We start from the raw sequence: 56989 nt of genomic DNA, 5'->3' as shown, positions 1-56989 counted from the left end.
CTACCTCTGCTCCGGCGGGCTCGATCTGTCCAAACCGGACCAGTTGCGCGCGGCCGTTTTCCGCTACAACAACTCCGACACCTACGTGAACACCGTGCTGATCTGGGCCGAGGCCTACCGCACCGGGGTGCTGCCGACGCCAGACAGCAGGGTGCCGATCGGCGCCCCGAACGCGGCCGCCGCGCCGCCGCCCACCTCGGTTCCGCCGCCTCCGGTGCCGTCGACGCCGCCCGGTTCGGTGACGCCGCCGCCGTCGAGTTCGCTGCCGCCGAGCAATTCGGGTTCTTCCTCGTCGAAACCGCCGACGAGCAGCTCGAAGCCGCCGTGCCCGACTGTCACCGTGACGGAGACGCAGCCGACCACGTCGAGCACGAGCCCGACGACCACGACTCCGCCGCCGACGACCTGCTCTTCGCCGACGACGACCACCACGACCACGACGGTGCCGCCGACGAGCGACAGCACCAAACCCACCTGATCGGCATTGACTATCCATCCATGCCCCCGCCACCACCCTCAACGGAGAAGCTCCGCTCCGCTGTAATCTCCGGGGCATGCCTCGTGTTGCCGCGATCGACTGTGGGACCAACTCCATCCGCCTGCTCGTCGCCGAGCTGACCCCCCGTCACGACGGGACGGTCGACCTGCGCGACCTGCACCGCGAGATGCGGATCGTCCGCCTCGGACAGGGTGTGGACGCCACCGGCAAGCTGGCCCCCGAGGCGCTCGAGCGCACCCGCAAGGCGCTGGCCGACTACACGATCGCCGCGCGCCGCAAGGGCGTGGAGAAGGTCCGCATGGTCGCGACGTCGGCGACTCGCGACGCGGGCAACCGCGACGAGTTCTTCGCGATGACCCGCGAGGTGCTCGGTACCGAGGCCGAGGTCATCAGCGGCGACGAAGAGGCGCGACTGTCCTTCACCGGCGCGGTCGGTGAGCAGGATCCCGATGACGGTCCCTTCGTGGTGGTCGACGTCGGCGGCGGCTCGACCGAACTCGTGGTCGGGACCTGGGACGGTCGCCAGGCCGAGGTCATCGCGGCCAAATCGGTCGACATCGGCTGCGTGCGGATCACCGAACGCGCGCTGAAGTCCGACCCGCCGACAGCAGGCGAGATCGCCGAAGCCCGCGAGCTGGCCGCCAAGGTGCTCACCGAGGCCTTCGACGTCGTCGACGTGTCCACCGCCAAGACGTGGATCGGTGTCGCCGGGACGGTCACGACCCTGACGGCCGTGGCACAAGGTCTGTCGGAGTACGACTCCGAGCGAACGCACCTCTCGAAGCTCTCCCACGCCGAGATCGACCGCGTCGCGCAGTCGCTCCTCACAGCCGACCACGCGACCCGCGCCGCGAACCCGGTGATCCACCCCGGCCGGGTCGACGTGATCGGCGGCGGTTCGGTGATCGTGCAGGTGCTGGCCGAGCAGTTCGCCACGCGCGGTGGTCCTGACGAACTGGTGATCTCCGAGCACGACATCCTCGACGGGATCGCGCTGTCACTGGCGTGAGAACCGGGTTTTCCGTTGCGTGAAGCCATTTCTTTCGGTGATCAAGTGGTGACCTCCAGTCCGGATTAGCCCGTTCGGCGCAGCCGCGTTCCTACCAAGGTTGTGCTCTGACCGGGTGGTCCCGGATACCGTCACCCATTTGCAACACCAACGCACTGTGATCGCCTTCACCTGTCCCATAGCGTCGTCTCACCTTCTGGGCGGTGGGGCGCGACCAGCGCCCGCCGGACTATCCGACGACGAGAGTTGGAGGGGACATGCGGGCTTCACGCGGGTTCTGGGGAGCGACGGCGGTGGTGGCCACGGCGGCCCTGCTGCTGACGGCCTGTGGAGGTGGTGGGTCCAAGGAGAACAAGGGATCCGGCGCCGCCGACGCCAACGCGTCGGTTTCGGTCTACGGCACCGAGCCGGAGAACACGCTGATTCCCGCCAACACCAACGAACTCGGTGGGTCCAAGGCGCTCAAGCCGATCTTCTCGGCGCTGGTCGGCTACAAGTCCGACACCGCCGAGCCGTACAACCTGATGGCCGAATCGATCACCACGACCGATTCGAAGGTCTTCGACATCAAGCTCAAAAAGGGCTGGAAGTTCCACGACGGGACCGAGGTCAAGGCCAAGAACTTCGTCGACGCGTGGAACTACAGCGCCAACGGCAAGAACGGCATGCAGAACGCGTCGTTCTTCGAGCAGATCCAGGGCTATGACGAGATCAGCGCCAAAGAGCCGACCGTCAAGGAGATGTCCGGGCTCAAGGTCGCGAACGACTACGAGTTCCAGGTCACCCTCAAGGGCCCGTTCTCGGTGTTCGCCACCAAGATCGGCTACCTCGCCTTCGCGCCGTTGCCGGACAAGTTCTTCGCCGACCCGGAGGCGTTCGCCAAGGCCCCGATCGGAAACGGACCGATGAAGTTCGTTTCGCGCACGCCCAACCAGAACATGAAGCTCACGCGCTTCGACGAGTACCAGGGCGAGGACAAGGTCAAGTTCAAGGACCTGGAAGTCCGCATCTACACCAGCCAGGAGACCGCGTACCAGGATCTGCTGAGCAACCGCCTCGACTTCATGGAGGCGCTCCCGCCGGCGGCGAAGGCGGGCGGGAAGTACAAGACCGACCTCGGTGAGCGTCTGGTCGAGGGGAAGCTGCTCGGCATCAGCGCGCTCGCGATCCCGTACTACGTCCCTGGCTACGACAACCTGGACCTGCGCAAGGCGATCGCGATGGCGATCGACCGCGAGCAGATCGTCAAGACGGTCATGAACGACACCTACTCGCCCGCCGACGGCTATGTTTCGCGCGGTATCGAGGGATACCGGCCGGGTGTCTGCGAGTTCTGCAAGTTCGATCCGGTGAAGGCCAAGGAACTCTTCGCGAAGTCCGGCTTCACCGGCAAGCTGACCATCGCGTCGAACGCCGACGGTGGCCGCAAGGAGCCGCTGGTCGCGGCGTGCAACAGCATCAAGAACGCGCTCGGCGTCGAATGCGACTTCGTCCCGGCGACCGACTTCGGCCAGTGGCGCAGCATCGTCAACAACCGCCAGCTGACCGGCATGGGCCGCTCCGACTGGTCGGCCGACTACCCGTCGATCGAGAACTACCTGAACCCGCGCTACAAGAGCACCGGTTCGTCGAACGACTCCACGTACAAGAACCCGGCCGTGGACGCCCTGCTGAACCAGGCTGACCAGACCGCCGACAAGGCGGCCGCGATCAAGCTGTACCAGCAGGCCGAGGACCTGATCGCGAAGGACCTGCCGCAGATCCCCGTGTGGGAGGAGAAGGGCGTCGGCGGCAAGTCGAACCGCCTGAAGACCGTGAAGCTCGACTTCGGTCGTCTCGCGGACTACTCGTCCATCGAGGTCGCGGCGAAGTAAACGCGTGGTCGTGCCGGCCGGGAGCGCCCCGCTCCCGGCCGGCCGGACCCCGGCTCCCACCACGCGATCCCCAGGACGGCACGCCCATGCCCCAGTACATCCTCCGACGCCTACTTCAACTCATCCCGGTCTTCTTCGGCACCACGTTCCTCATCTACGCCCTCGTATGGGCGGTGCCCGGTGACCCGTTCGCAGGCAAATGCGGTCAGGTCGCCTGCCCGCCCGCCTACATCGAGATGATGACCGAAAAGTTCAACCTCGACGATTCGATCTTCGTCCAGTACTTCAAGTACCTCGGCAACCTGTTCACCGGCGACTGGGGAGAGACCTTCAACGGTGTCTCGGTCGGCGAGCTGATCGGGAACGCCTATCCGGTGACCGTCCGGCTCGCGCTCATCGCGGTGGCCATCGAAGCGATCATCGGCCTGTCCGCCGGCATCCTGACCGGCCTGCGCGGCAAGGGTTTCCTCGACAACCTCGTGCTGATGTCCACCACGTTCCTGATCTCGATCCCGGTGTTCGTCACCGCGATCGTGCTCCAGATCGTCCTCGGTTCGGAACTGGGCATCATCGACGCGAGCGTCTCCGAGGACGCCACGATCGGCGAACTGATCGTGCCGGGAATCGCGCTCGGCAGCTTGTCCATGGCCTACATCGCCCGCTTGACCAGAACGAGCATCGCCGAGAACCGGCACGCCGACTACGTCCGCACGGCCGTCGCGAAAGGACAGCCGCGCAGCCGGGTCGTCGGGGTGCACCTGCTCCGGAACTCGGTGATCCCGGTGCTGACCTTCATCGGCACGGACATCGGCGCGCTCATGGGCGGCGCCATCGTCACCGAAGGCGTGTTCAACATCAACGGCATCGGCGGGCTCATCTTCCGCGGTATCCAGAACCGGGAGGGCGCCACCGTCACCGGCGTCGTCGTCCTGCTGGTGGTGGTCTACCTGCTGGTGAGTCTCATCGTCGACCTGCTCTATGCCGTTCTCGACCCGAGGATCCGTTATGACTGACCCCAATGTGGCAGGCGGCGCGGCCTCCGTGGACGTCGCGAGCGCCGGAGTCGCCGACGATTCCGCGGTGGCGCACAAGCCGCGCAGCCTCGGCGGCGACGCCTGGCGGATGCTGCGCAGGCGGCCGTCGTTCATCATCTCCGCCGTCATCATCGCGCTCGTCGTGCTCATCGCGATCGCGCCCGACCTGTTCAGTTCCCGGCCCGCCGGGTTCAGCGATCTGCTCCACGCCAACGAAGGACCGTCCGCGGACGCCTGGTTCGGTTACGACAACCAGGGTTACGACGTCTACGCGCGGACCATCCACGGCGCGCGGGCGTCGTTGCTGGTCGGGGTCTTCGCGACGGTGCTGACGATCCTGATCGGCTCGGTGGTCGGGATCGTCGCCGGGTACTACGGGCGTCTCATCGACAGCCTGTTCTCGCGGGTGGGCGACATTTTCGCGGCGCTGCCGTTCGTGCTCGGCGCGATCGTCATCCTGACCACGTTCAACGCACCCGGCTCGAACCCCGGCGCGGTCACCATCATCGTGCAGGTGGTCGTTTCGATCGCCGCGCTGAGCTGGCCGGTGGCGATGCGCATCATGCGGTCGGCGACGCTGGTGGCCAAGCAGCTCGACTACGTCAAGGCCGCGCGCGGTCTCGGCGCGAGCACGCCGCGCATCGTGTTCCGGCACCTGCTGCCCAACACGGTCGCGCCGGTGCTGGTCTACGGCACCATCGCGCTCGGCGCGTTCATCGGCGCGGAGGCGACGCTGGCCTATCTCGGTGTCGGCGTGCGGCCACCGGTCGTTTCGTGGGGCGTGATGATCAGCGACGCGCGGGACTACTTCCGGGTGAACCCGCACATGCTGTTGTTCCCGGCCGGGTTCGTCACCATCACCGTGCTCGCGTTCGTCATGCTCGGTGACGGGATCCGCGACGCGCTCGACCCGAAGGCCCGGTGATCGGCTGTGACCGACGAATTGCTGCTAGAGGTGGAAGACCTCCACGTCGAATTCCGCACGTCCGACGGTGTCGCGACCGTGCTGAACGGAGTCGACTACTCCGTGCGCGCCGGGGAAACCCTTGCCGTGCTGGGAGAATCGGGTTCGGGCAAGAGCGTGACCGCGCAGACGGTGATGGGCATCCTGGACAGCCCGCCCGCCGTCGTCACCGGCGGCGCCGTCCGCTACCGCGGCGAGGATCTGCTCACCGCCACCGAAGAACGGCGGCGTGAGGTGCGGGGCGGGGAGATCGCGATGATCTTCCAGGACGCGCTCTCCGCGCTGAACCCCGTCTTCACCGTGGGATTCCAGATCGAAGAGCAGCTGCGGGTCCGGCTCGGGATGTCCAAAAAGGACGCTCGTAAGCGGGCGATCGAACTGCTCGACATCGTGCGCATCCCCGCCGCCGCCCGCCGCGTCCGCGAGTACCCGCACCAGTTCTCTGGCGGGATGCGGCAGCGCGCGATGATCGCCATGTCGCTCGCGCTCGACCCCGATCTGCTGATCGCGGACGAGCCGACGACCGCGCTCGACGTCACCGTGCAGGCCCAGATCATGGACCTGCTGGCGGAGATCCAGGCCGAACGGCGGATGGGGCTGATCCTGATCACCCACGACCTGGCGGTGGTCGCCGAGGTCGCCGACCGGATCGCGGTGATGTACGCGGGCCGGATCGTCGAACAGGCCGACGTCACCGAGTTGTTCCGCTCGCCGGGGCATCCCTACACCGAGGCGCTGATGGCCTCGCTGCCGCGGCTCGATCTCAAAGGACAGACGCTGGAGACCATCAAGGGCCTGCCGCCGAGCCTGCTGAACGTGCCGCCCGGCTGCCCGTTCCATCCGCGCTGTCTGCGGGCCCAGAGCCGGTGCGAGTCCGAACGGCCTGCCCTGCACACCCTCGGTTTCGGCCGGGTCAGCGCATGCCATTTCGCCGACGAGGTGGTGAGCGGTCGTGTCTGAGCCCATTCTGCGGGTCGAGAACCTGGTGAAGTACTTCCCGGTGCGAGCCGGGATCCTCTTCAAGCGCACGATCGGCCAGGTGAAGGCCGTCGACGGGGTCTCCTTCGAGCTCATGCCGGGGGAAACCCTTGGTGTGGTGGGGGAATCCGGTTGCGGGAAGTCCACTTTGGCCCAGGTGCTGATGCGGCTGGAGGAGCCGACGGGCGGCCTCGCGACCTTCGAAGGCCGCGACATCTTCGCATTGCGGGGAGCGGAACTCAGGCGGCTGCGGCGCGAGATCCAGATCGTGCTGCAGGATCCGTACACCTCGCTGAACCCGCGGATGACCGTCGGCGACATCATCGGTGAACCGTTCGAAATCCACACCGAGGTGGCGCCGAAGGGATCGCGGGCGGCGAAGGTGCGGGAGCTGCTCGACGTCGTCGGGCTGAATCCCGAGCACATCAACCGCTATCCGCACCAGTTCTCCGGCGGGCAGCGTCAGCGCATCGGGATCGCGCGGGCGCTGGCGTTGCGGCCGAAGGTCATCATCTGCGACGAACCGGTTTCCGCGCTGGACGTTTCGATCCAGGCGCAGGTGATGAACCTGCTCGGTGAACTGCAGAAGGAATTCGGTCTCTCCTACGTTTTCATCGCACACGATCTGTCCGTTGTCCGTCACCTTTCCACTCGGGTCGCGGTGATGTATCTCGGCAAGATCGTGGAAATGGGGACGGAAGAGGAGATCTACGAACATCCCTCGCACCCCTACACGCAGGCGCTGCTGTCCGCGGTGCCGGTCGCGGATCCGGCGTTGCGCGGGCAGCGGCAGGTCATCCGCCTGGAAGGCGACGTGCCCAGCCCGCTGGATCCGCCGTCCGGCTGCCGGTTCCGCACCCGGTGCTGGAAGGCGCAGGACATCTGCGCCGATCAGGAACCCGAATTGATCACGCGGGCAGGCGGGCATTTGTCCGCCTGCCATTTCGCGGAGGAGAAAACGGTCGTCCCCTGACTTTCGTAGGGACTTCTTTGATAAGTGGAGAACGCTGACGTAGTTTTCATGAATCGTTTCTTCAGGAGGCAGGAAGTGAAAAGACCCAGATCTCTCGTGATCGCGCTCGCGGTACCGCTGTTCGGTGCGATCGTCGCTACTCCGGTCGCGTCCGCGCAGCCGGCGCTTTCCGGCGCGGCGACCGAATTCTCCGTCCTGGCGCGTGACGGGCAGAGCGTCGCGTCGGTGGAAAGGGCGGTCCGCGCCGCCGGTGGCACCGTCGTGACCAGCAACGCCGCGGTCGGCTTGATCACCGCGACCGCGCCCGCCAACGGATTCGCCGAACGGGTCTCCGCCGACCGCTCGGTTTTCGGTGCGGCCAAAGCGAAGCCGATCGGCGTCGCGCCGAAGGACGGCAAGGCGAAGGTCAAGCCGAACGCCGTCGAGAAGGAGAGCCGCGGCGCCGCGTCGGCCAAGAAGCCGGCGCAGCCGAAGGCCGTCGGCATGGACCCGCTCGACGATCAGCTCTGGGGCCTCAAGTCGGTCCGCTCGGACCTTTCGCGGACCAAGCAGCCCGGTGACAAGCGGGTGAAGGTCGGCATCATCGACACCGGTGTCGACGCGAGCCACCCGGACATCGCGCCGAACTTCGACCGCGCGGCGTCGCGGAACTTCACGAAGGACATCGTTTCCGACGTCAATGGCGCCGTCGTCGACGGCCCGTGTGAGTTCCGCGGCTGTGTGGACCCGGTGGACCACGACGACAACGGGCACGGCACGCACGTCGCCGGCACCATCGGCGCCGCCGCGAACGGTTTCGGTGTCTCGGGCGTCGCGCCGAACGTGACGCTGGTGAACATCCGCGCCGGGCAGGACTCGGGCTTCTTCTTCCTGCAGTCGACCGTGGACGCGATCACCTACGCCGGCGACGCCGGTATCGACGTCGTCAACATGAGCTTCTACACGGATCCTTGGCTGTACAACTGTGCCGCGAACCCCGCGGACACGCCCGCGCAGCAGGCCGAACAGCGCACCATCATCGAGGCCACGACCCGTGCGCTGAACTACGCGCACCGCAAGGGTGTCACCCAGGTCGTCTCGCTGGGCAACCAGCACAGCGACCTCGCCGCCCCGCAGCCGGACGCGTCGAGCCCTGGCTACCCGTCGAACAGCACGCATCCGCGGCAGATCGACAACAGCTGCCTCTCGCTGCCGATCGAAGGCCCGCACACGATCGGCGTCTCGTCCTTCGGTCCTTCGCAGGCGAAGGCGGACTACTCGAACTACGGCGTCGAGCAGATCTCGGTGTCCGCCCCCGGCGGATACTTCCGTGACTACTTCGGCACCCCGTGGTACCGCACCGTCGAGAACGAGATCCTCTCGACGTATCCGCGCAACGTCGGCGTCGCCGAAGGCAACATCGACGCGGCCGGGAATATCACGCCCGCCGGTGTCACCGCCGGGATCCAGAAGGCGACCGCCGCCGACGGCCGCGTCGGTTACTACCAGTGGCTGCAGGGGACGTCGATGGCGTCGCCGCACGCGACCGGTGTCGCGGCGCTCATCGTTTCGCAGTACGGCAAGGGTTCGCGTGACTTCGGGATGGACCCGGACGCGGTGCAGCGGGTGCTCGAAGGCACGGCTTCGGACATCGCCTGCCCGGTGCCCCGGACCGTCGACTACCTGAAGGAAGGCCGGGACGCGTCGTTCACCGCGACCTGCACCGGTGACGCTTCGTTCAACGGCTTCTACGGCCATGGTGCCGTCGACGCCTGGTCGGCCGTGACGCGTGGCTCGGAGTTCCTGCGAGGCTGATCGTCACGCTCGTGAGTGGTAAGGACGGTTCTGCACCGTCCTTACCACTCACGAGCACATCACTACTTCCCTGAAGCGCCCTTGATGAACTTGGCCAGGTCTTTCGCCTGCCGCACCCGTGACTCCTCGTTCACGTACATCATGTGCCCCGCCGGGTAGTAAGCCGTGTCGATGTTCTCCCGCAGTTCCTCGGGAATCTGCAAACGCGCCAGCACGTGCTCCGAAGCGAAGTACGGCGTCGCACCGTCGTAGTGACCGAAAGCGACATGCACCCGCAGGTGCGGGTTCGCGCGCATCGCCGAGGCAAGAGAGTCCACGGAAGATACGGAGCGGCCCTCGAAGTCCGAGTAGGACCAGGCCTTGAAGACGTCCGTCGAGAGGATTTCGTACGGCAAGTCGTTCTCGTAGCCGAGTTCGGCGCGCACGTAATGGTTGAGCCCGCCCGTGTAAGCGCCGATGATCCGCGAGATCGACGGGTCGTCGCTCATGTGCTCGCGGCCGCCGTCGGGTTCCCAGGTGGTGAACCGGCCGTCCATCCGGCCGACGGTGAGGCCCTTGTCGCGCAGCAGTTCGGTGAAGTACCGGACGTGCTCGATCCGCAGGTTGACGCGGTCCACATAGGACTCGCTCAGCCCGGTCAGTGAAGCGAGTGTCGCCACCGCTTCGGCCCGGTCCTGTGTGGACAGACGGGCGCCGCGTGCGAGGGCCCAGGGGAGTTCCTTGGCCGCGAAGTCCTCGGCGTCCGCGAGGACGTCGTCGAGCGGGCGGTCGCCGTGGAATCCGTGGTAGTGCGCGATCGCCGCGTACGTCGGCACGTAGAGCGAGTACGGCAGGTCGTTGCCCTCGGTGAACCGCAGGGTGCCCAGGTCCAGCACGGACGAGATCAGCAGGAGCCCGTTCAGGTACATCCCGTGGCGTTCCTGGAGATGCGACGCCAGCCCGGCCGCGCGGAGCGTGCCGTAGGACTCGCCCGCGAGGAACTTCGGCGAGAGCCAGCGCTGTTCACGCGACACCCACAGCCGGATGACCTCGCCGATGGACTCGATGTCGGCGGTGAACCCGTGGTATTCCTTGGCCTTCTCGCCGTCCACGGCGCGCGAGTAGCCGGTCGAGACCGGGTCGATGAACACGAGGTCGCTGTGCGCCAGCAGGGTTTCCTGGTTGTCGGTCAGCCCGTACGGCGGGGAGACCGGGTCGTCGACGTCGCCGGACAGCACGCGGCGCGGGCCGAGCAGGCCCATGTGCAGCCAGACGCTCGCCGAACCGGGCCCGCCGTTGAACGCGAACGTGACCGGGCGCGAGCCGGGCTCCGCGTCGTCGAGCGTGTAGGCGGTCACGAACACCTCGGCCTTGGCCTGGTGGCCCTCGGACTTCCCGTCGGTGACGACCTCCTTCCGCAGCACGATCCGCCCGGTCCGGGCGGTGTAGGCGAGTTTGCGCCGCTTGAGTGTCAGCGTGTGCTTCGTGGCGACCAGGTCGTCGGTCGGCTCGACCTTGGTCTCCACCGACGGGGCGTCCTTCTCGTCGGTGGCCTTCACGGTGTTCGATTCGGAATTGGTGTCCGGCATGCTTCCAACTTACTGGCACTCTGTAGGTGTGGACATCGTCACGGCGCATGATCGCCCGAACACCCCCGGCCAGGCGATCGAAATCCAGGAAACCCTGCGTGGCCTGGTCGATCTCGAGGATCGCTGTCCACAAAAGATCGTCACGGTCACCGGGCTGGACGTCGCCTACGACGAGGGCACCGATCTCATCGCCGCCGCCGCGGTCACGCTCGAGACCTCCGGATTCCGCGTCGTGGAAAAGCGGACCGTCGTTTCACGGGTTTCGTTCCCGTACGAACCGGGCCTTTTCGCCTTCCGCGAGCTGCCACCGCTGCTCGACGCCCTCCGCGGCCTCGAGCACGTCCCGGACCTCTTGGTGTGCGACGGGCACGGACTGGCCCACCCGCGCCGGTTCGGGCTGGCCTGCCATGTCGGGGTCGTGACCGGCCTGCCGTCCATCGGAGTCGGCAAGACGCGGTTCGTCGGCGAGCACGGCGAGCCCGGCGCCGAACGCGGCTCGCGGGCGCCGTTGCTGGACGACGGGGAGGTCGTCGGCGCGGTCCTGCGCACCCAGGACGGCGTGAAACCCGTTTACGTCTCCGTCGGCCACAAGATCTCCCTGGACAACGCGTGCCGTCAGGTGCTGGGGCTGTGCCCCGAGTTCCGGCAGCCGGAGACGACCCGTCTCGCGGACCGCCTCGCCCGCGACGCGTTGAAAGAGACGCTATGAGGTCCCTCGCCGAACTCGACGCCGAGGTCGTCGGCTGCCGCGCCTGTCCCCGGCTGGTCGCGTGGCGCGAGGAGATCGCCGTGGTCAAACGCGCGGCCTTCGCCGACGAGACCTATTGGGCCCGGCCCGTGCCCGGATTCGGCCCGCCGGACGCGTCACTGGCCATCGTCGGCCTGGCTCCTTCGGCACACGGCGCGAATCGGACCGGCCGCATGTTCACCGGCGACCCATCCGGCGACGTCCTGTTCAAGGCCCTCCACCGGGTCGGTGTCGCCTCGCAGCCGACGTCGACCCGCATCGGTGACGGCCTGGAACTCCGGGGGACCAGGATGGTCGCCCCGGTGAGATGCGCGCCACCCGCCAACAAGCCGACACCTGAGGAACGGGACACCTGCCGATCCTGGCTGGCCGAAGAGCTCACCTTGCTCAAGCCGACGCTCAAGGCCGTCTTCGTGCTCGGCGCGTTCGGCTGGCAGGCGCTGCTGCCGGTGCTCGCCGAGGCGGGCTGGCCGGTGCCCGCGCCACGCCCGAAATTCGGCCACGGGGTCGAAGCGAAGCTCGGCGACCTGCGCCTTTTCGGCTGTTACCACGTGTCGCAGCGCAATGTCCAGACCGGCAGGCTGACGCTTGACATGGTGTGCGACGTCCTGGCCGCCGCGACCTCGGCGGCCGGGCTGAACTGAATCGGTGCGGAAACCGTGGCGACGCTGGTCACAGCGGGATGGGGTACACGAGCGATCTCAGCTGATGGGTGCGACTATAGGAATATGGCTGGTGTTAAGTCGGAACCGACACGGATCCTCGTCCTTGGTGGTGGGTACGTCGGGCTCTACACGGCGTACGGGCTTCAGAAGATGCTCCGGGCCAACGAAGCGTCCGTGACGGTCGTTGATCCGCAGCCGCACATGACCTATGCCCCCTTCCTGCCCGAGGCGGCGGCCGGTGCGATCGAACCGCGGCACGTGGTCGTGCCGCTCAGGCGCGTGCTCAAGCGCTGTCACGTGCTCACCGCGCGCGTGACGAAGATCGAGCACGAGCGCAAGGCCGTCACGGTCGAAGCCGCCGACGGGCACGTCGAGCAGCTGAACTACGACGTCCTCGTGGTCGCGCTCGGCGCCGTGGCGCGCATCCTGCCGATCCCTGGCCTGGTCGAGGAAGGTATCGCCTTCAAGACCATCGGCGAGGCGATCTACCTGCGCAACCACGTCATGACGAAGCTGGACGAGGCCGCCAGCACGCTCGACCCCGAGCAGCGCAAGCGCCTGCTGACGTTCACCGTCGTCGGTGGTGGTTTCGCCGGTATCGAGGCGCTCGCCGAGCTCGAGGACATGACCCGCTTCGCGGTGGAGAACTACTACCCGAACCTCAAGGTCGAGGACATCCGCTGGGTGCTCGTCGAGGCGGCCGGGCGGATCCTCCCCGAGGTGCGCGAGACGCTCGGTGTGTACACCGTCGAGCAGCTCGAGAAGCGCGGCATCGAAGTCTATTTGTCGACAGCGGCGAAGTCGTTCGAGAACGGCCACGTCGTGCTCTCGGACGGCACCGAGTTCGACACCGACACGATCATCTGGACCGCCGGCGTGAAGGCGAACCCGGTGCTCGCGACCTCGGATCTGCCGCTGGACAAGCGCGGCCGCGTCGAGGCCACCGCCGCGATGCAGGTCGTCGGGCACCCCGACGTCTGGACCGCCGGTGACAACGCCGCCGTGCCGGACCTCTCGCGTACCGAGCAGGACCCGACCGCGACCTGCCCGCCGAACGCGCAGCACGCCGTTCGCCAGGCCCGGCTGCTGTCGAAGAACATCATCAAGGTGATCCGCGGCGGCAAGCCGAAGGACTACTACCACAAGAACCTGGGTGCGGTGGCCAGCCTCGGCCTGCACAAGGGTGTCGCCGACGCGCTGAACCTGAAGATCAAGGGCTTCCCGGCCTGGCTCTTCCACCGCGCGTACCACCTCAAGGCGATGCCGACGTGGAACCGCAAGATCCGCATCCTGTTCGACTGGATGCTCGGCGGTCTGTTCCGGCGCGAGGTCATCTCGCTCGGCCAGATCAACAACCCGCGCGAGGAGTTCGACAGGCTGTCGAAGTCCTGAGGTCGTAGCTCCGTGAAGGCCTCCTTCCCTACCTTGAACGTAGGGAAGGAGGCCTTCACGGCGTTTCGGGTGTCATCGCCTAGGCTGTCGGTGCCCCGGTAGCCCAACTGGCAGAGGCAGTCGACTTAAAATCGACCCAGTGCGGGTTCGATCCCCGTCCGGGGCACAACACGTTCCGCTCTGTGGACATGCTGGTCCAGGCGGACGGCCGCTGCCGACAATGAGCCGCATGACCGGAACCGGCCTGACCGACGAAGCCACTTACGACCGCACACGGCTCGCGCAGTGGCGCGCTGGGGAAGCGCTATCGCGGCGGGGGCTGCTCCGGCTGGCGGCCGGTGGCTCATTCGCGATGACGGCGCTCGGAGCGCTTCCGGCAGGGACCGCGTCGGCCGCCGCGCCGATCGTGAAGCCCTTGCCGCCGGAGATCTTCGAGGTGTACGGCACCAATGCGGAGACGCGTTGGGAAGCACTGAGCGGCCAGGGCTACTTGACGCCGGTCGAGCGGTTCTTCGTGCGAAACCACACCGCCACCCCGTCGATCGACGCCGGAGCCTGGCGCCTGAAGCTCTTCGGAACCGGATTGCGCGGCGCTCCGACGGCGGACAAGCCCGTCGAGTTCACCTACGACGACCTTCGCCGATTGCCTTCGGAGACGATCACCGTCGCCATCGAATGCGCGGGCAACGGGCGGAGCTATTTCACCGGCCAGCAAGGGCAGGCGGTGTCCGGCACGGCGTGGAAGCTCGGCGCGATCGGGGTCGCGCGCTGGCGCGGTGTCCGGCTTTCCACCGTGCTGGCCAGGGCGGGGCTGACGCGGCACGCGGTGGACGTGCTCCCGGAAGGACTCGACGCCGATTACGTCACCGGCGGGACCAATCTGGGGAAGGTGCGGCGCCCGCTGCCGGTCGCGAAAGCACTGCAGGACGTCTTGCTGGCTTACGAGATGAACGGGCGACCGCTCCCGCCGGACCACGGCTATCCGGTCCGGCTCGTCGTACCGTCCTGGATCGGGATCTCGTCGATCAAATGGCTGGGCCGCATCGAAGTCTCGGAGACGCCACTGGTGTCGCCGTGGAACACGCAGTACTACCGGCTGCTCGGACCGGACTATCCGGCGGAGGGAACCGTCGTGACCCGGCAGGTGGTCAAGAGCGCGTTCGAACTGCCGTGGAACGCGGAGTTCGAGGCCGGCGGCAGGCAGGTGCTGCGCGGCCGGTCGTGGTCGGGCAACGGCCGGATCCGGCGGGTCGAAGTCGACACGGGCGAAGGCTGGCGGCACGCGAAGTTCGTGGGCACGGCCGCGGACCGGGGCTGGCAACGCTGGGAAATCCCGTGGCGCCCCGGTGCTCCCGGCGCCCGCACCTTGCGGGCGCGGGCCACGGACATCACCGGTGTCACCCAGCCGGACGTCACCCCGCTCAACACCCAGGGCTACCTGTTCGATGCCGTCGTCCGGCATCCGGTCAAGGTGGTGTGAGATGACCCGGTCGATCGCGGTGAGCGGTGAGCCGACCGTCGAGCTGACCCTGGCGCTACGGGTGAGCACCGATTCAGAGCACGCCGCCGCGATCGCCGCGCGCCTGCTTGAGTCCTTTGAGGACACTGTCGGGGTGACCTTGACAGCACGGACCTTCCGCGCCGGTGAAGCGAATTCCGGTCAGGTCGTCGAACTCGCCGGACGGCGTCGCCGCCTCGACGAGTCCGCGCCGCCACTGCGCATCGAGCCGGACGCGCGGCGGGTGCTGCTGCGGGGCGAGGCGCTGGAGTTCACCAGGCTGGAGTTCGATCTCCTGCTGTTCCTGAGCCGGAATCCGGACCGTGTCTTCGACCGCGTCACTCTGATGGCGCAGGTGTGGGGCCTGTCCGGGGGTAACGGGCGCACCGTGGACGTCCACGTCCGGAAGATCCGCGGGAAGCTGGAACCCGCGCTGACGCCGATCACGACGGTGCGCGGGGTCGGCTACCGGTTCGACGGGGAGGGACAGGTGCTCATCGCGGATTGAGCGACGAATCGGCGAAGTTCGGCTCCGCGGCTTCGGCCGACTTGGCTTCGGAGGAGGCTGCGGAGTTGTATCGGGCCACAGTCTTCCGGAGCTGGTCGGCGTGCTGGTAGATCTCCTCGACCGTCTCGATGGGGACACGTGTCTCGACCTTGTTTTCGTCGAAGACGCCGAGATACTTCTTCGCGCGGTTGAACCACAGCCGAGCGATGGGCTTGCGATTGTTGTCGTCCAACAGCACACCGAAATAGGTTTTCGTGTCACGCGCGACGATCCTCGCCGCCGGTACTTCTCCGCAGACGATGGCGCGTACGATCCGGTATCCTTCGAGTTCTTCTTCGGTCGTGACCACATCGCCGTTGCTGTCACGCGGCCTTGTTTCCGAGAGTGCCGCAGGCGAATTCTCGGTTGGAACGTCCTGCTCGGGTAGATCAGCTGCGCCGGTGGAAACACTGACGAACGAATCAGGCCCGCCCAGCGCGTTCTTCAGCCGGTCGTTGACCTGCTCGTTGAGGAACTGGCGTGCCGCCTTGTCCACAAGCGGAGCGAATTGGTCACGCACTCGCTGGGTGAATGACCCTTCGTAGACCCGGCCTGCCAGAAACTTCACCCACTCGTCCTCCGGCGTCTTGAACTGGGTCGCGAGGATCCGTTTGATCTGACCGATGTACTTGAGCTCCTCGGCCGCGTTGATGACCGAGTCCAGGTTGAAGGACTCTTTGCTCAACTTCGCCAGTTCGGGGAGCAGAGTGTCGTCGATATCCGAAAAGTCCAGCACCAGGAAAGGCTTCGCGTCCATTCGGTTCGGCGCGTCCAGGTCGGTGTAGAACTGGTACGTCTCGCCGTTCGTGAGAATGGCGATTCTCGCGTTCGTGACAGCGAAGTACCGGAAGAGCTGGGATGCGTGCTCGATGCGAAGGGGATCATTGATCTTCTTGGCCTCGACCAGAACCTGCACTTGTCCGTCGTGCACGATGGCGTAGTCGATCTTCTCGCCCTTTTTGGTGCCGACGTCCGCAGTGAATTCGGGGATTACTTCGGCGGGGTTGAAGACGTCGTACCCGAGGACGGTGCTGATGAAGGGCATCACGAAAGCGTTCTTGGTGGCTTCTTCCGTCTGGATGTCAGCCTTGTGCTTCCGAATCTTCAGAGCCAGAGCCTGTGCGCGCTCTGCGATCTCCATGGTGGTGTCCTCCAGATGATCTGTCCCTCGGCGGCGGAGCCGCACCTTCCCCAGAAGCTCTCGCTGTGCTGCGTGGAGCTAGGTCGTCGACCGAAGCTCCTGCGTTACATCTCGTGACTCCACGGTGATGTCAGATGCGACCAAGTTACCTGTCTGACAGGCGTGGAGAGGGCCTGCCGGATCGCGATGACCTGTGATCGGCATGACCTTCGACCCAGGATCATCGGCCGGGCAAAGCGGGGATGTCAGGATGCGAACGTGACTCCGACTTACGTTTTCGTCCACGGCTCCAACTGCAACTCCTTCACCTGGAACCCGCTGCAACGCGAGCTCGCCCTGCTCGGCCACCGCACGCTGGCCGTCGACCTCCCCGGACACGGCTTCAGCGCCGGGTTCCACGCGGCGTACCAGGCGCCGCAAGACCTCGCGGCGCTGGCCACGGCACCGTCGAGCCAGGCGGGCGTCACCTCCGCCGAAGTCGTCGAGCATGTGGTGGACGTCGTGCGCAAGGCCGCCGAGCACGGGCCGGTCATCCTGGTCGGGCACAGTCGCGGCGGGATCCCGCTCACCGGGGCGGGCAACGCCGTCCCGGATCTGATCGCCCGGATCGTCTACATCTCCGCGTGGTGCTGCGTCGACGCGACGGTGGGCGAGTACATGCAGGGACCGGAGAACGCGAGCAGCGCGCTGAACGACGTCGGCGGTGTCGTCGTCGCGAACCCCGCCGAACTCGGCGCGCTCCGGATGAACTGGCGCACGGCCGACCCCGCCCTGCTGGCCGCGTTGAAGACCGCGATGCTCGAAGACGGCACCGAGCAGGAGTTCTTCGCCTACCTCAACACCCTCGAACCGGACGAGAGCCTCGACGCGGGCACCGAACGCGCCGACGCCGCCACGTGGGGCCGGATCCCGCGCACCTACATCAGGCTCACCGGGGACCTGTCGATGCCGCTCGCGCTTCAGGACCGTTTCATCAAGGAGGCGGACGCGCTCACCCCGGACAACCCGACCGACGTGCGGTCGCTGGACAGCAGCCACGTCCGCTTCCTCATGCATCCGCGGGAGGCCGCGGCCATCCTCGCCGGGCTCGCGTAGCCCACGGGTACTGTTCCGCCGGGGGGAGGAGGAGACCCAGGAGCGATGACGGACGGACAGTTCACCAAGGGGCACTTGATCACATTGCTGATCAGTTCCGCGATCGGCGTGGGATTCGGGGCCGCCTGGTGGTTCTTCGGCGCCTCCTCCGTCTCCGGCGGATCGACGCCGCTGATCGTCGTGGGGGTCGCCGCGGTGCTGGGACTGGCGGGCTGGCTCGTGCTGACCGCCCGCCGTGGTGCCGGGCTGCCCGCGGGCGGCGGGCGAGAGGAAAGCCCGTTCGGCAGGCGATACGGAATCGCCGTCCTGCTCATGCTGGTGGGGATCTTCGCCGGAGCGAGAGTGTTCTCGGCGGTCTTCGAACTTCCCGAAGCCGTGCCCGCGTGGGTGCTCTTCGTGGTCGGCTTGCACTTCCTGCCGTTCGCGAAGTTGTTCGGCTCGCGGCGTTTCCTGGTGCTGAGCGCCGCGTTGTGCGGTGTCGCCGTGCTGGCCGCGGTGCTCGCGACCGCGGGCTGGACGGCGGCCTGGCAGCTCGTGCCCGGCTTCGGCGGTGCCGTGGTCCTCTGGGCGACCGTCGTCGCCGGGTTGCTCGCGACGGACCGTCAGGGAGCGACAAGCCCGGCTTCGTAGGCGAAGATCGTCAGCTGGACCCGGTTGTTCGCGTCGAGTTTCGCGAAGATCCGGGTGATGTGGGTCTTCACCGTCGCCTCGCTCAGGTGCAGTTCCGCGCCGATCTCGGCGTTGGTCCCGCCCTGGGCGACAGCGGTGACGATCTCCCGTTCACGTTCGGTCAGGGTGCTCAGCCCGGCCCGTGCCCGATGACGGCGAGGGCTCACCCGTGCCGCGACGAAATGCCCGATGAGTTTCCGCGTCGTCCGCGGGGACAACATCGCCTCACCCGCCGCGACCACGCGCACCGCGTCGATGATCTCCTGGGGAGAGCCCTCTTTCAGCAGGAACCCGCTGGCGCCCGCGCCGAGCGCGTCGAAGACGTACTCGTCGAGGTCGTAGGTGGTCAGCACGAGCACTTTCGGCGGATTGGGCAGCGCGGTGACGGCCGCGGTCGCCGCGAGCCCGTTCATCCGCCGCATCCTGATGTCCATCAGCACGATGTCGGGAGCGTGCATGGTCACCTTCGGCACGGCCTCGTCGCCGTCGCCCGCTTCCGCGACGACCCGGATGTCGTCCGTGCTGGACAGGATCATCGACAAACCGGTTCGCACGAGGGGGTCGTCATCGACGAGCAGCACTCGCAGTGGGCGCTGGTTCACCCAGCCAGGTTAGTGGTGTCCCCACGGTAGCCAAGCCCGAACGGCGAATGTGCGCTCTTCGGTGGGCCCGGCGCTGACGTTCCCGCCGATCAGGGTGACGCGTTCGCCGATCCCGGTCAGCCCGGCGCCCGCGCCCGGCGGCTTCCCCGCGGTGGGCGTCGCGGGCAGTGGATTGACGACTTCGACGGTGACCCCGCTTCCCGGCCCTCCTCGTACCGAAACCTCGGCCGCCGCGCCCGGCGCGTGTTTCAGGATGTTGGTCAGCGACTCCTGGACGATCCGGTACGCGGTCGTGCCGAGCAGTGCCGGCGCGCCGCCCGCGTCGTCGAGCAGGATCGTCACGTTGACCCCCAGCCCGGCCCGACGGGCGTTGGCGACCAGTTCGGGGATGTCCGCCAGCGTCGGCTGCGGTGGTTCGGGATGGGTGCCGCTCTCGCCGTTTTCGCCGAAACCCTGGCCGTCGCGGAGGACACCGATGACCTGCCGCAGATCTTCGAGCGACTGGCGTGCGGTCGTGCGGACGGTCTTCGCCGCTTCCGTCGTCGCCGGTCCCTTACCGACTTCGAGCGCGCCTGCTTGCAGGGACAGCAGGGAAAGCCGGTGCCCGAGGACGTCGTGCATCTCGCGCGCGATCCGGGTGCGTTCCGCGCGACGGGTCATTTCGGCGCGGAGTTCCTCTTCCTTGGCCTCACGGATCGCGAGCGTGTCCTGCATCCCGCGGACGACCCCGACGGTGAGCGGGACGGCCGTCATCACGACGGCGACCGTCAGCGTCCCCATCAGCTGCACGGCGGAGAACTGCTTGCCGACGATCTGGCCCGCGATGGTCACGTCGGGATGGCGGTTGGCGTCGCCGAACAGGGCCCATGCCGTGGCGAAGTAGACAAGTACGGACCCGATCCACATGAGACGGTCGCGGCGATGCGCGGCCAAGGCGGCGAGGGCGACCAACGCGGCCAGCGCGTCGGAACGGAAACAAAGTGGTGGTACGAGGGCGATGCCGAGGACGAGTTCCGGCCATTTGTGCCGCCAGCAGAGCATGACGGCCGCCGCGATCCCGGTGAAGAAGCCGAGCGTGGACCACCAAGTCGGATCGAACGATTTCGTCGCCGGAAGATAACCCTGGGCGCTGAAGACGAAAATGCTGCTGATCACGCACACCGCGACCGCCACCACGGTGAGCACCACCCCGAGCACACGCCTTGCCATGCGCTGAGCGTACGCAAGGTGGCTTGGTCTCCCGCATCAGCGGAATCGATCCTTCGAAGAGCGCGGATTACGACTTTCGTCGTACCGGGTTCACGCGCCGAGGACGACGCGGCGGCCTCGCGATCGCTGGTTGTATGCCGCCTCGTTCATCCCTTTGGAAAGGAAAACCCGTGACCCAGCAAACCCCCTACACGCCGGCCCCGCAAGCCCCCGGCGGCCCGATGCCACCCCGCAACGGCATCGGCGTCACGGGCTTCGTCCTCGGCCTGGTGGGGCTGGTCTTCTCCCCGATCCCGTTCGTCGGCGTCATCGCCTGGCCGCTGGTGGTCCTCGGCCTGATCTTCTCGATCATCGGGCTGATCCGCGTCAAGAACGGAAAGGCCTCCAACAAGGGGCTCTCCATCACCGGTATCGCGTTGTCCGCGCTCGGGCTCGTGGTCTGCGTGGTGTGGATCTTCGTGTTCAACGCGGCCGTCGACGAGGTCAACAACGAGATCAACCGCACCGCGAAGGTGTCCTACGAGATCACCGGCGACGCCACGAACGTCGAGGTCATCTACGGCGAGGTACTCAACCCCCTCACCGAAACGGTGCCGGCGCTGCCGTGGAACAAGGAAGTCGAGAACAAGGGCGTCTACAAGGGCGGGACGCTCACCGTCTCGACCGGCGAGACCGGCGGGTCGGTCACCTGCAAGATCACTGTCGACGGCGCGGTGGTTTCGACCAAGACCGCTTCCGGCGAGTTCGCCACGGCCGCCTGCACCGGAATGTGACGGCCGGACGGTGAAAGGCCTCCTTCGCCATTCTCGGGGTGGCGGGGAGGCCTTCGTGTTTCCGGCATGGTTCCGACGGGGCTCGCCAGGAGAAGACGACGGCGCGGCGCGTCCGCATCATTCGAAAGGGTGGAAACGGCGAGAGGACGGCACGGTGACTGACTTCCGGTACGTGATCAGGGATCTCACCACGGAGGGCGAACAGGTCGACGCCCTGGTGGCCGATCTGGACGACGCGGGATGGGATCTGCCCACGCCCGCGGTCGGCTGGTCGGTCAAGCACCAGATCGCGCATCTCTCCTTCATCTTCAAGATCGCCGGGCTGTCCGCGGCCGAGCCGCGGAAGTTCGCCGAACTCGCGAAGACCTCGATGGCGCGCGGCTTCGACGCCGCCGTCAACGCGGCACTGGACGACTACCTCGGCGACCCCAACGAGGTCCTGCTGACCCGATGGCGCGCCGAGCGCGACGCCGGCATCAAGGCACTCGCCGCGGTCCCGGCGGACCAGGTCGTGCCGTGGCTGGTCAACCCGCTGCCGCCGGCCATCCTGGCCTGCGCCGGGATGATGGAACTGTTCGCGCACGGCCAGGATGTCGCGGACGCGCTGGGCGTGCGCCCGGAGCGGACCGATCGGCTCGCGTACCTCGTCGGCTTCGCCGTCCGGGTGCGGGACTTCGGTTACGAAGCACGGAGCCTGACCCCGCCGGAGCAGGAGTTCCGCTTCGAAATCACCGCGCCGTCCGGGCAGCTGTGGACGTTCGGGCCCGAGGACTCCCGCCAGCGGGTCACCGGGAGCGCGGAGGACTTCTGCCTCCTGGTCACGCGGCGCCGTCACCGCGACGACCTCGACGTCCGTGCCGAAGGCGCCCTCGCGGACCACTGGCTGGACATCGCGCAGGCGTACCGCGGCCCTGCGGGACAGGGGCGCGCACCGGGGCAGTTCGACAGCTGAAAGCCGCGCCGCTTCCGCGATGATTAGGGCATCCTGGAAGTCGCGATCAACTCCGTCCGGTGCGATCGTCGATGGCACACGGGGTCTAGGAGGCGATCGTGGCACGGGTGTGGTTGATCAGGCACGGGGAAAGCGAGAGCAACGCGGGTCTTCCCGGCGGCGAACCGGGGGCGTCGGCGCTGACCGAACTCGGCAGACGGCAAGCCCTCGAAATCGTGGAATCACTGGCCGAACCGCCTCGGTTGATCGTGACGTCGCCGTTCTTACGGGCACGACAGACCGCCGAGCCGACGATCGAGCGGTTCCCCGGCGCGGAGCGTGAGGAGTGGCCTGTCCAGGAGTTCACCTTCCTCGGCGAACTCCATGGACAGGTCACCACCACCGCCACCCGCAAGCCCTATACGGAGGCCTACTGGGACCGGGCCGATCCGCACCACGCCGTGAACGGCGCGGAATCCTTCGCCGCTCTCTTCGACCGGACCCAGGAATTCCTGGCGCGGTTGGGAGAACGGGAGCCAGGGCCGATCGCCGTCTTCACGCACGGGCTCTTCATCCGCGCGGTCATGTGGTCACTGCTGACCGGGATCACCACCCCGGACAGTGAGGCCATGCGCGGATTCCGCACATTCGCCGACACCTATCCCGTGCCGAACGGCAACATCACCGAACTTCGGTACACGCCTGGCAAACGGATTCCGCGTGTGGTGGTCCCGCTCGCCTCCCGGTTCGCCGACCGCTAGGGCTTCAGCAGCAGCTGGAGCTCGTTCACCCCGGTCATGTGCGGGCTGGGGATGAACGACGGCGGAACCGCCGGATCGGTGCGCAGATGCGGGAACCGGTCCAGCAGGATGTTGAGCGCCGTCTTGCCTTCCAGCCTGGCGAGCGGGGCGCCGATGCAGAAATGGATCCCGCGGCCGAAGGCGAGATGCGGGTTGTGCGCCCTCGCCGGATCGAAGACGCCCGGATTCGTGAACGTACGCGGATCCCGGTTCGCCGCCGCGACCCAGGTGAACACCATGCTGTCCGCCGGGATCGTCCGGCCGCCCAGTTCGACCTCGGTCGTCGTGGCGCGGGCGACGAGGGCGAACGGGCTGAGGAAACGCAGTGATTCCTCGATGGTGGCGGGCAACAGCGAACGGTCCTCGCGGACGCGCCGGTACTCGTCCGGATGGGAATCCAGGCACAGCACCGTGTTCCCGAGCAGCATCGTGGTGGTGATGTGCCCGGCGAGCAACAGCACGTTCGCGAAGTTGACGACTTCGTTCTGTGTGAGTTTCACGCCGTCGACCTCGGCCTCGACGAGTTTGGTCAGCAGGTCCTCACGCGGGTTCTTCCGTCGATCGTCGACGTGCTCGCCCAGATAGTTGACGAGGTTCGTGATCTGCTCACGCGTTTCCTCGGCGGCTCTCTTGTCCTCCTCGCTCTGTTCGATGAGCGACCGTTTCTGGCTGTTGCGCAGCAGCGTGTCGACCCATTCCTTGAACAGGTCGCGATCGCTCGCCGGAATGCCGAGCAGCTCCGCGATGACGATCACCGGCAGCGGGTAAGCCAGGTGGGTCACCAGTTCCATCGAGTCCGCGCCGTCGACGGCGTCGAGGAGTTCGTTCGTCAACGCGGCGATCCGCGGCTCCAGGTCCGCGACGACCTTCGGCGTGAAGGCGTGGCTGACCAGCGTGCGCAGCTTCTTGTGATCCGGCGGATCCATCTGGAGCAGGTTGCCCTCGATGAACTGGTCCTTGTCCGGCGACATCTCCTTGGGGATCAGACGGGCGGTGTCGGAGGAGAACACCTTGGGATCGCTCAAAGTCTTCAGTGACTCGGCGTGGCCGTAGACGTTCCACGCGCCCGTTTCGGATTCGAAACCGACCGCTTCGTCCGGGAATTCACCTCGAAGCCAGAACTGGTCTTTGTGCACGCCCCAGTTTTCGGCGATCGTGGTCATGGCTTGCCCCCTTCTTCTCGTGGTGGAGGAGCTCGGATCACGCAGGCTCCTCGGTACCGTCCTTTCGGTAGATCCAGGCGTCATAGGACGAGATCAGGTCCCGGAACGCTTCGATCGCTTCGGCCGCGGCGGCGGCCAGATTCGCCGTGGACGGTGGCTCCGGCGGCTCGAACGCCGTCCGGATGATGTGCGCGAGAGCGTCGGCCTTCGCCTCGGGTGTGAGGCCGGTGCCGTCGGTGGTGAAGCTGTCCATCAGGTAGAACCCCAGCGCCGAGGCACGCAGGGAGAACAGCAGGTTCGGGATGTCGTCGCGCAGCAGACCCCGGTCGGTCATCGTCTTCAGATACCGCTCGGAGACGACGGCGTCCTGATCCTGCAAGGGATGTTTCTTCAACCGGCCCAGCAGTTCGGTGTTGCCGGTGATGAGCGCGCCGAGCAACGGATTGCGCTGGGTGAACAGGAACGCGGCCCGCTGGAACCGATGCGGGACCACTTCCGCCGGATCTTCGTCCAGCCGTTCGAGAAGGTTCTCGGCGGCCCGGAGGGATTCACGCAGGAGCAACGCGTGGAAGAGGTTTTCCTTGGTGGGCCAGTGCAGGTAGATCGTGCCCTTCCCGATGCCGGCCTGACTCGCGATGTCCTCGATGGTCACCTTGCGATAGCCCAGCCGCGACAGCAGGACGCCGGCCGCGTCGAGGATGCGATCGGCGCGGCCGGCGGTGCGGTCCGGACGTTCTGCCACGTGCGCTCCCAGTCTCTGACTTCATGACCAGATTTGCTTATCTGGTCATCTGGTCAGTCCGACGGTAGCGCCGAATGGACGGGACCGGCAAGGAACCAGACGGATTTTTAACGCAGGCGGTGGGCGAGCAGGAAGTTCCAGATGACCGGCGTCGCGTTGATGACGGTCGGGGTGGCGGAGTCGTTGTTCGGTGCCGTACTCGGCCAGACATGTCCCGCGCCCTCGATCCGGTAGTGCTGGAGCGAGCAACCGAGCCAGCGTTGGACGGTGACATCGGTCTTCGGCGAGTACTGGATCGGGCGGGAGAAGCAGCCGTTCCGGTCCGCCCACGCGGCGAGCCAGTCCGGCAGCGCAGGCAGGCCCTTGGCGGGATTCCCGGCGTAGGGGATCGTCGTGTCGGAGGTTCCGTGGAAGTCGAGAATCGGAGCGGGCCGCGACGGGTGGCACTCGCCGCCCTGCGGGTAGAACGCGCCGGCGACCGGGGCGAACGCCGCGATCCGGCCCGGCAGCCGACAGGCGAGGACACCGACGAACCCGCCGCCGTTCGATTTGCCCGTCGCGTAGATGCGACGGGAATCGACGCACAGTTCCCGCTGGAGCGTGTTCAGCAGATCACTGGTGAAGAGCACGTCGTCGGCGGCCGCCGAGTAGGGCGCGCCGGTCCATGCCGATTCGCCGTCGGTGCCCACAAGTCCTTGCGGGTAGACGGAAATCGCGTCATACGCGGAAAATCCGGATAGCTCCTCCTGATACTTCGACGTCCGCTTGTGTCCGTGGAACGACAACACCAGCGGGTACGGCCGAGATGGCTGGTACCGCGCGGGAACGTGCACCGTGTACTCGCGGACCAGGCCGCCGGACGCCACGGTCCGCAGTGTCGTCGTCCCGGCGGGAACCGGGGACGGACGGTGACAGCCGGTGGTCCGCACCGGATGATCGATCGGCGACGGCGCGGCCGACGCCGCCGGTGCGGCGAGCAGGCTCAGTCCGGCAGCGGTGGCGGCCGTCAGCGCGAGATGACGCAGGTACTTCGTGGGACCAGGCACGCGATCCTCCTTGATCGGGCGGCGGGGCGGTGATCAGGGTCACCCCCGGCTCGGGCCTGGTCAGCATTGTGTTCATTGAGTTTTCGGACCGCTTTTCTTGTCACCCCACCGGGCGACCCGTCAGACGGCCTCGCCCGGCAACCTCGCCGGAGCTCGCGGCCGGTCAGCCGCAGGCCTGTTTGGCCGCGAGCACCCGGTTCAAAGCCTCCTCGACGCGCGCGGCCGGGAGGGCGCCGGACGCAAGCGCTTGCTCCAGCGTCGTCAGCACCGTGTTGACGTTGCCTCCGGAGGACCACAACGCCTGATCCGCCCCTGCCTGCAAGGCCTTGAGCACCGCAGTCTGCAGCGGGTACTGCGACGTGATCGCCTTCATCGCCCCGAGATCGTCCGTGATCACCGGGCCATCGAACGCGTAGTCCTGCCGCAGCAGCCGGTACGCCGCCGAGGACAGGGTCGACGGCGCGCCGCCGGTCAAGTCGGGCACGTCCAGATGCCCGACCATGACGCCGACCTCGCCGTACTCGCCGATGTCGCGATACGGCACCAGGTCGACCTTTCGCAGCGAGGCCAGTGGTGGCGTCTGCACCAGTCCCTTGTGGGAGTCCCCGGTGGCGTGCCCGTGCCCAGGGAAGTGCTTCAGTACCGGCTGCACCCCGGCGTCCCGCAGGCCCTGCGCGAACGCCAAGACGTACTTGCGCGCTGTTTCCGGGGTCGCGCCGAACGACCGGTCACCGACGATGTCACGATCCGGTTGGTCGGTGATGTCGGCGTCGGGCGCGTAGTCGACGGTGACGCCGCGAGCCCGCATCTGTCGACCTCGTTCGGCGGCCTTCGCCCGTACCTGCGCCGGTGTCATGGTCGCGGCCATCTTCCGGGCACTGGGCATGGCGCCGTCGAGGTCGTCGATCCGCTGGACGCGGCCGCCTTCCTCGTCGATCGCCACCGACACCGGTACCTTCGCGGCCCGCTGCACCTCGTCCAGCGCGCGGTTCTGCAGCAGGGCCGTCTCGTTGCCGCCGAGGAAGATCCCGCCGACCTGCTGATCGCGCACCAGCTTCACCGCCGCTTGCGGGTCGCCGGCGTTCACGCCGACCACCATCAGCTGGGCCAGTCGTTGCCGGGGGCTCATCCCGGCGATGACGGCCTCGCAACCCGTGTCAGGCGCCTGCTCGGCCCTCGGTGACGGCGAGGGCGGGCTTGAGCTGGACGGGCTCGTAGTGGCGCCGATCCGCGGTGGGGGTGTGGTTCCCGCGGGCTGTGCCGATCCGGCCTGTTCGGCCGTCGTACCGCATTGCACGCTGGTGAGCAGAACGGTGACCGTTCCCAGGATGACGGTCAACCATCGCTTCGTCGTCTTCGGTCGCCCGGAGTTCATCGGCTCTTTTCGTTCGTCGTCCATGCCGACATCGACGGTAACCCCAGTTGCCCTTTAGTACGCGCCCGCGTGCCCTTTGGTACGTGCTCGCGTCAGCCTCACCTCCTTCCTGTTCGGTGTTCTCCTGCGTTGACCTGCTGTTCGCCCTTGACAAGCCGATCCGATGCGAACTACATTACCACATGGTTATGGAACCGCAAGGTTATCTACGGTCGCGCAGGCGCCGACCGGGCCGAACGTGAGAACTCGAATTCGTGAGAACTGAAAGGCGGGCGACGTTGCCGCAGGATCTGCTCGATGTCACCTTCGCGGCGCTCGCCGACCCCACCCGCCGCGCGATCCTCGCGCGGCTCTCGCACGGTGAAGCCACGGTGACGGAGCTGGCCGAGCCGTTCGCGATGAGCCAGCCCGCCATCTCCAAGCATCTGAAAGTGCTGGAGCGGGCGGGGCTGGTGGCGAGGGGGCGTGACGCCCAGCGTCGCCCTTGCCGGCTCGTGGCCACGCCGCTGAAGAACGCGAACGAATGGATCGGCGGGTACCGCCGGTACTGGGACGAGGCCTTCTCGAAGTTGGACCTCGTCCTCGAAGGAGAGACGCAACACCCGGAGCGCCGGGACGAGACCGATTGACCACCGCACGAGCGGAAAGGAACAGCACGATGGGACGCGCTCTCAGCGTGACGAAATCCGGCGATCTCGAGATCGTCATGACGAGGTCCTTCGGCGCGCCGAGGACGCTGGTGTTCGACGCGTGGACCAAACCGGAGCTGGTATGCCGTTGGTTCGGTCCGCACGGCTGTGAGGTCGTCGAATGCGAGATCGACCTGCGGGTCGGTGGCCGATGGCGCTACCGGCTGCGCCACGGCGGCGGGATGGAGATGCTGCTGCAGGGCGTCTACCAGGAGGTCAGCCGTCCGGAAAAGCTCGTCTCCCTCGAGACGAACGAGGACTGCGAGGCCTCGGAAGGGCAGGCCTTGGCGACTCTGACGCTGGTCGAACACGGCGGGGTCACCACGCTGACCCAGGTGGTGCGGTACGGCTCGAAGCGGATCCGGGACGCCGTGCTGGAATCCGGGATGGAGCGGGGGGTCGGCGAGGGCTTCGACAAGCTGGCCGAGGTCGTTGCCACACCGGCGAGGGTGTGAACTCGATGAACGCCATCAAGGACCGTTATCGCCTCCGAGCCGATCTCTTCGAGAGCAAGGTCGCCGCCGTCGAAGCCGGGCAGTGGGAGAGCAGGTCCCCGTGTGAGGAGTGGAGCGCCAGGGATGTCGTCGGGCACATCGTCGACATGCACGGCGCGATGCTGCGCCCCCTCGGGCGTGATCTCGGGCCGGCGCCTTCACTCAAGGAAGACCCGCTCGGGGCCTTCCAGTCGGCTCGGGCCGATGTCGAGGGCGTACTCGACGATCCTGAGCTCGCGGCCACCGAGCACGAGACCCCGGCGGGGAAGATGACCGCCGAGCAGCACATCGACCAGGTCGTCAGTGCCGACATGGTGGTCCATGGCTGGGACCTGGCTCGTGCCACCGGCCAGGACGACACGATCGATCCGGAGGAGGTCACCAGGATGTGGCCCGGTGCGCAGGCGATCCCTGATCAGATGAGGATCCCCGGCGCTTTCGGACCCGGCATCGTCGTCTTCGGTCCCGAAGTGAAGGTGCCCGAAGACGCGCCGTTGCAGGACAGGCTGCTCGGGCTGATGGGCCGCGACCCGAACGCGTGATCCGGGTCAGACGTGGATTCCCCGGTGTCGCCGGGCGGGCCGGGAAGGAACCGGCACCTCGGCGGTGTCGGTCCCCTTGGCCGCGGCCAGGACACGCTCCAGAACCGACAGAGAGGTGGTGAGCAAGGAGATCTGGTTCTGGATCCGGGTCTTGGCGATCTCCAGTTCGCCGGTCATCCCCGGCGAAGGCACCAAATGCGTGTGGTCCCCGGAAACACAAGGAAGGAGTTCCGCGATCTTGCCGCTGCACAACCCGGCCGAGTAGAAGAGCTGGATCTGCAGAACACGGGCGATGTCGTCTTCGGTGAAGGTCCGGTAGCCGTTGCCGCATCGATCGGGACGCAGCAGGCCTTCCGTTTCGTAGTACCGCAACGAACGGACGCTCACCCCTGTCCGTTCCGCCAGTTCGCCGATCCGCATGAGTCCACAGTAGTCGTGGAAACCCGAGGTTGACCGTGACGCCGGTGTCAGGGTTTAGCTTCGCGTTCATGAGGTTGCTCGAAGCATTCAGCGGCACCGCGATCCAGCTGCCGAACCGCATCGCGATGGCCCCGATGACCCGTGGCCGCGCCGATGACACGACAGGTGTGCCACATCCGAGGACGGCCGAGTACTACGCGCAACGCGCGAGCGCCGGCTTGATCGTGAGCGAGGGTGTCTGGGTCGACCGCACCGGCAAGAGCGGCCCAGGTATCCCAGGACTGGTGACCGAGCAGCAGACCTCGGCCTGGCGTGAGGTGACGAGGGCCGTGCACGAACAAGGCGGCCAGATCTTCGCGCAGCTCTGGCACGCGGGCAGGGTCAGCCATCCCGGCGTGACAGGCCGGACGCCGGTGGCGCCGTCAGCGGTCCGGCAGGCCGGGCGGATCTTCTCCGCCGAAGGCTGGACGGACACGGTCGAGCCCCGCGCGCTCAGTGAAGACGAGATCGGCGAGGTCGTCCAGGACTTCGCCGCGGCGGCACGCCGGGCCGTCGAAGCCGGGTTCGACGGCGTGGAACTCCACGGTGCCAACGGGTACCTCATCCAGGAGTTCCTCGCCGGCAACACCAACCGCAGGGCGGACCGATACGGCGGTTCCGTCACCGGCCGGCTCGCCTTCCCGCTCGAGGTGGTGGCGGCCGTCACCGACCAGATCGGCGCGGCCAGGGTCGCTCTGCGGATTTCGCCGGGCAACCCGGAGAACGACATCGTGGAAGACGATTGGAAGGAGGTGTACTCACGATTGCTCGCGGAACTACGCCGGTACGAGCTCGCATACCTGCACGTCATCGACACTCCCGACGCCGAGGCGTTGTCTCACCTGCGGCCGTTGTGGCCGGGGACGCTGGTCGCGAACCTGCGTTCCGAGGATCCGACCTCCTCAGGCGAGGGTGAGTCCTTGATCGAATCCGGGCTGGCCGACGTGGTCGCCTTCGGCAGGCTGTTCATCGCGAACCCGGACCTGCCCGCCCGATTCGCGCTTCAAGCTCCGCTCGCTCAGGCGGATCGCGACGTCTACTACGGCGCCCGGCTCGACGGCTACACCGATTTCCCGGCGTTCGAACCGGACTCGGCGAAATCCGCCTGTTCGGCGTGCAGCTGATCCTCGCCGCCCGATCTACAGTGCGGGGATGGTCAAGACGGCAGTGGAAATCGCGGCGGCTGTGCGCGCCAAGGAGCTCGATCCGGTCGAGGTGACGCGTGAGGCGTTGGACCGGATCGCGGCGGCGGACGGGATGGTCGGTGCTTTCCGCCGGGTCCGGGTCGAGGAGGCGCTGGCCGAAGCCGCCGCCGTCGCCGAACGTGCGGATCTGGCCGACCTGCCCTTGGCCGGTGTGCCGGTCGCGGTCAAGGACGTCGCGCCGGTCGAGGGCGAGTATGCCTCATGGGGTTCGCGTGCGGGGTCTTCGACGGTGTCCACAGAGGACGGTGAGATAGTGCGACGGCTGCGTGCGGCCGGTGCGGTGATCGTCGGCCTGACACGGGTGCCGGAGCTGTGCATCTGGCCGTCGAGCGACGGTCCGGACGGGATGGCGCGCAATCCGCGTAACCCGTCCTACGCCGCCGGCGGTTCGTCGGGCGGGAGTGCCGCGGCCGTCGCGGCCGGGCTGGTGCCCATCGCGCACGGCACGGACGGCTTGGGCTCGATCCGGCTGCCGTCAGCGATGTGCGGGATCGTCGGTCTCAAACCGGGTAAGGGCGTGGTCCGCGTACCGGGGGAGAACGGCTGGTTCGGCCTGTCCACACACGGTCCGATGACGACCACCGTGGCCGACGCGGCCGTGCTGATGTCGGTCCTCGCCGAACAGCCCGGCCTGGCGGACCTCGCGGACCCGAAGCGGTCCCGCATCGCCCTGTCCACTCAGGTCCCGTTGACGAGGGCGCCGTTGCCGCGCGCCTTCAGCCGGGCGGTCACGCAGGCCGGAGACCTGTTCCGTGCGGCTGGGCACACCGTCGCGCCCGGAACGCCCCGGTACAGCGCCAGCGCGATCGGTGGCCTTCTGGCGCGCTGGGTCGCGGGCCCGGCAGAACAAGCGGCCGGGTTCGACCTCGCCGCACTTCAGCCCCGCACACGCACGCACGTCCGCCTTGGGCGTCTGATGAGCAAGCGGGTCCGGGAGAGCACCCGAGAGCGCTGGCTGGAACGTGCCGAAGAATTCTTCGCCGACCACGACGTCCTGGTCACGCCCGTGATCGCGACCCTCCCGCTCAAGGCACGCAGGTGGCACGAAAGCCGGTGGATCGCCAACGTGCTGCCTTCGGTGCGCGTGGCGGGGTTCGCCGGGCTGTGGAATCTCGCGGGCTACCCGGCGATGTCGGTGCCGGTCGGCGTGCATCCTTCGGGCATCCCTGCCTGCGTTCAGCTCGTCGCCGCGCCCGGTGGGGAAGCGCTCCTTCTCGGCCTTGCCGCCCAGCTCGAAGCGGCCAACCCCTGGCCGCGCACCACCGCCTCCTGACACCGGCCAAAAGAGAGCAAGGGACCTTTGCTGTCACTCTCCCAAAGAGAGTGACAGCAAAGGTCCCTTGCTGCTTCGCGCTGGTCAGGAGCCGGTTTTGGCCGGTGACGGCTTCTGCCCGTTCGCCTTGGGGCCGTTCTGCTCGCTCTGTCCGTTCTTCGGCGCAGCGGCGGCAGGCGCCGAAGAAGCGGGCTTGGCAGGAGCGGTCTTGGCCGGAGCGGCGGCCTTTGAGGCGGGCTGCTCGGCGGGCTTGGCAGCCTTGGCGGCAGGCTTCGTCTCTTCGGCCTTGCTGTCGCCGCCGACGAGCTTCGAAGCGTGCGGGATCACCGATTCTTCGGGCAGCGCCGCGAGCATCGCCTCGCTGCCCTTCAGGACCTCGTCGGCCTGCATCAGGCTCTTGCGGGCCTGCTCGCGGATCTCCGCCAGCCGTTCGACCTTCCGCTGGGCGGCGGTCGTGCGCTGGGCGGCGGTCGTCGTGGCCTCGTCGAGACGGCGCTTGGCCTCGGTCGTCGCCTCGTCGACGCGGCGCTTGGCCTCCGCGGTGGCCTCCGCGATCCGGCGTTCGGCCTGGTTCTTGCTGGCCGTCTGCTGGTCGGCGATGTGCTTCTCGTGTGAAGCGCGCTGAGCCGAAATCGTCTGGTCGAACTCGCGCTCGATCTTCCGGCGCTTGCGCTCGGCCTCGTTGTCCAGCAGTTCCCGGCGCTGGGCGGCCTCGACGGTCAGCCGCTGGACCTCGGCGCGGGTCTCGGCGAGCGCGGATTCGTGCTCGGAGTGCAGCGCGTCCGCCTGCTTGTCCAGCTCGGCGACGAGCCGCGTGTAGCGCTCACGGAGCTTCTTCGAGGCCTCGCTCGAGGACGCCCAATGCTTCTCGGCCGCGACCTCGGCGCGCTTCGTGACCTCGTCCGCGCGTGCCTGCGCGAGCGTGACGGTGCGTTGCATCCGCTCGTCGAGGTCTTCGAGCCGCTCCGGCGGTTTCTTCAGTTCCTCGATCCTGGCGTTCAGCTTCGCCACCTCGTGGCGCACGGTTTCGAGTTCGCGGGTGGCCGAGGTCGCCTGCGCGATCGCGGCGTCGCGGTCGGTGATCACGCGATGCAGCTGGGCTTCGAGATGATCCAGATACTGGCGCACTTCGTTCCGGTCGAAGCCATGCCAGGCCTGGGTGTACTCGCGCCGCAGGGGCAACAGGCCGTTGTCTCGCTCGGGAACCATGGTCACGACGGTACCTGCGTACCCGGCGTCGCCGTGCTCAGGCTTGGCGATTCACCGACGTGTGTCGGCTCTCAGCTGCTTTTCCTCACCTGAACGGCCGCCACCCGTGTGCGCAGTGTCACCAATGGAAGCCGCGGCTGAGCCGGGCGAGGGCCATCGCCGCACGTGACAGATGCTGCTCGCCCTTCCCGATCTTGAGCCCGCCGCCGCCACCCGCGGCCGCCGAGTCCGGAAACACGCGGAATCCTTGGTAGGCCACGGCATCCGTGAGTCCCGGCGTGAGCGTGTACGCGAGCCCGATCGCCTGCCCGGCAGGCGTGCCGATGTGCTTCGGGCGTTCCTTCAGCGCCTTCAGCACCATGTCCGCGGCCTGATCCGGGGATTTCGTCGGAAACGCGTCGTAGATCTTCGTCGGCCGGATCATCGGCGTGCGCACGAGCGGCATGTGAATGGTCGTGAAGGTGATTCCGTCACCGTGGGTCTCGGTCGCGGCGATCCGGGAGAAATAATCCAAAGCGGCCTTCGACGCCGCATACGCCGAAAAGCGCGGCGCGATTCCCTGCACGCCGATCGACGAGACGTTGACGATATGCCCGAATTTCCGCTCGGACATATGCGGCAGCACCGCGAGGATCAGTCGCACCGCGCCGAAGTAGTTGATCGCCATCGCGCGTTCGTAGTCGTGGAACCGGTCGTACGACAGTTTGATCGAGCGCCGGATCGACCGGCCGGCGTTGTTCACGAGCATGTCGATCCGGCCGTGGTCGGCGAGCATGGCGTCGACGGCCTTGTGTACCGATTCTTCGTCGGTCAGGTCGGCCGGGTACACCGACGCCGTGCCGCCCGCGGCGATGATCTCGTCCCGCACTTCTTCGAGTTCGTGCTGCCGCCGTGCCACGAGCAGCGGGATCCCTCCCGCGGCGGCGACCTTGATCGCGGTCGCCCGGCCGATGCCCGAAGACGCGCCGGTGATGATCACGCGACGGCCGTCCAGTTCGCCGCGGGGGCCGTGCTTACGGGCGCGGAACGGGTCCAGGTGCTCGCGCCAGTAACGCCACAGGGTGGGCGCGTAGTCCTCGATGCGGGGCACCTCGACGCCCGAGCCGATGAGCGCCTTGCGCGTCGACGCCGACGAGAACACCGACGGGAACGCCATGGTCTCCAGCAGCACCGGCGGGATGCCGAGCCGCTCCATCACGGCGTCGCGCGCGATCGTGAAGCCGGGGATGTGCTCGCTCAGCTTCACCAGGTTGACGATGCCCTTGGACAGTCGTTCGTTGAGCTGCACGGAGATCGTCGGCGCGCCGGCCGCCTTCGCGAAGGCGTTGTAGACCGAGACGACCGGCTGAGGCTCCGGGTTGACCAGGTGGAACGCGCGCCCGTCGAGGCCCTTCGTGGTGATCAGGGCGTTCAGCGACTCGGCGACGTAGTCGACCGGGACGACGTTGGTGTCGCCGAGGTCGGGGCCGACGATCGGCACGTCGGGCAGCCCGGCCAGCCTGCTGATCGCGGGGAACAGGTAGTACGGGCCGTCGATCTTGTCCATCTCGCCGGTCTCGGAGTTCCCGACGACGACCGCGGGCCGGTACACCCGCCACGGCACTTCGTGCTGCTCGCGTACGAGACGTTCCGCCTCGAACTTCGTGCGGTGATACGGCGTGACGAGCCGCTGGCCGACGTCGAACATCTCCTCGGTGAACATGCCCTCGTGGTCACCGGCGACGGCGACCGAGGACACGTGGTGCAGACAGCCCGCGTTCAGCTCGGCGGCGAGCGCGATCACCTGCGCGGTGCCTTCGACGTTGGCCTTGATGCTGGCTTCGTCGTCGGCGGTGAGGTCGTAAAGGGCGGCGAGGTGCACGACGTGATCGACACCGCGAAGCGTCTCTCGGTCTTCCTGGCCGACGCCGAGCAGCGGCTCGCCGAGGTCGCCGGTGACGAGGGTGACGCGTTCCGGATGCGGCCAGGCGTTCACGAGTTTCGCGAGTTTGTCCCTCGAGGACGAGCGGACGACGAGCGCGACCTTGTCGACGTCTTCCCTGGCGAGCAGCAGCCGGGTGAACTGGCGCCCGATCAGTCCGGTCGCCCCGGTCACCAGAAATGTCGCCATCTGCTTCACCCTTCACCGTGCTCGCCCGCGTCCACAGGCATTCTGCTGCATCGTCACGGCGAGGACCACCACGACACCCGTGAAGTTACTCACGGGTAACTAGGCTGGGTCGGCGATGACGACCCGGTTCTCGGCGTAGCCGGTCTCCCCGCCGACCCAGCGGCCGCCGCAGGTGACGAGGACTATCCGATGTGGACCGGACTGGCCGAACAGTTCGTCCGCCCGCTGCGGCAGTTCGTTCTTCTTCAGCGTGATCAGCTGGGAAACCTTGTACTGCCAGGATTTCCCGGCCTTGTCGACCACGGTGACGGCGCCGCCGATCCGCTCGGTCCACAGTTCCGCGAACGGACCCGTCGCGCCCTTCCAGTTCACGTGCCCGGCGAAGACGCTCGCTCCGGTGTCCGAGCTCAGCTCGGCGCCCCACCAGGTGACCTCGCCGAGGTTCTCCGGCACCGGGAGTTCCGCACCCGGTCCGAGTTCCTTGCGGATCAGCTTCGCGCCCCCGCCCGCGGGCAGCCGGATGGTTCCCGGACCCTGCGGTTTCGGGGCCTCGGGCTCCTTCGGGGGCGGTGGCGGAGCGGCCGTCGGCGTCGTGGGGACGATTTCCGACGGAGGGGGGACCTCCTGTTGCGCGGGCGCCGCCGGGGCACCGCCCGCGACGGAGACGGAGACGGGCTGAGCCGTCCCCGCCACCACGGTCGTCGGCGGCCAGAGAATCAAGGCCGCGACGAGGTCCGCGCACAGGACCGTGACGGCTCCCAGCGCGAACCCGCGTCGTACTGACATTCCAGAACCCTCTTTAGCGTCGCGAAGACCGCCGCGCGGCCACGCCCACCATCAACGAACCGAGCAGCGCGAGCGCACCGACACCGAGGATCCCGGCGGTCGACGCGGAGTTCTCGACGGTGCCCTGCATCATCGCCACCGGCCGGTCGCCGGCGGGGATGGTGCGCGGTACCTCGTTGGGCGTGTTGGCGACCTTGAGCGCCAGCGTCTCACCCGGCTTGACCTCACCGCAGGCGGACGGCGGATTCTTCGGGTCGAACGCGTTGGTGTAGCCCGGCGGCGCGTTGACCTCGACCACGCAGATCTCCTGCGGCGTCCGCAGGTTCTCCACGGTGACCGTCCCGTTCTCGCCCTCGGTGGTGACGACGGCGGGTTTGCCGTCGGCGCCGTTGAGCGGCTTGCCGTCCTGGCCGAGGGCGGCGGCGGACTTGTCCTTGGCGGTGACCCGCAGCGCGGCGCCCGCGATGCCCTTGCCGGTCTTCGCGTCGACCTTGGTCACCTGGACCTTGCCCGGCTTCGAGACGACGGCGACACCCTGGGCCTTCAGTTCCTTCTCGCCGCCGGTCGAGACGACCTTCTGCACGCCGGTGTCGACCGGGAACTGCACGTACGGCCGGTCCGCGGGGGCGGACAGCGAGCTGGCCAGCTTCGGCTGGTCACCGGTCGGCGTCACCTTCACCGTGACGGTGCCGTCTTCCCCCGTCTTCACCGTGGTGGCCTTCTCGGCCTTGGCGTTCGAGGTCGACGCGGGCTTGGTGCTCTCGCCGCCGTCGACGGTCGCGTTCGACGGCGTGAGCTGCACCGGCACCCCGGAGATGCCCTTGCCCTTGGCGTTCTTGACGCTGATCGTCCACTCGCCCGCGGTGCCGATGTGCTGGTCTTCCTTCGGCGGCGCGATGGCGGTGGTCCACGGACCCCGGTTGGCCTCGGCGTCCTTGGTCAGTTTCTCCACGGCCGCGGCGGCGTCGGAGTGCTGCGCCTTCAGCTTGTCGAGGTGGAACCCGACGTCGTAGCCGAGCTGGGCCGGGTCCCGTTGCGGGTCGAGATCGGCCGGGGTGCGGGGCTTGGACGTCCACGAGTGGAGCAGGTGGGCCAGCGCGGCGGAATCGGCCTTGTTCTCCGCCGCGCCGTAGCGCAGCAGAAGGTAGGAGATGTTGGCCGCGACGTCGGCGGGCAGCTTCTGGCCCCATTTGTCGAGGAGCTCGTCGCCGGGCTGGTACTTCTCGCCCGTGTCCGGCGCCTTCAGCTGGAAGGAGACGCAGAACACGTGCTTGCCGTTCACGACGTAGGAACCGAGCCAGTCTCTGCCGGACGCGGCCTTGTGGGGCTGGCCAGGTGTGACTTCGTAGCCGACACCTTCCTGCTTGGCGGCCGAAGCCGGTGTCGCCGCGACGGTGGCGGACAGGGCGCCGAGCAGGCACGTCGCGATCAGGCTGGTCAAGGCGCGCGAACGCACGCTCGGGCGTGTGGTCCACCCCATGGTGTGTTGACTCCTTTGGCCGTGCTCTGCCCCGGCGCATTTACGTCGACGCAGTCCACACGATCGATAGGTTCCCCGACACGCCTTCGGTGAGTATCCGAACACGCAACGTGCAGAGTGTCCTGTGAGCAGCGGTTTTGGCAATAGGGCATCAGGTGGGGTATCGGTGAACGGTCGTGATCTCCACCGCATACGGTGTGGGGAGTGGGCCCCGCGCCGAATGTGAGTAAAGTCGTCTTTACTTCGACGGGAACCGGGCGGCCCTAGCGGTCGTTGAACCCGATGCAGGTGCCAGTAGATCCAGGAGGATCAGGTGCGATCCAGTAGCAACCCGGCGTTCCGGAACCTGCCGCGTGGCGCGGCGCAGTACGGACCCAACGTAGGCTTCAACCAACCCCAGGGCGGCGTGCCCGGCTACGGCCCTCCGCAGACCTCCGCCGGCGCCGACGACCGTCCGATGACCGTCGACGACGTCGTCATCAAGACGGCGCTGAGTCTCGGCACCGCGCTGGTGACCGGCGTGCTCACCGCGATCTGGGCGATCAGCCAGATCACGACCTCGGCCTCGGGCAAGATCACCGCCATCCCCGGCGCCGTGATCGGCGCGCTGGTCGGCGGCATGATCGTCGGTCTCGTGATCTCGCTCGTCATCATCTTCAAGCAGAAGCCGAGCGGCCCGCTCACGCTCGCGTACTCGGCTGCCGAGGGTGTCTTCCTCGGTGCGATCAGCGGTCTGTTCGAACTGCTGTACCCCGGAATCGCGATCCAGGCGATCATCGGTACCGCGGGTGTGTTCATCGCGATGCTGGTCGTCTACAAGACCGGTGCGGTCAAGGTCACCCCGAAGCTGACCAAGTGGATCATCGGCGCCGTCGTCGGTGTCGCGATCCTGATGCTGGTCAACCTCATCACCAGCTTCTTCGGCTTCAACCCGCTGCGTGACGGCGGGCCGATCGCGATCATCTTCAGCCTCGTGGTGATCGGTGTCGCGGCGTTCAGCTTCCTGCTCGACTTCGACCAGGCCGACCGGATGATCCGCGAAGGCATGCCGTCGAAGTGGGCGTGGTTCGCCGCCTTCGGCCTGATGACCACGCTGGTCTGGCTGTACCTCGAGATCCTGCGACTGCTGTCGTACTTCCAAAACGATTGACGCGGGTTCACCAGGGAAGGGCGCTCCGAGCGATCGGGGCGCCCTTTTCCGTTCCTGTGAATACTCTGACCCCATGACCGAGCACAGTGGCGAACCCGCCAGGCCGAGGCGTTCCAAGTGGTTCTGGGTGGGCATCCTGGTGCCGGTCGCGATCGTGGTGCTCAGCGCGTCCTCCTGGATCGTCGGGTACCTCTCGAACACCGACGACGTCCAGGTGGGCGACTGCTACGCGATCACGACGTTCGGCGACGTCGACGCGGATCCGGTCAAGGCGGACTGCGGTTCGGTCGAAGCCAACGCGAAAGCGGGAGCGAAGACCGACGCGGGCGGTGCGTGCCCGGCGGGCGAGTACGACCAGCTCGTAGTCGACAAGACGTTCGCTTCGTACAAGCTCTGCATGATGATCAACGCGAAGCAGGGCGACTGCCTCGAGAACTTCCTGGCCGACAGCGTGGCCTATCAGAAGGTCGCGTGCTCGGACCCCACGAAGGACGCGGAGGTCCTGAAGGTGGTCAACGGCGTCGTGACCTGTGACGACACCGAAGCGACTGATCTCAAGAGCTACTCGACGCCGCCGTCGACGGTCTGCGTCAAGAGCCTCAAATAGGGACTCCGACCAGCGGCTTTCACTCGTTTGGGGGCCCGGTTTAGGCGGTTGATCACGGTAAGTGTTTGATACCGAGGTTCTCATTCCTCTTCACACCTGTGAGGTTTCTCGGTGACCACTTCCCAGCCGGCCCCTGGGGGCCAAATGCCGGTGGGACAGCCCGACGCTTTCGGTCCGCCGCCCGGCGGGCAGCCGACGGCACCCAAGCGTTCCAAGATCGGTTGGCTTCGGTTCGCCATTCCGGTGCTCGTCGTCGTGATCGGTGGCGGCCTCTTCCTCTACAACCACTTCACCGGGACGGGCAGTGCCCAGGCCGGCGAGTGCTTGAGCGTGACGGAGTTCTCCAGGACTGCCGACGAGCCGAAGAAGGCCGACTGCGGCGCGCAGGAGGCGAACGTCAAGATCGGCGCCCGTGTGGCCGGTGACGAATCCTGCCCCGAGGGCGACTACGACACCATCTCGATGTCCGGCCGGATGTCGTACAAGTTGTGTCTGGTCGTCAACGTCAAGCAGGGCGACTGCCTCAAGGGCTACCTCTCCAAGACCGCCGGCTACCAGAAGGTGTCCTGCACCGATCCCGCCAAGGACGCGGAGATGGTGAAGGTCGCCGCTGTCTCTGACCAGGCGACCTGCGAGGGCACCGAAGCCACGGGGGTGGCGACGTACTCGACGCCGCCGACCACGCTCTGCATCAAGACAGCGAAGTAACTCCAAGTCCAAGCGCGTGAAGGCCTCCTTCACCTCGGCTCAGCCGAGGGAAGGGGGCCTTTCTGCGTGTCGGGGGAGCAAGGGACCTTTGGTATCGCCGCCGCCATCCGGCCGTGTGTGAGCCGCCGTTCGTCGCACAGTGTGGGACGGGCTGCGATCGGACGGTCACCGGTCCTAACGTTGCTCGTCCCCAACCCGCCGATCGACCTGGAGTCCTGGTGGCGACGACAGAAACCCAAGCCGGTGAGAAGAAACTCCTCGACTTCCCGACCTCCTGCGCCGCCCCGGTCCCGCAACCCGAGGAGCCGGTCAAGATCGTGCCGCTGGCGGTCGCGGGAGCCCTCGCCGTCGGCCTGACCTGGTACGTCTGGGCGGCGCACGGGGCGAAGTTCGGTGTCCTGCTCGTCCTCGGCCTGCTGCTCGGCCTCGCTCTCTTCCACTCCCGTTTCGGTTTCACCTCGGCCTGGCGCCAGCTGATCGCGGTCGGCAACGGCCAGGGCCTGCGGGCGCACACGCTGCTGCTCGGCACGGCGGCGACGTTGATCGCGCTGATCGTGGGCACCGGCTCCGGCCTGTTCGGCAGCAAGCCGAATCCGACCGCGGGCGGGCTGGGCCTCGCGTTGTTCGTCGGCGCGACGATCTTCGCCATCGGTATGCAGCTGGGCGGTGCGTGCGCCTCGGGAACCTTGTTCGCGGTCGGTTCCGGTCAGTCGACGATCGTGCTGACCCTCGGCGGGTTCATCACCGGCTCGGTCCTCTACACGTGGGCATACCCGCTGCTTTCCGGCTGGCCCGAGTTCAAGGGGATCCTGCTCGCCGACCATGTCGGCTGGTTCGGTTCGTGGGCGATCACCATCGCCGTCCTCGCCGCGATCGTGCTGGGCACCCGGTTCGTGCAGAAGCGCCGCAACCCGCCGCCGGTCGACGTCGTCCCGACCGCGCGTGGCCTCGCCCGGATCTATCGCGGTTCCTGGCCGATCCTCGTCGGCGCCGTCGTCCTCGGGGTGCTCGCGGGCGCGGTGTTCCTGGTCTCCGGCGGGATCTGGGGTGTCACGAGCGCGTTCAGCCTGTGGGGAGCCAAGATCCTTCAGGTGTTCGGCCTGCACCCCGAGACCTGGGAATTCTGGCGGCTCAAGGCGAACGCGGCTTCGCTGGCCGGGCCGATCTGGAAGGACAAGAACAGCCTCACCGACATCGGCATCATGATCGGCGCGGGGGTCGCGGCCGCGGCGGCGGGCGCGTGGAAGATCCACAGCTCGATCCCGTGGCGGACCGCCGTCGCCGCGGTGCTCGGCGGGATCCTGATGGGCGTCGGCGCGCGGATGGCGGGCGGCTGCAACATCGGCGCCTACCTCGGCGGTATCTCGGTCGGCAGCCTGCACGGCTGGCTGTGGGGCGTTTTCGCGCTCGGCGGTACCTGGATCGGGCTGAAGCTGCGGCCGCTGTTCGGCCTCGGCAACCCGGCTCCCTCGGACAGTGTCTGCTGATCACTCTTCGTGACATTCCGTATGCGGGCTTGCCCTTTCGGTCCGCATGCGGGGAAAAAGTTGGCATGTAAAACCTGTGTTCGGCTACCCTCGGCTACATATCCAAGCTTGCGCATTAATGCACAAGCTTGGTTGGGGAAGGCTCGGCGCCGCGCCGGGCGTCGATTCCGTCGTCGCGACCACGGGGGTTGTCGCGTCCGGAGAACCACTGAACACCAGGGGACGGATTTCTTCATGTCAACGCAAAGCCCGGCCGCACCGGGCGGCGACAAACTCGACGCGGGCGTGCTCAAGGTCGCCGGCGTCGTGATCCTCGGCGCGATCATGGCGATCCTCGACACGACGGTCGTCAACGTCGCGCTCCAGAAACTGACCATCGAGTTCCAGACCTCGTTCGACACCATCCAGTGGATCGCGACCGGGTACATGCTGGCGCTGGCCACGGTCATCCCGATCACCGGCTGGGCCTCGGACCGGTTCGGCACCAAGCGGCTGTACATGACCGCGATCGGGCTGTTCCTGATCGGGTCGATGCTCGCCGGCATGGCCTGGGACGTCGAATCGCTGATCATTTTCCGGGTTCTGCAGGGCTTCGGCGGCGGCATGCTGATGCCCGCCGGCATGACGATCCTGACCAGGACCGCGGGTCCGCACCGGATCGGGCGCGTGATGGGCGTGCTCGGGGTGCCGATGCTGCTCGGCCCGATCGGCGGCCCGATCCTCGGCGGCTGGCTGGTCGACGCGGTGAGCTGGCGCTGGATCTTCTACATCAACGTGCCGATCGGCCTGATCACCATGGCGCTGGCCTGGCGAGTGCTGCCGAAGGACCGGCCGGAGCCGAGCGAGCGGTTCGACTTCGTCGGCATGCTGATGGTGTCGCCGGGTCTGGCGGCGCTGATCTTCGGCGTTTCGAACATCCCGTCGGCGGGCGGTGTCGGCGCGGTGGACGTCTGGCTGCCCGCGCTGGCCGGGATCGGGTTGCTGGTGGCGTTCGTGTTCCGGGCGAACCGGGTCACGAATCCGCTGGTCGATCTGAAACTGTTCAAGAACAGGTCGTTCTCCGTCGCCATGGTGACGATGACCTTCTTCTGCGTCGCGTTCTTCGGCGCGATGCTGCTCCTGCCGACGTATTTCGTGCTGGCGCGCGGTGAGTCGGCGATGAACGCCGGTCTGCTGCTCGCCCCGCAGGGGTTCGGCGCGATGCTGACCATGCCGATCGCGGGCAGGCTCGCGGACAAGATCGGCGCGCGGAAGATCGTGCTCCCCGGTCTCGTGCTGATGCTCGCCGGGCTGATCGCCTTCACCCAGCTCACCGCGACGACGCCGTACTGGCTGCTGCTTTCGGCGCTGTTCGTGATGGGGCTCGGCATGGGCGCGACGATGATGCCGATCACCTCGGCCGCGTTGCAGACACTCAAGTCGGAGGACATGGCGAAGGCGTCGACGGCGACGAACATCGTGCAGCAGACCGCGGGCGCGATCGGCGCGGCGGTGCTGTCGATCATCCTGGCGGCGCTGCTCGCCGGGAAGTTCGGCGTGCCGACCGCGCAAGGACAGCTGGCGGCGACCGCCGCGGTGTTCAACCCGGCGACGCACGAGGTGGCTTCGGGACTGGCGGCGGACGCGTTCTCGACGACGTTCCTGTGGTCGATGATCCTGCTCGCGCTGTGCCTGATCCCGGCGGCTTTCCTGCCGAAGACCAAGCCGGCGCTGCCGGAGGGCACGGCTGACGGCGAGGTCCCCGCGGCTCCGCCGATCATGACCCACTGAGCATGACCCGCTAGGGCCCGGAAAGAAGCAAGGGACCTTTGCTCACGTTCGTTAGCGCACTAACTAACGTGAGCAAAGGTCCCTTGCTCTCTTTTTGCGGGTCAGGAGGTCAGGAGAGGCGCTCCAGCACCATCGCCATGCCCTGGCCGCCGCCGACGCACATCGTCTCGAGGCCGAACTGCTTGTCGTGGTGGCGCAGCGAGTTGATCAGCGTCGAGGTGATCCGCGCGCCGGTCATGCCGAACGGGTGGCCGACGGCGATCGCGCCGCCGTTGACGTTCAGCCGGTCGAGGTCGATCCCGAGGTCCTTGTACGACGGGATCACCTGCGCGGCGAAGGCCTCGTTGATCTCGACGAGGTCGATGTCGCCGATCGACATCCCGGCGCGCTCGAGCGCGCGCTTCGACGCCTCGACCGGGCCGTAGCCCATGATCTCCGGCGACAGCCCCGAAACACCGGTCGACACGACGCGGGCGAGCGGCGTGAGGCCGAGTTCCTTCGCCTTGGTGTCGGACATGATGATCACCGCGGCCGCGCCGTCGTTGAGCGCGCAGCAGTTGCCCGCGGTGATCCGGCCGTCGGGGCGGAAGACCGGCTTGAGACCGGAGACGCCTTCGAGGGTGACGCCCGCGCGCGGGCCGTCGTCCTTCGAGACCACCGTGCCGTCCGGCAGGGTCACCGGCGTGATGTCGTTGGCCCAGAAGCCGTCCGCGATGGCTTTCTCGGCGAGGTTCTGCGAACGGACGCCGAACTCGTCCATCTCTTCACGCGACACGTTCTTCAGCCGCGCGAGGTTCTCGGCGGTCTGGCCCATCGCGATGTAGACGTCCGGGAGGACGCCGTTCTCGCGCGGGTCGCTCCAGCTGTCGGCGCCCTCGGCCGCCACCTGCGCGGTGCGGGCCTCGGCGTCGGCGAACAGCGGGTTGTGCGTGTTCGGCCACGAGTCCGAGCTGCCGTTGGCGAAGCGGGAAACGGTCTCGACGCCTGCGGAGATGAACACGTCGCCTTCGCCCGCCTTGATCGCGTGCAGCGCCATGCGGGTGGTCTGCAGGCTGGACGAGCAGTACCGCGTGATCGTGCAGCCGGGCAGGTGGTCGTAGCCGAGTTCGACGGCGACCGCGCGGCCCATGTTGAAGCCCTGCTCGCCGCCGGGGAGACCACAGCCCAGCATGAGGTCTTCGATCTGCGTCGGGTCGAGCTCGGGGACCTTGTCGAGCGCGGCGCGGACCATCTGCGCGGTGAGGTCGTCCGGGCGGATGCTCACCAGCGATCCCTTGCCGGCGCGGCCGATCGGGGATCGGGCGGTGGAGACGATGACGGCTTCGGGCATGGAACGACACTCCCTTGTTTTCGATCCAGACACGCGCTAAGCGGTTGCTCACCTCGCATCCTCCACCGGAGGGAGGTGCGGGTCAAAGGCGAACGCGATCCACGCCACACCACCCGGTGACGCGGGGGTGCCACCGAAGTTGAGTCGACACATCGCGACCTGCGGCGTTTAGGCTGTCTGCGTGGAATACGTCGAGCACATCGTGGACCTCGTGGGCAACACCCCTCTGGTCAAGCTGAACGCACTGGCCGAGGGGCTGCAGCCGCTCATCCTGGCCAAGGTCGAGTACGTCAACCCCGGCGGCAGCGTCAAGGACCGCATCGCGCTGCGGATGATCGAAGCCGCGGAGCGCTCCGGCGAGCTGAAGCCCGGCGGCACCATCGTCGAGCCGACGTCCGGCAACACCGGCGTCGGGCTGGCCATGGTGGCGCAGCGCAAGGGGTACAAGTGCGTGTTCGTCTGCCCTGACAAGGTCAGCGAAGACAAGCGCAACGTGCTCAAGGCCTACGGCGCCCGCGTCGTGGTCTGCCCGACCGCGGTGGCACCGGAGCACCCGGACTCCTACTACAACGTCTCCGATCGCCTCGTGCGCGAGATCGAGGGCGCCTGGAAGCCGAACCAGTACGCCAACCCGGAGAACCCCGCCAGCCACTACCACTCGACCGGCCCGGAACTCTGGCGCCAGACCGAGGGCAAGATCACGCATTTCGTCGCGGGCGTCGGTACGGGCGGCACCATCTCGGGCACCGGCAAGTACCTCAAGGAGGTCAGCGACGGCCGCGTCCAGGTCGTCGGCGCGGACCCCGAGGGCTCGGTGTACTCCGGCGGGACCGGGCGGCCGTACCTGGTCGAGGGCGTCGGTGAGGACTTCTGGCCGGAGACCTACGACCGCAACGTCGCCGACCAGATCATCGCCGTGTCGGACGCGCATTCCTTCGACATCACCCGCCGCCTCGCGCTCGAAGAGGGGCTGCTCGTCGGCGGCTCGTGCGGCATGGCCGTCGCCGCCGCGCTCAAGCTCGCCGAGGGCCTCGGCCCGGACGACGTCGTCGTCGTGCTCCTGCCCGACGGCGGCCGCGGCTACCTCACCAAGGTCTTCAACGACAGCTGGATGTCCTCCTACGGCTTCCTGCCGCCGGACTCCAGCGGCGCGACCGTCGGCGACGTCCTGATGAAGAAGAGGGGCTCGCTGCCCAGCCTGGTGCACAGTCACCCGAACGAGACCGTCGCCGAAGCGGTGGCGATCCTCTCCGAGTTCGGCGTCAGCCAGATGCCCGTGGTCAGCGCGGAACCGCCGGTCATGGCTGCCGAGGTCGTCGGCGCGGTCAACGAACGCGATCTGCTCGAGGCGCTCTTCACCGGCAAGGCGCAGCTGGCGGACAGGCTGGAGCAGCACATGTCGCCGCCGCTGCCGACCATCGGCGCCGGTGAACAGGTGAGTTCGGCGATGAACGCGCTCTCGGGCGCGGACGGTGCGTTGGTGCTGGTCGACGGCAAGCCGGCGGGGGTCGTCACCCGGCACGACCTGCTCGCGTTTCTCGCGGGACGGTAAAGAGGCATTTCATCGGCTGGTCGGGCCGGGGCGTTACGAGCGGCCCACCCGGCTATCCGATAGCGTGTTCGGTGAGTTGAACTTTTATGTCCTCGTCAAGGGGGTTCAAGACCCAAATGAGTGCTCCGCAGCCACCGAATCAGCCTTGGGGTGGCGCCCAGCCACCGCAGGGACCCCCGAGTGGCCCTCAGCCGCAGCAAGACAACCCGTTCGGTTCCCCGGAACCGACCCAGGTGGTGCAGCCCGGCCAGCCGCCGGCGCAGCCCGACTACGGGCAACCGCAGTACGGGCAGCAGCCCTCCTATGAGCAGCCCCAGGGTGGCGGGTTCGGCGACACGCCGGAGCCCACGCAGGTCGTGCAGCCGGTCCAGCCGGGTGCCAGTGACGCGAACGCGACCCAGGTCGTGCAGCCGGTGAGCTCCGGCGGGGAGACTCCCCCCGGTGAGTCCACCCAGCTCGTGCCGCCGGGCTCGCAGCCGCCCGCCATCCCGTACGCGCCGCCGCCGAGCGCGGCCGACAACCCCGCCGCCGGTGCCTACGGCGCGCAGGGTGGCGGCTTCGGTCAGCAGCAGGGCTTCGGCGGACCCCCGCAGGGCGGGTTCGACCCGTCGCAGGGCCAGCAGCCCGGTTTCGGCCAGCCGCAGCAGGGCTTCGGCGGACCGCCCCAGGGCGGATTCGGCCAGCAGCCCGGTTTCGGCGGACCGCCGCAGGGTTACAGCCCCGCCGCCCCCGCCGGTGGTGCCGGCGGGAACCCGCTGTTCGGCTTCATCGCCGGAGGCCTCGTCGGCCTTCTCGGTCTTCTCGCGCTGATCTTCAGCTTCGTCTACTTCGGCGACGCGAGCGAGTACTCCGAGGGCATCGACGGCCAGACGTCCAAGCTCGGCGAGGAGGCTGTCAACAAGCTTCTCGACCAGTTCGGTCTGGCTTCGCCCGGCACCGTCTGGCTCTACGTGATCCTGCTTCTGGTCGCTTCGCTCATCGCGACGGCGGCCGGTGCCGGTCTCGCTCTGGCGGGCAAGCTCCCGGCCTCGATCAAGAAGATCGTGCCGATCGCGGTCACCGCGGGCGGCGCGCTGCTGCTCCTCTTCGGCATCCTGCTCCTGGGTGCCACCACCGCGTCGGGCGATCGCGTCCCGAGCGGTGCCAGCATCGGGATCGGCCTGCCGCACCTGATCTTCGGCATCCTGATCGTGATCGTGGGCGTGGTGGGCCTCATCCCGGCGACCGCGCAGTTCGTCGGCCTCGGCGGCGGCGGTTCGGTGCTCGGTGCCCCGCAGGGCGGCCAGCCCGGTGGTTTCGGCGGCCCGCCTCAGGGTGGCTTCGGCCAGCCGGGTCAGCCCGGCCCGTACGGCCAGCCGCAGCCGGGTCCCTACGGTCAGCCCGGTCCGGCCTCGGGTGGGTTCCCGCAGCAGGGGCAGCCCGGTGGTTTCGGGCAGCAGCCCGGTCAGCAGGGGCCGCCCAGCGGTGGTTTCGGCCAGCCGGGCCAGCCGCCGCAGGGCGGTTTCGGTCAGCCTCCGCAGCAGCCCGGCGGTTTCGGGCAGCAGCCCGGCCAGCCTGGTCCGCCCAGCGGTGGTTTCGGCCAGCCTGGTCAGCAGCCCGGTCAGCCGCCGCAGCAGTGGTGATTCGCCACCGCTGAACGGTTTTCGCCCAGAACGCCCCCGGCCCGTCGGCCGGGGGCGTTCTGTTTTCGCCGTGGTCCTCGGATTCCCCTGCCACGGCCGAGTTCGCCGGGCTAGGGTGAGCGCCGTTAACCCAGACCTGCCGATGGGGGCGACGTGAGCGGTCCGTACGGATATCCCGCACAGCCCGGACCGCCCGGATTCGGTTTTCCCGCACCGCAAGACCGGCCGACAGGGGCGACGGCGGTCATCGCGGCCCTGCTCGGCCTGATCGCCGCGGGCGCCGCCGGGTACCTCCCGGTCTACTTCTTCCTCGAACTGCCGTCCGGGTTCAGCATCGGCGATCTGCCCGGTCTCGTGCTGACCGCGCTGGGCCTGTACCTCCTGGCCGCGTTGCTCCTGTTGCTCGGGGCGCTGTCGGCGTTGTTCCGCTCGGTCGCCGGCGCGGTACTGCTCGCGCTCGGCTCGCTGATGGTGATCGCCGCGGTCCTGATGGAACCGTTGGCGTTCAACGGGTCCTACGGGCTGTACTTCCGGATGCAGTTCGAGTTCGAGACGTTCGTCGCCTTCGTGCGGGTGGTCATGTTCGCGGTCGCTCCGTTCACACTGCTCTTCGCGATCATCCCGCCGACGGTGAAGTACCTGCGCTGGCGGCCCGCGCCGACCCAGCCCTACCGGCCGCAGAATCAGCTTCCCCAGCCACGCGGCAGGTGAGATCGTGGACCCTTCAGCTCGGCTTGGGGGAGTTCACGAGTTCTGATCAGTCTTCGGGGACAGCCATCGGCGCGGCCGTCCTCGCCTTCCTGTGCGGCATGCGGTATCTGTCCGAAGCGGGCGCCTTCGTCCTGCAGCTCGCGGTTTTCGAACCGGCTCCGCGGTACTTCGTGGGAATGGTCTGGAACGGAGTGCTGGTGGCCACCCTGTTCGTGGGCGGTGTCCTGCTGCTCATGCGGAAGTTCCTCGGCCGCACCCTCGTGGTCGTCGGGGCGGCGCTGGCGCTGGCTGCCTCCGTCCTCGCGAACGGCGACATCCGGCTCTATTTCTTCGCCGAGGTGGACGGGGAACCGTTGATCACGAGTGAGTTCGCCGCCTTCCTGTTGTTCGCGATGGCCGTCGCCGCACTGGTGCTCTCGGTGATCCGGTCGACTTCGGATTGGCTCGAAGGGCGACGGCACGACGGCGAAGAGCCGTCGAAGCAGGATCGGCTACCCGGCTGGTGACCGGCCTGACAGGATGAGCCGGAGAGTTCGACAGGGGGAGAAATGACTTTTCAGCAGTACCCGCCGCAGGGCGGATATCCACCACCCGGTGCCTACCCGCCGCCGGGAGTGGCGCGGCAACCGAGCGGCGTCACCGGGATCATGGCCGGGATCTTCGCGCTTCTCGGCGGACTCTGGTTCCTTGCCGGTGTCGCCTTCCACGTCATCGAGTTCGTCGACTTCACCGTTGATTTCCTCATCATCGGCGCGGTGCTCGACTTCCTCACCGCGGCCTTGCTCTTGAGCGGCGGGATCCTGCTGCTCCTGCGCAAAGGCGCGGGACGAGTACTCACCGCGATCGGAGCCGGGGTCACGGTCGCTTGCGTGGCGCTGGTCTTCGTGCTTCGGGCGACAGGCTCGTATTTCCTCCTCTCGTACAGCGGGGTGACCCTGCGGTTCGGCTTCGGCTGGCTCCTCATCGTGGTCTTGATCCCGGCGATCACGACCCTCGTGCTGGCGCTGATCCCGCCGACGGCGCGCTGGATCGCGGCGAAGAGACAGGCCGTGGCGCCGCAGAACTTCGCATATCCGCCACCGCAGCACGGGTATCCGCCTGCCGGATACCCGCAGGCTCCCGGCCCGCAGCCGCAGGGCCCGCCACCCACGCAGTGGTGAGTTCGATCCCAGACGATGGGATCTCGAGGTGGTGGTCGTACCCTGGACGGTATGGCCGACGACTACTCTCTGCTGGGCTTCGAGACACGCGCGATCCACGCCGGGCAGAGCCCTGATCCCCGGACCGGCGCGGTCATCGTGCCGATCTATCAGACCTCGACTTACGCGCAGGACGGCGTCGGCGGCACGCGCGAAGGCGACTACGAGTACTCCCGCACCGCCAACCCCACGCGCACCGCGCTGGAGGTCGCGCTCGCGGCGCTCGAAGGCGCCCGGCACGGCCTGGCCTACGCGTCGGGGATGGCGGCCAGCGACGTCCTGCTGCGGGCGACCCTGCGGCCCGGTGACCACCTCGTGCTCGGCAACGACGCGTACGGCGGCACCTTCCGGCTGATCGACAAGGTGCTCAGCCTGTGGGGCGTCGAGCACACGGTCGCCGACCTGGGCAACATCGCCGAGGTCCGCGCCGCGATCCGGCCGGAGACGAAGCTGATCTGGTGCGAGTCGCCGACGAACCCGATGCTGGGGATCGCCGACATCGCCGCGCTGGCCGAGGTCGCGCACGGCGCCGGCGCCCGCCTGGTCGTCGACAACACCTTCGCCACCCCGTACCTGCAGAACCCGCTTTCGCTGGGTGCCGACGTCGTCCTGCACTCGACGACCAAGTACCTCGGCGGGCACTCCGACGTCGTCGGCGGCGCGATCCTGACGAACGAGGACGAGCTGCGCGAGCAGCTGTTCTACCTGCGCAACGCGGCAGGCGCGGTGCCCGGCCCGTTCGACGCGTGGCTGACCCTGCGCGGGATCAAGACGCTCGCGCTGCGGATGGAGCGGCACAGCGACAACGCCGAACTGATCGCCCGGATGCTGCTGAAGCACCCGAAGGTCGACCGCGTCTACTACCCCGGCCTGCCGGAGCACCCCGGCCACGAGGTCGCCTCGAAGCAGATGCGGCGGTTCGGCGGGATGATCTCGTTCACCCACGTCGACGGTGAGCAGGCCGCGCTCGAGGTCGCCTCGAAGACGAAGCTGTTCATCCTCGCCGAGTCGCTGGGCGGGATCGAATCGCTCATCGAGCACCCCGGCCGGATGACCCACGCGAGCACCGCCGGGTCGACCCTGGAGGTGCCGGACAACCTGCTGCGCCTTTCCGTCGGCATCGAGGACGGCAGCGACCTGGTCGACGATCTGGCCAAGGCCCTGGGCTGACCGCCGCCGAGCCCAGGGCGTGAGCAAGGGACCTTTGCTATCATTAGCGTACCCATGCTAACTAAGTGACAGCAAAGGTCCCTTGCTCTGTTCGCGCTGGTCAGCGCGGTGTGGTGGGAGGAATCGCCCGGTTACGGGCGGAAGTTGCTGGGGGTCGCGCCGCTCCTCGCGTCCGCTTCGTGCGAGGTCCCCTGCGGCGCGGCGGGCAGTTCGGAGCCGTCGACGCAGCCGCCGACGAGTTCGATGTGGTTGTCGTGCCGGATGTACTGGCCCGGATCCACGCATCCGGCGCGATCTACCGTGTAGACGGCGGCGCCGGTCAGCAGGGCGGCCGACGTGAGCGCCAGCACGACCGGGAGCAGCCCGGCGGAGCGGGTCGCCCGGACCCTGCCGATGTTCCCCCGTGCCATGCGCACTCCCTGGTTGCCTTCGCCGCCGTCGTCAAGAGTACCCGGACGGCGAAGTTGTCACGTGACGTATCCGCCAGGTGACATCTTCCTGCCGGTCAGCGGCCCCGGACCGCCCGCCGGAGCGCTTTGTCCTAAGTGGACGGTTGACCGGTGATGGCGGCGACCGCGAGTTCGCGTTCGGGCTCGCCGATCTCGGGCAGGGTGAACCGCGACGCCCGGATGTGGCCGAGCAGTTCGGGATCGGGCGCCACGTCGTGCTCGCGCAGGTAGTAGGCGACCGCGCCCGGCCAGTACCATCGGCCGTCGGTGCGGAAGTTCAACGGCACCAACGGTTCCCGGTCGGGATCGAAGGCGTCGGCGTCGTAGCTCCGCGACGCCAGCACGACCGGGGCGCCGTCGAGGTACGCCAGCACACGGTCTCGTTCGGCAGGGGACAGCGGCTCGCGGTTCACCGTCGGGCGGCCCGACTCGTCGAGCCCGTCGTGGACGCGCGGCGAGCGCAGGGCTTCGGGCGTTTCGGCGGGAGGAGTGGCCACCGGCGTGGGCTCCAGGCCCGCTCGCCGTCGCAGCCAGGGCGGGATGTTCTGCTCGGCGCGCGGGAAGAACCGGAGTTCATCCTGGAAGCCGATCGGCGGCGGGGTGCGCCGCCACACCGGCTCCTGGTCGAGGGTGAAGTCGACGGAAGTGCCCTGGACGGCGTCGAAGGTCAGCGTCGCGCCCAGCCAGGTGCCCTGACCGGGCTGGTACATCCCCGCCCGCAGCGTGCCGAGGAGCTGGACCAGTTCCGGTGGTGGCGCGACCGGATGCGTCGCCCCGTCCGGTCCGGTGACGAGGACGTCGGTCTCGAGGTGCCTCCCGACCGCCCGGTGCTCGGTGCGCAGCCGTCGCCAGCCGGGCGGGGCCATCGACGCGAGGCCGCTGCCGATCTGGGCGACGATCTGCTGCTGTTGCTCCGGGCCGAGCGGCACGGGTGGCGTTGTCATCGATGCTCCCCTCAGGTCCGCGGCGGCGGGGGCTGCGTCGTCGCCTGCGGGATCTCCACGAGGGAGCCGTCGGCGAGCAGTTCCGCGATCGAGCGCTCGAGAACGTACGCCGTACCGCCGCCTGCCTGGTCGTACCAGGCGATCGGCGATCCGACGATCGCGCGGACGGGACGGAGCGTCCGGTACACGTGGTACTCGAACCGCTGTTCCTCGGCGGGCTGTGACCGATGGGTGAACTCGGTCCGCGCCGCGTAGAGCGTGTTGCCGGACGGGCTGCCGAAGCGGTCCATCTCGGTACCCGGCGGAAGGGTCACGATCCGCTTCCCGCCGTACAACTGGAGCCCGACGTCGCCGCCGACCGGCTGGATCGGCCAGTCCTCGGTCGGTCGTTTGGCGTCCGGCGGGAGTTCACCGCGGAAGTCGGCCTGGTTCAGGTAAAGGTGCCCGACGAAGTACCGGACGGCCTTGCTCGCCGTGTCGAAGACGGCCTCTTCGAGCCGCTCCTCGCCCTGCGCCTGGAACACCGCCCAACGGCCGTCCTCGGCAACGAGGCACCAGGCGCCGTCGGCCACCTCGCCGACGCGGTACCGGGTGGGGTCCAGCTCCAGCGCGGCGGCCGCGTCGACGGCCTCCTTGGCGGCGGTCTCGGGGTCGTCCGCCCCGGTGGATCCGGTCGCGGCCCCGGAACCGAGCCGTTCGTTCAGCCAGTCCGGAATCCTCGCCGGATCGCGGGGGAACGCGGTCAGTTCGGCGGCGAACTCCGCGGCGGGCGGCTCGCCGTCCCAGGCGGGCTGGTCGTCCCAGGTGTACTCGTACTCCGCGCTCAGGTCTCGCGGGATGTGGGCGACGGCCTGGAACCATGTCCCGCGGCCGGGCCGGTACATCCCGCTCCGGAGTTCGGCCAGGAGCGGGGGAACCTGTTCGGGCAGGTCCCACAGCTGCAGGCCGCCGTCGCTGTCCCGGCGGACCATCACCGCCAGTTCGGTGTAGCCGCCGATCACGCGGTAGGTCAGCATGACCTGCGCCCAGTCGGTCGGGACGTTCAGCGCGATGAGGTTGGCGATCCGGACCCAGATCTGGTTCTGCTCCGCCGGGTCGAGCGGCTCGGTGCGAGCGTCTTCGGCCGGTTCCGCCACCGGTTGCCCGGCTCCGGCGAGCTTTTCGCGCAACCACGCCGGAATGTGCTCGGCGTCCCGAGGGAACGCCTCCAGGTCCCGCGCCCAGCCAAGGGGATCGATCGACGGCTGCCACCGCGGATCCCATTCGAGGTTGTGGACGATCCGGAACCGGGTCGGCGGATCGACGATGAAGCGCATCGAGAACCAGGTTCCCTCGCCGTCCTCGTAGTACAGCTCCCGCATCCGGAGCGCGATCCGCACGGCCTCCTGCGGCACCTCGATGGTCGCGTAGCCGCCGTCGCCCATCAGCACGGCGATGGTGAAGTCGTGCACGTCGACGTTGGCGCGGCAGACCAGGTCGATCCGGCGCCAGCCCTCGGGCGCCGCGTCCGACAGCGCGTACACCATGTCGTACTTCAGCTGCTGGAGCTCTGCCGCGTCACGGGGCATCGGAGCGGTTCCTTTCTGCTGGTGCCACCGCGGTCATCACGGCCTCGCCGGAGGATTGTTGGGGAAGCTGCGCATGTGGACGTTGCTGTTGCCGAACTCGTCGACCTCGATCCAGCGTACTTGGATCGTGTGCGGAACCTGGCTGCCGTCCCGCATCGGGAAGACCTCCATTCCTTCGATCTTCCGCTTCCCGCCGCCCTTCTCGAGGAAGTTGGCCAGGTCGCTTTCGAAGGCGTGCCAGTGGTCCGGCCCCGCGATCTTCCGGCCCTGATTCTGTGGCCGCCATTGGGCCATCATGTTCAGCAACTCGCCGGGACTGTCGAACTGCTTGCCGAAGAGATGGCCGCCGTCGTACTTCCCCGGTGTTCCGGTGGCCTGTTTGTTCGACTCGTCCTGAGCCGACGAATCCCGGTTGGGCGCCGCGCCGTCCTCCTGGAGTTCCAGGTCGTTCGCGCGGCCCCGCACCGTGTCGGTGCCGCCGCCGTCGAGCTCGGGGCCGGTGTGGTAGACGAACTTTCCGTCGTCCACGTTGTAGACCATGTTCGGTGCCGGGTTGTTGAGGTCCGGATGGGCGGGCCGGTAGGTCTCCAAGACCACGTTGCCGTGCTCGTCGGTCCAGTAGATGGAGCGCGTGTGGTCCTCGCGACCGGGGTTCCTGTACTCGCTGGTGACGACGTACTTCTTGTTCGGTTCCAGGGGTAGCGGCTTTCCTTCCGCGTCCTTGGGCATGTGGTCGAAGAACGAGTCGCCCCTGGGGATTCTCATGTCCACGCGCTCGTTGCCGCGGAATCGTTCCGGATCCCTGGCCCCGTGGGGTACTTCGGCGTCCGGGTCGAGTCGCTGGCGGACGATGGGGTCGCCTTCGCCGATGCCGTACTTGTTGTTCGCCTCGATGTCGGGGTGCTTGCGCATCATCCGGCCGGACTCGATGTCCGCCCAGCGGACGTGGCCCTTGGCGTCGGTGTAGAAGGTGCCGCGGTGCACCCCCGCCGAGTCCGTGACCTCGTACCGGGTGTGCGGCGCGTACGGGCCGCCGCTCGCGAAGGACGCCTTAGGGTCCGGCGCGAGGGCGTCACCGCGGTGGACAGTGACCGGCTCGCCCTCGAAGTCCGGGCGGTGGAACGTCACCGACGGATGCGGGTTGCCCTGCGCGTCGGTCGAGAACGTCTGGTGGTGGCCTTCGACCTCCACCCGGTACGTCGTGTTCGGATGCGGGTTCGTGACGTCGGGGTTCGGGTGGTAGTTGTCGTTCGGCTTGTAGGTGACGGTCCCGTTGGGGCCCTTGTCCTTGACCCGCGGCTGCTGGTTCGGGTGCTCGGTGTCGATGTGGGTGACCCGGCCGGTGCCGTCCGTGTGGTAAACGCCGCGCCGGCGCCCGGCGTCGTCGAAGACCTCGTACGCCTGGTTCCGCCCCAGCTGCTGGTCGCCGGGGAACCGCTCGCCGCGGGCGGGCGGGCGGATGTCGGTGTCGGGGTCCGGCCCGCCGACCCGCGAAGGAGTGGCGCCCGGTGTCGTCGGCGGGTCGAAATCGGTCTGGTGCTGCGGGTTGCGGTGGATGTCCTGCTGACGGTTGCCGTCGAGCAGTTCGCCTTCCTGCCGCACCGAATGCTGGTTCCGGTCCCTGGGGATGTCGCCGTCCGCGCTGGACGGCGGGTCCTGCCGGTGGGACGTCCTGTCCGGGTCCGCGCCCGGCGGAGGCTGGTCGCGGCGGGACGAGGTGTCGTCGTCGCCGTCACCGCGGCTGCGGGCGCTGTCGGCGTCCACACCCTGCTTGTCCGTATGCGAGGTGTCCGGTGTGAAGCCGTCGTCGCTCGCCCGGCGGGCGGTGCCGTCGGGGCTGTGGACGTCCCATTCGCCGTTCGGCGGGATCTTGGGCCGGGGGCGGCCGTCAGGGCCGATCTCGTAGTCGGACGAGAAGACGCGCCCGTTCGAGTCGGTCCACGCCGGCCTGCTCGGCGCCATGACCTCGGTGTCGAGTTCCCGCGACAGACGGCGCGCGAAGTCGTTCGAACCGGCGTCGCAGCCGATCAGCCGGATCGGGCGGCCGTCGTAATCCCCGTTGCGGCGCAGGATGTCCGCGAACTCTTCCGGGGTGTAGGTGCGGTTGCCGATGCGGGCGTGCCCGTCCGGGGTGACGTGGACGTCGACGGTGTAGCGGCCGTCCGGATCCGGCTGGACCCGGTGCGGCAGGTCGCCCATGTCCGGGTCTCCCCGGTGGTACGAGCTACCTGCGGGAGTGCCCTCGGAATGCCGCTGGTTGACCTCGTCGGGCGTCAGCGGCCGGTCCGGCTCGCCGTCGGGGCCGCGGTCGTGCGGCGAGCCGTCGGGGTGCCCGTCAGGGTCCTGGCGCGGGCCGTGCCCATCGGGGCCGTGACCCTCCGGCGAGTGGGGCTGCCCGGAGTGGCCGCCAGGGCCGCGGCCGCCCGGACCGGTGTTGCCGGGACCGGTGCCGCCGGGCCGGGTGCCGGGGCCGTGCGTGCCCGGTGAACCGGGGGTGCCGGTGTGCGGCTGGGCGCCGGGACCGAAGTCGTTGCCGCGGGCGGCAGGCTGCGGCTGATGCGGCTGGTTCGGCCGCCCGCCGGGACCGGTCTGGCCGGGGCCGCGGCTGGGACCGGTGTGGGTGTCGGGCGTGCGCGGGGTGTGCGTGTCCGGGGTGCGCGGCGAACCGGGCGTCCCCGTCCAGCCACCGCCCGGCGGCCTTCCGCCGGGCGAACCAGGGGTGCCGCCGGGGGCACCACCGGGACCGCCTTGAGGCGGCATGCCGCCGGCGACCGGCTGACCCTGCGGCGGGACACCGGGCGAACCGTCGCCACCGGTACCGCCGCGCTGCGACGGGACAGGTGAAGGACCGGCGTCGCCGACACGCGGCGCCGTGGGCGCGGTGCCGCTGGTCGTCGTGCCGCTGTCGGTCGGCCGGGTGGGGCTGCCGTCGTTGCCGGTGTGGTGTCCGGGCGACGGGTCGGACCGCGGTGTGGGTGAACCGCCGCCGTCTCCGCCGTGTGTCCGGGGCGAGCCGCCGCTGTCTCCGGTGTGGCTGGGCGAACCGCCGCTGTCGGCGCGGGTGTGCGGTGCGGGAGAACCGCTGTCGGGGGCGTGGCTTGGAGAGCCGCTGTCGGCGCGGGTGTGTGGCGCGGGGGAGCCGGCGTCGGGTGTGTGGCTCGGGGAGCCGCCGCTGTCCGTACGGGTGTGCGGTGCGGGAGAACCGCTGTCGGGGGCGTGGCTCGGAGAGCCGCTGTCGGCGCGGGTGTGTGGCGCGGGAGAACCGGCGTCGGGTGTGTGGCTCGGGGAGCCGCTGTCGGCGCGGGTGTGCGGGGCTGGGGAGCCGCCGTCGGGCGTGTGGCTCGGAGTGTCGGTGCGGGTGTGTGGCGCGGGGGAACCGCCGTCAG

At 68.1% G+C, this 56989-nt stretch carries 52 protein-coding genes and 1 tRNA gene (2 of these 53 only partly in view); 35 read left to right on the top strand and 18 right to left on the bottom strand.

The features are described from left to right. The 8 genes from AMYAL_RS0111815 to AMYAL_RS0111780 form a co-directional block, all read left to right on the top strand. Positions 1-478, top strand: the final stretch of a protein-coding gene (locus AMYAL_RS0111815) for a lytic transglycosylase domain-containing protein (RefSeq protein ID WP_020631513.1). 677 nt of this gene lie to the left of the window's left edge; 478 of the gene's 1155 nt are visible here — the last part of the coding sequence; its start codon lies off the left edge, out of view; the stop codon is at positions 476-478. Between the two features lie 76 nt (positions 479-554). Beyond that, positions 555-1508 carry a Ppx/GppA phosphatase family protein gene (locus AMYAL_RS0111810; protein WP_020631512.1) on the top strand — a complete coding sequence of 318 codons (954 nt, stop codon included), beginning with the start codon at positions 555-557 and terminating at the stop codon, positions 1506-1508. 257 nt (positions 1509-1765) lie between these two features. Further along, a complete protein-coding gene (locus tag AMYAL_RS0111805) occupies positions 1766-3382 on the top strand; it encodes a peptide ABC transporter substrate-binding protein (protein WP_020631511.1) in 1617 nt (538 codons plus the stop codon). Positions 3383-3468: 86 nt separating this feature from the next. Beyond that, positions 3469-4395 (top strand): ABC transporter permease, encoded by a 927-nt coding sequence (locus AMYAL_RS0111800; protein WP_020631510.1) that lies wholly within the window; start codon positions 3469-3471, stop codon positions 4393-4395. Then, complete coding sequence (locus tag AMYAL_RS0111795; protein ID WP_026466981.1) at positions 4388-5341, top strand: ABC transporter permease; 954 nt, start codon at positions 4388-4390, stop codon at positions 5339-5341. Before AMYAL_RS0111800 ends, AMYAL_RS0111795 begins: the two co-directional genes overlap by 8 nt. Before the next feature lie 6 nt (positions 5342-5347). Continuing rightward, entirely contained in the window at positions 5348-6340 is a 993-nt protein-coding gene (locus AMYAL_RS0111790) for an ABC transporter ATP-binding protein (protein WP_020631508.1), read from the top strand. Further along, the gene (locus AMYAL_RS0111785; RefSeq protein WP_026466980.1) at positions 6333-7331 is read left to right on the top strand and encodes an ABC transporter ATP-binding protein; all 999 of its coding nucleotides are present in this window, start codon (positions 6333-6335) and stop codon (positions 7329-7331) included. Before AMYAL_RS0111790 ends, AMYAL_RS0111785 begins: the two co-directional genes overlap by 8 nt. Positions 7332-7379: 48 nt before the next feature. Then, the gene (locus tag AMYAL_RS0111780; RefSeq protein ID WP_051137521.1) at positions 7380-9125 is read left to right on the top strand and encodes a S8 family peptidase; all 1746 of its coding nucleotides are present in this window, start codon (positions 7380-7382) and stop codon (positions 9123-9125) included. Between the two features lie 62 nt (positions 9126-9187). Here AMYAL_RS0111780 and AMYAL_RS0111775 read toward each other — a convergent pair whose 3' ends face one another. Continuing rightward, positions 9188-10693 (bottom strand): S10 family peptidase, encoded by a 1506-nt coding sequence (locus AMYAL_RS0111775; RefSeq protein WP_020631505.1) that lies wholly within the window; start codon positions 10691-10693, stop codon positions 9188-9190. A 28-nt stretch (positions 10694-10721) separates the two neighbouring features. On the opposite strand from AMYAL_RS0111775, the gene AMYAL_RS0111770 reads away from it, so the two are divergent. The 6 genes from AMYAL_RS0111770 (at position 10722) to AMYAL_RS0111745 (ending at position 15504) form a co-directional block, all read left to right on the top strand. Continuing rightward, a complete protein-coding gene (locus AMYAL_RS0111770; protein WP_020631504.1) occupies positions 10722-11402 on the top strand; it encodes an endonuclease V in 681 nt (226 codons plus the stop codon). Then, entirely contained in the window at positions 11399-12085 is a 687-nt protein-coding gene (locus AMYAL_RS0111765; RefSeq protein ID WP_020631503.1) for a uracil-DNA glycosylase, read from the top strand. Before AMYAL_RS0111770 ends, AMYAL_RS0111765 begins: the two co-directional genes overlap by 4 nt. Positions 12086-12169: 84 nt before the next feature. Further along, positions 12170-13498, top strand: coding sequence for an NAD(P)/FAD-dependent oxidoreductase (locus tag AMYAL_RS0111760; RefSeq protein ID WP_020631502.1), 1329 nt, complete (start codon positions 12170-12172; stop codon positions 13496-13498). Positions 13499-13590: 92 nt separating this feature from the next. After that, positions 13591-13664, top strand: a tRNA-Leu gene (locus AMYAL_RS0111755). Positions 13665-13727: 63 nt separating this feature from the next. After that, entirely contained in the window at positions 13728-14978 is a 1251-nt protein-coding gene (locus AMYAL_RS0111750) for a sulfite oxidase (RefSeq protein WP_020631501.1), read from the top strand. Between the two features lies 1 nt (position 14979). Then, positions 14980-15504 (top strand): winged helix-turn-helix domain-containing protein, encoded by a 525-nt coding sequence (locus AMYAL_RS0111745; protein WP_020631500.1) that lies wholly within the window; start codon positions 14980-14982, stop codon positions 15502-15504. Here the strand turns inward: AMYAL_RS0111745 and AMYAL_RS0111740 are convergent. Further along, positions 15491-16684, bottom strand: a complete 1194-nt coding sequence (locus AMYAL_RS0111740) for a type I restriction endonuclease (RefSeq protein ID WP_020631499.1) — start codon at positions 16682-16684, stop codon at positions 15491-15493. The genes AMYAL_RS0111745 and AMYAL_RS0111740 overlap by 14 nt on opposite strands. A 258-nt stretch (positions 16685-16942) precedes the next feature. Here AMYAL_RS0111740 and AMYAL_RS0111735 point away from each other — a divergent pair, with 258 nt between their 5' ends. Further along, entirely contained in the window at positions 16943-17779 is an 837-nt protein-coding gene (locus AMYAL_RS0111735; protein WP_020631498.1) for an alpha/beta fold hydrolase, read from the top strand. Positions 17780-17824: 45 nt separating this feature from the next. Further along, positions 17825-18409, top strand: a complete 585-nt coding sequence (locus AMYAL_RS0111730) for a hypothetical protein (RefSeq protein WP_020631497.1) — start codon at positions 17825-17827, stop codon at positions 18407-18409. On the opposite strand, the gene AMYAL_RS0111725 is transcribed toward AMYAL_RS0111730, so the two are convergent. Continuing rightward, positions 18382-19029 (bottom strand): response regulator, encoded by a 648-nt coding sequence (locus AMYAL_RS0111725; RefSeq protein WP_020631496.1) that lies wholly within the window; start codon positions 19027-19029, stop codon positions 18382-18384. The two genes, AMYAL_RS0111730 and AMYAL_RS0111725, sit on opposite strands and share 28 nt — an antisense overlap. Positions 19030-19059: 30 nt before the next feature. Beyond that, positions 19060-20259: a sensor histidine kinase gene (locus AMYAL_RS0111720; RefSeq protein ID WP_020631495.1), complete on the bottom strand. Its 1200-nt coding sequence runs from the start codon at positions 20257-20259 to the stop codon at positions 19060-19062. Positions 20260-20480: 221 nt separating this feature from the next. On the opposite strand from AMYAL_RS0111720, the gene AMYAL_RS0111715 reads away from it, so the two are divergent. From AMYAL_RS0111715 to AMYAL_RS0111705, 3 genes are all read left to right on the top strand, one after another. Then, complete coding sequence (locus AMYAL_RS0111715) at positions 20481-21032, top strand: DUF4190 domain-containing protein (RefSeq protein ID WP_039795420.1); 552 nt, start codon at positions 20481-20483, stop codon at positions 21030-21032. Between the two features lie 154 nt (positions 21033-21186). After that, complete coding sequence (locus AMYAL_RS0111710; protein ID WP_020631493.1) at positions 21187-21984, top strand: TIGR03084 family metal-binding protein; 798 nt, start codon at positions 21187-21189, stop codon at positions 21982-21984. Positions 21985-22082: 98 nt separating this feature from the next. Then, positions 22083-22724 (top strand): histidine phosphatase family protein, encoded by a 642-nt coding sequence (locus AMYAL_RS0111705; protein WP_020631492.1) that lies wholly within the window; start codon positions 22083-22085, stop codon positions 22722-22724. Here AMYAL_RS0111705 and AMYAL_RS0111700 read toward each other — a convergent pair. The 4 genes from AMYAL_RS0111700 to AMYAL_RS0111685 form a co-directional block, all read right to left on the bottom strand. After that, positions 22721-23926 (bottom strand): cytochrome P450, encoded by a 1206-nt coding sequence (locus tag AMYAL_RS0111700; RefSeq protein WP_020631491.1) that lies wholly within the window; start codon positions 23924-23926, stop codon positions 22721-22723. The two genes, AMYAL_RS0111705 and AMYAL_RS0111700, sit on opposite strands and share 4 nt — an antisense overlap. A gap of 37 nt (positions 23927-23963) precedes the next feature. Continuing rightward, positions 23964-24668, bottom strand: coding sequence for a TetR/AcrR family transcriptional regulator (locus AMYAL_RS0111695; RefSeq protein WP_020631490.1), 705 nt, complete (start codon positions 24666-24668; stop codon positions 23964-23966). A 107-nt stretch (positions 24669-24775) separates the two neighbouring features. Next, positions 24776-25714, bottom strand: a complete 939-nt coding sequence (locus AMYAL_RS0111690; protein ID WP_020631489.1) for a CE1 family esterase — start codon at positions 25712-25714, stop codon at positions 24776-24778. Between the two features lie 163 nt (positions 25715-25877). After that, complete coding sequence (locus tag AMYAL_RS0111685; RefSeq protein WP_026466978.1) at positions 25878-27113, bottom strand: glycoside hydrolase family 3 N-terminal domain-containing protein; 1236 nt, start codon at positions 27111-27113, stop codon at positions 25878-25880. Positions 27114-27367: 254 nt separating this feature from the next. On the opposite strand from AMYAL_RS0111685, the gene AMYAL_RS0111680 reads away from it, so the two are divergent. The 3 genes from AMYAL_RS0111680 to AMYAL_RS0111670 are packed head-to-tail and all read left to right on the top strand — an operon-like array spanning position 27368 to position 28814. Then, on the top strand, positions 27368-27718 hold the full coding sequence (locus AMYAL_RS0111680; RefSeq protein WP_020631487.1) for an ArsR/SmtB family transcription factor: 351 nt from the start codon (positions 27368-27370) through the stop codon (positions 27716-27718). Between the two features lie 29 nt (positions 27719-27747). Beyond that, positions 27748-28233: an SRPBCC family protein gene (locus AMYAL_RS0111675; protein ID WP_020631486.1), complete on the top strand. Its 486-nt coding sequence runs from the start codon at positions 27748-27750 to the stop codon at positions 28231-28233. A gap of 5 nt (positions 28234-28238) precedes the next feature. Further along, positions 28239-28814 carry a TIGR03086 family metal-binding protein gene (locus AMYAL_RS0111670; RefSeq protein ID WP_026466975.1) on the top strand — a complete coding sequence of 192 codons (576 nt, stop codon included), beginning with the start codon at positions 28239-28241 and terminating at the stop codon, positions 28812-28814. 6 nt (positions 28815-28820) lie between these two features. On the opposite strand, the gene AMYAL_RS0111665 is transcribed toward AMYAL_RS0111670, so the two are convergent. Further along, the gene (locus AMYAL_RS0111665; RefSeq protein WP_020631484.1) at positions 28821-29234 is read right to left on the bottom strand and encodes a MerR family transcriptional regulator; all 414 of its coding nucleotides are present in this window, start codon (positions 29232-29234) and stop codon (positions 28821-28823) included. 68 nt (positions 29235-29302) lie between these two features. Between AMYAL_RS0111665 and AMYAL_RS0111660 the strand changes: the two genes are divergently transcribed. After that, on the top strand, positions 29303-30397 hold the full coding sequence (locus AMYAL_RS0111660) for an alkene reductase (protein WP_020631483.1): 1095 nt from the start codon (positions 29303-29305) through the stop codon (positions 30395-30397). Between the two features lie 28 nt (positions 30398-30425). Beyond that, positions 30426-31751, top strand: coding sequence for an amidase (locus AMYAL_RS0111655; RefSeq protein ID WP_020631482.1), 1326 nt, complete (start codon positions 30426-30428; stop codon positions 31749-31751). Positions 31752-31835: 84 nt separating this feature from the next. Here the strand turns inward: AMYAL_RS0111655 and AMYAL_RS0111650 are convergent, their stop codons facing one another. The 4 genes from AMYAL_RS0111650 to AMYAL_RS0111635 form a co-directional block, all read right to left on the bottom strand. Continuing rightward, on the bottom strand, positions 31836-32960 hold the full coding sequence (locus AMYAL_RS0111650; protein WP_026466974.1) for a coiled-coil domain-containing protein: 1125 nt from the start codon (positions 32958-32960) through the stop codon (positions 31836-31838). Between the two features lie 118 nt (positions 32961-33078). Then, positions 33079-35070, bottom strand: a complete 1992-nt coding sequence (locus AMYAL_RS0111645; RefSeq protein ID WP_020631480.1) for an SDR family oxidoreductase — start codon at positions 35068-35070, stop codon at positions 33079-33081. Between the two features lie 99 nt (positions 35071-35169). Next, complete coding sequence (locus AMYAL_RS0111640; protein ID WP_020631479.1) at positions 35170-35856, bottom strand: class F sortase; 687 nt, start codon at positions 35854-35856, stop codon at positions 35170-35172. Between the two features lie 13 nt (positions 35857-35869). Then, positions 35870-37336 carry a SpaA isopeptide-forming pilin-related protein gene (locus AMYAL_RS0111635; RefSeq protein ID WP_026466973.1) on the bottom strand — a complete coding sequence of 489 codons (1467 nt, stop codon included), beginning with the start codon at positions 37334-37336 and terminating at the stop codon, positions 35870-35872. A gap of 313 nt (positions 37337-37649) precedes the next feature. On the opposite strand from AMYAL_RS0111635, the gene AMYAL_RS0111630 reads away from it, so the two are divergent. The 5 genes from AMYAL_RS0111630 to AMYAL_RS0111610 all read left to right on the top strand — a co-directional run bounded on the left by AMYAL_RS0111630 (position 37650) and on the right by AMYAL_RS0111610 (position 43058). After that, the gene (locus tag AMYAL_RS0111630; RefSeq protein WP_020631477.1) at positions 37650-38486 is read left to right on the top strand and encodes a Bax inhibitor-1/YccA family protein; all 837 of its coding nucleotides are present in this window, start codon (positions 37650-37652) and stop codon (positions 38484-38486) included. Positions 38487-38559: 73 nt separating this feature from the next. Continuing rightward, on the top strand, positions 38560-39093 hold the full coding sequence (locus AMYAL_RS0111625) for an LppU/SCO3897 family protein (protein ID WP_020631476.1): 534 nt from the start codon (positions 38560-38562) through the stop codon (positions 39091-39093). Between the two features lie 111 nt (positions 39094-39204). Next, complete coding sequence (locus AMYAL_RS0111620) at positions 39205-39801, top strand: LppU/SCO3897 family protein (RefSeq protein WP_245192885.1); 597 nt, start codon at positions 39205-39207, stop codon at positions 39799-39801. 218 nt (positions 39802-40019) lie between these two features. Beyond that, complete coding sequence (locus tag AMYAL_RS0111615; protein WP_020631474.1) at positions 40020-41288, top strand: YeeE/YedE family protein; 1269 nt, start codon at positions 40020-40022, stop codon at positions 41286-41288. Between the two features lie 234 nt (positions 41289-41522). After that, entirely contained in the window at positions 41523-43058 is a 1536-nt protein-coding gene (locus AMYAL_RS0111610) for a DHA2 family efflux MFS transporter permease subunit (protein WP_020631473.1), read from the top strand. Positions 43059-43167: 109 nt separating this feature from the next. On the opposite strand, the gene AMYAL_RS0111605 is transcribed toward AMYAL_RS0111610, so the two are convergent. Next, positions 43168-44388, bottom strand: coding sequence for an acetyl-CoA C-acetyltransferase (locus AMYAL_RS0111605; RefSeq protein WP_020631472.1), 1221 nt, complete (start codon positions 44386-44388; stop codon positions 43168-43170). Positions 44389-44569: 181 nt separating this feature from the next. Here AMYAL_RS0111605 and AMYAL_RS0111600 point away from each other — a divergent pair, with 181 nt between their 5' ends. From AMYAL_RS0111600 to AMYAL_RS0111575, 6 genes are all read left to right on the top strand, one after another. After that, positions 44570-45940, top strand: coding sequence for a cystathionine beta-synthase (locus AMYAL_RS0111600; RefSeq protein ID WP_020631471.1), 1371 nt, complete (start codon positions 44570-44572; stop codon positions 45938-45940). A gap of 233 nt (positions 45941-46173) precedes the next feature. Beyond that, positions 46174-47562 (top strand): hypothetical protein, encoded by a 1389-nt coding sequence (locus AMYAL_RS0111595; protein WP_020631470.1) that lies wholly within the window; start codon positions 46174-46176, stop codon positions 47560-47562. 153 nt (positions 47563-47715) lie between these two features. Further along, on the top strand, positions 47716-48273 hold the full coding sequence (locus AMYAL_RS0111590; RefSeq protein ID WP_020631469.1) for a hypothetical protein: 558 nt from the start codon (positions 47716-47718) through the stop codon (positions 48271-48273). Continuing rightward, the gene (locus AMYAL_RS0111585) at positions 48270-48779 is read left to right on the top strand and encodes a hypothetical protein (protein WP_245192883.1); all 510 of its coding nucleotides are present in this window, start codon (positions 48270-48272) and stop codon (positions 48777-48779) included. The genes AMYAL_RS0111590 and AMYAL_RS0111585 overlap by 4 nt, the downstream gene beginning before the upstream one ends. A gap of 42 nt (positions 48780-48821) precedes the next feature. After that, the gene (locus AMYAL_RS0111580; protein ID WP_026466972.1) at positions 48822-49433 is read left to right on the top strand and encodes a hypothetical protein; all 612 of its coding nucleotides are present in this window, start codon (positions 48822-48824) and stop codon (positions 49431-49433) included. 51 nt (positions 49434-49484) lie between these two features. After that, positions 49485-50642: a cystathionine gamma-synthase gene (locus AMYAL_RS0111575; RefSeq protein ID WP_020631466.1), complete on the top strand. Its 1158-nt coding sequence runs from the start codon at positions 49485-49487 to the stop codon at positions 50640-50642. Between the two features lie 131 nt (positions 50643-50773). On the opposite strand, the gene AMYAL_RS0111570 is transcribed toward AMYAL_RS0111575, so the two are convergent. From AMYAL_RS0111570 to AMYAL_RS0111555, 4 genes are all read right to left on the bottom strand, one after another. Next, positions 50774-51052 (bottom strand): hypothetical protein, encoded by a 279-nt coding sequence (locus AMYAL_RS0111570; RefSeq protein WP_020631465.1) that lies wholly within the window; start codon positions 51050-51052, stop codon positions 50774-50776. Positions 51053-51183: 131 nt separating this feature from the next. Further along, on the bottom strand, positions 51184-52035 hold the full coding sequence (locus AMYAL_RS0111565) for a hypothetical protein (RefSeq protein WP_026466971.1): 852 nt from the start codon (positions 52033-52035) through the stop codon (positions 51184-51186). Between the two features lie 11 nt (positions 52036-52046). After that, complete coding sequence (locus tag AMYAL_RS0111560) at positions 52047-53603, bottom strand: TNT domain-containing protein (RefSeq protein WP_020631463.1); 1557 nt, start codon at positions 53601-53603, stop codon at positions 52047-52049. A gap of 36 nt (positions 53604-53639) precedes the next feature. Continuing rightward, positions 53640-56989: the 3' portion of a DNA/RNA non-specific endonuclease gene (locus AMYAL_RS0111555; RefSeq protein ID WP_026466970.1), read on the bottom strand. 1432 nt of this gene lie beyond the right edge of the window; only the last 3350 of its 4782 coding nucleotides appear in the window; its start codon lies off the right edge, out of view; the stop codon is at positions 53640-53642.

Origin of the sequence: Amycolatopsis alba DSM 44262 (genome assembly GCF_000384215.1) — a bacterium.
Taxonomy (GTDB): domain Bacteria; phylum Actinomycetota; class Actinomycetes; order Mycobacteriales; family Pseudonocardiaceae; genus Amycolatopsis; species Amycolatopsis alba.
Note: the sequence above shows the minus strand (reverse complement) of the source record. Positions and strands in the feature narration are given on the sequence as shown.

Bases quoted from the DNA above. Each gene is read 5' to 3' on its own strand.
- AMYAL_RS0111640 (WP_020631479.1), bottom strand. From the start codon at position 35,856: ATGTCAGTACGACGCGGGTTCGCGCTGGGAGCCGTCACGGTCCTGTGC.
- AMYAL_RS0111745 (WP_020631500.1), top strand. From the start codon at position 14,980: ATGACCCGGTCGATCGCGGTGAGCGGTGAGCCGACCGTCGAGCTGACC.
- AMYAL_RS0111685 (WP_026466978.1), bottom strand. From the start codon at position 27,113: ATGGACGACGAACGAAAAGAGCCGATGAACTCCGGGCGACCGAAGACG.
- AMYAL_RS0111625 (WP_020631476.1), top strand. From the start codon at position 38,560: ATGACCGAGCACAGTGGCGAACCCGCCAGGCCGAGGCGTTCCAAGTGG.
- AMYAL_RS0111750 (WP_020631501.1), top strand. From the start codon at position 13,728: ATGACCGGAACCGGCCTGACCGACGAAGCCACTTACGACCGCACACGG.
- AMYAL_RS0111660 (WP_020631483.1), top strand. From the start codon at position 29,303: ATGAGGTTGCTCGAAGCATTCAGCGGCACCGCGATCCAGCTGCCGAAC.
- AMYAL_RS0111810 (WP_020631512.1), top strand. From the start codon at position 555: ATGCCTCGTGTTGCCGCGATCGACTGTGGGACCAACTCCATCCGCCTG.
- AMYAL_RS0111760 (WP_020631502.1), top strand. From the start codon at position 12,170: ATGGCTGGTGTTAAGTCGGAACCGACACGGATCCTCGTCCTTGGTGGT.
- AMYAL_RS0111730 (WP_020631497.1), top strand. From the start codon at position 17,825: ATGACGGACGGACAGTTCACCAAGGGGCACTTGATCACATTGCTGATC.
- AMYAL_RS0111780 (WP_051137521.1), top strand. From the start codon at position 7,380: ATGAATCGTTTCTTCAGGAGGCAGGAAGTGAAAAGACCCAGATCTCTC.
- AMYAL_RS0111665 (WP_020631484.1), bottom strand. From the start codon at position 29,234: ATGCGGATCGGCGAACTGGCGGAACGGACAGGGGTGAGCGTCCGTTCG.
- AMYAL_RS0111775 (WP_020631505.1), bottom strand. From the start codon at position 10,693: ATGCCGGACACCAATTCCGAATCGAACACCGTGAAGGCCACCGACGAG.
- AMYAL_RS0111800 (WP_020631510.1), top strand. From the start codon at position 3,469: ATGCCCCAGTACATCCTCCGACGCCTACTTCAACTCATCCCGGTCTTC.
- AMYAL_RS0111655 (WP_020631482.1), top strand. From the start codon at position 30,426: ATGGTCAAGACGGCAGTGGAAATCGCGGCGGCTGTGCGCGCCAAGGAG.
- AMYAL_RS0111700 (WP_020631491.1), bottom strand. From the start codon at position 23,926: ATGACCACGATCGCCGAAAACTGGGGCGTGCACAAAGACCAGTTCTGG.
- AMYAL_RS0111570 (WP_020631465.1), bottom strand. From the start codon at position 51,052: ATGGCACGGGGGAACATCGGCAGGGTCCGGGCGACCCGCTCCGCCGGG.
- AMYAL_RS0111635 (WP_026466973.1), bottom strand. From the start codon at position 37,336: ATGGGGTGGACCACACGCCCGAGCGTGCGTTCGCGCGCCTTGACCAGC.
- AMYAL_RS0111650 (WP_026466974.1), bottom strand. From the start codon at position 32,960: ATGGTTCCCGAGCGAGACAACGGCCTGTTGCCCCTGCGGCGCGAGTAC.
- AMYAL_RS0111765 (WP_020631503.1), top strand. From the start codon at position 11,399: ATGAGGTCCCTCGCCGAACTCGACGCCGAGGTCGTCGGCTGCCGCGCC.
- AMYAL_RS0111740 (WP_020631499.1), bottom strand. From the start codon at position 16,684: ATGGAGATCGCAGAGCGCGCACAGGCTCTGGCTCTGAAGATTCGGAAG.
- AMYAL_RS0111715 (WP_039795420.1), top strand. From the start codon at position 20,481: ATGCCACCCCGCAACGGCATCGGCGTCACGGGCTTCGTCCTCGGCCTG.
- AMYAL_RS0111575 (WP_020631466.1), top strand. From the start codon at position 49,485: ATGGCCGACGACTACTCTCTGCTGGGCTTCGAGACACGCGCGATCCAC.
- AMYAL_RS0111580 (WP_026466972.1), top strand. From the start codon at position 48,822: ATGACTTTTCAGCAGTACCCGCCGCAGGGCGGATATCCACCACCCGGT.
- AMYAL_RS0111645 (WP_020631480.1), bottom strand. From the start codon at position 35,070: ATGGCGACATTTCTGGTGACCGGGGCGACCGGACTGATCGGGCGCCAG.
- AMYAL_RS0111610 (WP_020631473.1), top strand. From the start codon at position 41,523: ATGTCAACGCAAAGCCCGGCCGCACCGGGCGGCGACAAACTCGACGCG.
- AMYAL_RS0111605 (WP_020631472.1), bottom strand. From the start codon at position 44,388: ATGCCCGAAGCCGTCATCGTCTCCACCGCCCGATCCCCGATCGGCCGC.
- AMYAL_RS0111560 (WP_020631463.1), bottom strand. From the start codon at position 53,603: ATGCCCCGTGACGCGGCAGAGCTCCAGCAGCTGAAGTACGACATGGTG.
- AMYAL_RS0111720 (WP_020631495.1), bottom strand. From the start codon at position 20,259: ATGGCAAGGCGTGTGCTCGGGGTGGTGCTCACCGTGGTGGCGGTCGCG.
- AMYAL_RS0111675 (WP_020631486.1), top strand. From the start codon at position 27,748: ATGGGACGCGCTCTCAGCGTGACGAAATCCGGCGATCTCGAGATCGTC.
- AMYAL_RS0111805 (WP_020631511.1), top strand. From the start codon at position 1,766: ATGCGGGCTTCACGCGGGTTCTGGGGAGCGACGGCGGTGGTGGCCACG.
- AMYAL_RS0111670 (WP_026466975.1), top strand. From the start codon at position 28,239: ATGAACGCCATCAAGGACCGTTATCGCCTCCGAGCCGATCTCTTCGAG.
- AMYAL_RS0111795 (WP_026466981.1), top strand. From the start codon at position 4,388: ATGACTGACCCCAATGTGGCAGGCGGCGCGGCCTCCGTGGACGTCGCG.
- AMYAL_RS0111565 (WP_026466971.1), bottom strand. From the start codon at position 52,035: ATGACAACGCCACCCGTGCCGCTCGGCCCGGAGCAACAGCAGCAGATC.